At 71.6% G+C, this 57671-nt stretch carries 49 protein-coding genes (2 of these 49 cut by a window edge); 27 read left to right on the top strand and 22 right to left on the bottom strand.

Going from position 1 to position 57671, the window contains the following annotated elements:
* The 9 genes from rhaS to EUA06_RS17040 form a co-directional block, all read left to right on the top strand.
* Positions 1–19 carry the final stretch of a rhamnose ABC transporter substrate-binding protein gene (gene rhaS / locus EUA06_RS17080; RefSeq protein ID WP_129478008.1) on the top strand. Its footprint begins 1034 nt before the window's first position, so only the last 19 of its 1053 coding nucleotides appear in the window; the start codon falls outside the window, past its left edge; the stop codon is at positions 17–19.
* An 85-nt stretch (positions 20–104) separates the two neighbouring features.
* Entirely contained in the window at positions 105–491 is a 387-nt protein-coding gene (locus tag EUA06_RS17075) for an L-rhamnose mutarotase (protein ID WP_129478006.1), read from the top strand.
* Positions 488–1669 (top strand): L-rhamnose isomerase, encoded by a 1182-nt coding sequence (rhaI, locus tag EUA06_RS17070; protein ID WP_129478004.1) that lies wholly within the window; start codon positions 488–490, stop codon positions 1667–1669. Before EUA06_RS17075 ends, rhaI begins: the two co-directional genes overlap by 4 nt.
* Before the next feature lie 34 nt (positions 1670–1703).
* Entirely contained in the window at positions 1704–3746 is a 2043-nt protein-coding gene (locus EUA06_RS17065; RefSeq protein WP_129478002.1) for a bifunctional aldolase/short-chain dehydrogenase, read from the top strand.
* Positions 3743–5233, top strand: a complete 1491-nt coding sequence (locus EUA06_RS17060) for a rhamnulokinase (protein ID WP_129478000.1) — start codon at positions 3743–3745, stop codon at positions 5231–5233. Before EUA06_RS17065 ends, EUA06_RS17060 begins: the two co-directional genes overlap by 4 nt.
* A 2-nt stretch (positions 5234–5235) precedes the next feature.
* Positions 5236–5448, top strand: a complete 213-nt coding sequence (locus EUA06_RS17055; protein ID WP_129477998.1) for a helix-turn-helix domain-containing protein — start codon at positions 5236–5238, stop codon at positions 5446–5448.
* Between the two features lie 49 nt (positions 5449–5497).
* Positions 5498–6286: a (Fe-S)-binding protein gene (locus EUA06_RS17050; protein WP_129477996.1), complete on the top strand. Its 789-nt coding sequence runs from the start codon at positions 5498–5500 to the stop codon at positions 6284–6286.
* Complete coding sequence (locus EUA06_RS17045; RefSeq protein WP_207208407.1) at positions 6283–7779, top strand: lactate utilization protein B; 1497 nt, start codon at positions 6283–6285, stop codon at positions 7777–7779. Before EUA06_RS17050 ends, EUA06_RS17045 begins: the two co-directional genes overlap by 4 nt.
* Complete coding sequence (locus tag EUA06_RS17040; protein ID WP_129477994.1) at positions 7776–8363, top strand: LutC/YkgG family protein; 588 nt, start codon at positions 7776–7778, stop codon at positions 8361–8363. Before EUA06_RS17045 ends, EUA06_RS17040 begins: the two co-directional genes overlap by 4 nt.
* A 38-nt stretch (positions 8364–8401) precedes the next feature.
* Here EUA06_RS17040 and EUA06_RS17035 read toward each other — a convergent pair whose 3' ends face one another.
* Positions 8402–10162: a hypothetical protein gene (locus EUA06_RS17035; RefSeq protein ID WP_129477992.1), complete on the bottom strand. Its 1761-nt coding sequence runs from the start codon at positions 10160–10162 to the stop codon at positions 8402–8404.
* Between the two features lie 330 nt (positions 10163–10492).
* Here EUA06_RS17035 and EUA06_RS17030 point away from each other — a divergent pair, with 330 nt between their 5' ends.
* Positions 10493–12025 carry a Re/Si-specific NAD(P)(+) transhydrogenase subunit alpha gene (locus tag EUA06_RS17030; RefSeq protein WP_129477990.1) on the top strand — a complete coding sequence of 511 codons (1533 nt, stop codon included), beginning with the start codon at positions 10493–10495 and terminating at the stop codon, positions 12023–12025.
* 4 nt (positions 12026–12029) lie between these two features.
* Complete coding sequence (gene pntB, locus EUA06_RS17025) at positions 12030–13448, top strand: Re/Si-specific NAD(P)(+) transhydrogenase subunit beta (protein WP_129477988.1); 1419 nt, start codon at positions 12030–12032, stop codon at positions 13446–13448.
* Between the two features lie 9 nt (positions 13449–13457).
* On the opposite strand, the gene EUA06_RS17020 is transcribed toward pntB, so the two are convergent.
* Positions 13458–14483, bottom strand: a complete 1026-nt coding sequence (locus EUA06_RS17020) for a LacI family DNA-binding transcriptional regulator (RefSeq protein WP_129477986.1) — start codon at positions 14481–14483, stop codon at positions 13458–13460.
* 134 nt (positions 14484–14617) lie between these two features.
* Here EUA06_RS17020 and EUA06_RS17015 point away from each other — a divergent pair, with 134 nt between their 5' ends.
* From EUA06_RS17015 to EUA06_RS16995, 5 genes are all read left to right on the top strand, one after another.
* On the top strand, positions 14618–15904 hold the full coding sequence (locus EUA06_RS17015; protein ID WP_129477984.1) for a sugar ABC transporter substrate-binding protein: 1287 nt from the start codon (positions 14618–14620) through the stop codon (positions 15902–15904).
* 142 nt (positions 15905–16046) lie between these two features.
* On the top strand, positions 16047–17654 hold the full coding sequence (locus EUA06_RS17010; RefSeq protein WP_129477982.1) for an ABC transporter permease subunit: 1608 nt from the start codon (positions 16047–16049) through the stop codon (positions 17652–17654).
* 1 nt (position 17655) lies between these two features.
* Positions 17656–18606 (top strand): sugar ABC transporter permease, encoded by a 951-nt coding sequence (locus tag EUA06_RS17005; RefSeq protein WP_207208406.1) that lies wholly within the window; start codon positions 17656–17658, stop codon positions 18604–18606.
* Positions 18607–18617: 11 nt separating this feature from the next.
* The gene (locus EUA06_RS17000; RefSeq protein ID WP_129477980.1) at positions 18618–20507 is read left to right on the top strand and encodes an alpha-amylase family glycosyl hydrolase; all 1890 of its coding nucleotides are present in this window, start codon (positions 18618–18620) and stop codon (positions 20505–20507) included.
* On the top strand, positions 20504–21367 hold the full coding sequence (locus tag EUA06_RS16995; RefSeq protein WP_129477978.1) for a phosphotransferase: 864 nt from the start codon (positions 20504–20506) through the stop codon (positions 21365–21367). Before EUA06_RS17000 ends, EUA06_RS16995 begins: the two co-directional genes overlap by 4 nt.
* A gap of 68 nt (positions 21368–21435) precedes the next feature.
* On the opposite strand, the gene EUA06_RS16990 is transcribed toward EUA06_RS16995, so the two are convergent.
* From EUA06_RS16990 to EUA06_RS16980, 3 genes are all read right to left on the bottom strand, one after another.
* Positions 21436–22170, bottom strand: a complete 735-nt coding sequence (locus EUA06_RS16990) for a VIT1/CCC1 transporter family protein (RefSeq protein ID WP_129477976.1) — start codon at positions 22168–22170, stop codon at positions 21436–21438.
* Positions 22171–22222: 52 nt separating this feature from the next.
* The gene (locus EUA06_RS16985; RefSeq protein ID WP_242498210.1) at positions 22223–22669 is read right to left on the bottom strand and encodes a 2'-5' RNA ligase family protein; all 447 of its coding nucleotides are present in this window, start codon (positions 22667–22669) and stop codon (positions 22223–22225) included.
* Between the two features lie 213 nt (positions 22670–22882).
* Positions 22883–24028, bottom strand: a complete 1146-nt coding sequence (locus EUA06_RS16980) for an acyl-CoA dehydrogenase family protein (protein WP_129477974.1) — start codon at positions 24026–24028, stop codon at positions 22883–22885.
* Between the two features lie 117 nt (positions 24029–24145).
* Here EUA06_RS16980 and EUA06_RS16975 point away from each other — a divergent pair, with 117 nt between their 5' ends.
* Positions 24146–25936, top strand: coding sequence for a sensor histidine kinase (locus tag EUA06_RS16975; RefSeq protein WP_129477972.1), 1791 nt, complete (start codon positions 24146–24148; stop codon positions 25934–25936).
* Between the two features lie 231 nt (positions 25937–26167).
* A complete protein-coding gene (locus EUA06_RS16970; protein ID WP_129477970.1) occupies positions 26168–27952 on the top strand; it encodes a sensor histidine kinase in 1785 nt (594 codons plus the stop codon).
* Here the strand turns inward: EUA06_RS16970 and EUA06_RS16965 are convergent.
* Positions 27877–28575, bottom strand: coding sequence for an NAD-dependent deacylase (locus EUA06_RS16965; RefSeq protein WP_129477968.1), 699 nt, complete (start codon positions 28573–28575; stop codon positions 27877–27879). The genes EUA06_RS16970 and EUA06_RS16965 overlap by 76 nt on opposite strands.
* A 77-nt stretch (positions 28576–28652) precedes the next feature.
* On the opposite strand from EUA06_RS16965, the gene EUA06_RS16960 reads away from it, so the two are divergent.
* Genes EUA06_RS16960 through EUA06_RS16950 form a run of 3 tightly spaced genes read left to right on the top strand, consistent with a single transcriptional unit; the run spans position 28653 to position 31665 of the window.
* On the top strand, positions 28653–29456 hold the full coding sequence (locus EUA06_RS16960) for an N-formylglutamate amidohydrolase (RefSeq protein WP_129477966.1): 804 nt from the start codon (positions 28653–28655) through the stop codon (positions 29454–29456).
* Entirely contained in the window at positions 29453–30628 is a 1176-nt protein-coding gene (locus EUA06_RS16955) for a peptidase MATCAP family protein (protein WP_207208405.1), read from the top strand. The genes EUA06_RS16960 and EUA06_RS16955 overlap by 4 nt, the downstream gene beginning before the upstream one ends.
* The gene (locus EUA06_RS16950) at positions 30625–31665 is read left to right on the top strand and encodes a glutathione synthetase (protein ID WP_129477962.1); all 1041 of its coding nucleotides are present in this window, start codon (positions 30625–30627) and stop codon (positions 31663–31665) included. The genes EUA06_RS16955 and EUA06_RS16950 overlap by 4 nt, the downstream gene beginning before the upstream one ends.
* A gap of 3 nt (positions 31666–31668) precedes the next feature.
* Here EUA06_RS16950 and EUA06_RS16945 read toward each other — a convergent pair whose 3' ends face one another.
* From EUA06_RS16945 to EUA06_RS16915, 7 genes are all read right to left on the bottom strand, one after another.
* Positions 31669–31974, bottom strand: a complete 306-nt coding sequence (locus EUA06_RS16945; RefSeq protein ID WP_129477960.1) for a hypothetical protein — start codon at positions 31972–31974, stop codon at positions 31669–31671.
* 40 nt (positions 31975–32014) lie between these two features.
* Positions 32015–33181, bottom strand: coding sequence for a sterol desaturase family protein (locus EUA06_RS16940; protein ID WP_207208404.1), 1167 nt, complete (start codon positions 33179–33181; stop codon positions 32015–32017).
* A 17-nt stretch (positions 33182–33198) separates the two neighbouring features.
* Entirely contained in the window at positions 33199–35709 is a 2511-nt protein-coding gene (locus tag EUA06_RS16935; protein ID WP_129477958.1) for a polynucleotide kinase-phosphatase, read from the bottom strand.
* On the bottom strand, positions 35702–37135 hold the full coding sequence (locus EUA06_RS16930; RefSeq protein WP_129477956.1) for a 3' terminal RNA ribose 2'-O-methyltransferase Hen1: 1434 nt from the start codon (positions 37133–37135) through the stop codon (positions 35702–35704). Before EUA06_RS16930 ends, EUA06_RS16935 begins: the two co-directional genes overlap by 8 nt.
* A 58-nt stretch (positions 37136–37193) precedes the next feature.
* A complete protein-coding gene (locus EUA06_RS16925) occupies positions 37194–37496 on the bottom strand; it encodes a hypothetical protein (RefSeq protein WP_207208403.1) in 303 nt (100 codons plus the stop codon).
* Positions 37486–39081, bottom strand: a complete 1596-nt coding sequence (locus EUA06_RS16920) for a TROVE domain-containing protein (protein WP_129477954.1) — start codon at positions 39079–39081, stop codon at positions 37486–37488. The genes EUA06_RS16925 and EUA06_RS16920 overlap by 11 nt, the downstream gene beginning before the upstream one ends.
* Before the next feature lie 388 nt (positions 39082–39469).
* A complete protein-coding gene (locus tag EUA06_RS16915) occupies positions 39470–40366 on the bottom strand; it encodes a DNA polymerase beta superfamily protein (protein ID WP_207208402.1) in 897 nt (298 codons plus the stop codon).
* Between the two features lie 242 nt (positions 40367–40608).
* Between EUA06_RS16915 and EUA06_RS16910 the strand changes: the two genes are divergently transcribed.
* Positions 40609–41310, top strand: coding sequence for a DUF3885 domain-containing protein (locus tag EUA06_RS16910; RefSeq protein WP_129477952.1), 702 nt, complete (start codon positions 40609–40611; stop codon positions 41308–41310).
* A 140-nt stretch (positions 41311–41450) separates the two neighbouring features.
* Positions 41451–42608 carry a Fic family protein gene (locus EUA06_RS16905; protein ID WP_129477950.1) on the top strand — a complete coding sequence of 386 codons (1158 nt, stop codon included), beginning with the start codon at positions 41451–41453 and terminating at the stop codon, positions 42606–42608.
* Between the two features lie 191 nt (positions 42609–42799).
* On the opposite strand, the gene EUA06_RS16900 is transcribed toward EUA06_RS16905, so the two are convergent.
* The gene (locus tag EUA06_RS16900) at positions 42800–43735 is read right to left on the bottom strand and encodes a 1,4-dihydroxy-2-naphthoyl-CoA synthase (RefSeq protein ID WP_129477948.1); all 936 of its coding nucleotides are present in this window, start codon (positions 43733–43735) and stop codon (positions 42800–42802) included.
* Positions 43736–43794: 59 nt separating this feature from the next.
* On the opposite strand from EUA06_RS16900, the gene EUA06_RS16895 reads away from it, so the two are divergent.
* On the top strand, positions 43795–44235 hold the full coding sequence (locus EUA06_RS16895) for a nitroreductase family deazaflavin-dependent oxidoreductase (protein WP_129477946.1): 441 nt from the start codon (positions 43795–43797) through the stop codon (positions 44233–44235).
* A gap of 19 nt (positions 44236–44254) precedes the next feature.
* On the opposite strand, the gene EUA06_RS16890 is transcribed toward EUA06_RS16895, so the two are convergent.
* The 6 genes from EUA06_RS16890 to EUA06_RS16865 form a co-directional block, all read right to left on the bottom strand.
* Positions 44255–44857: an ACT domain-containing protein gene (locus EUA06_RS16890; RefSeq protein ID WP_129477944.1), complete on the bottom strand. Its 603-nt coding sequence runs from the start codon at positions 44855–44857 to the stop codon at positions 44255–44257.
* A gap of 36 nt (positions 44858–44893) precedes the next feature.
* Positions 44894–46645: an exodeoxyribonuclease V subunit alpha gene (gene recD / locus EUA06_RS16885; RefSeq protein ID WP_129477942.1), complete on the bottom strand. Its 1752-nt coding sequence runs from the start codon at positions 46643–46645 to the stop codon at positions 44894–44896.
* The gene (locus tag EUA06_RS16880) at positions 46642–49962 is read right to left on the bottom strand and encodes a UvrD-helicase domain-containing protein (protein ID WP_129477940.1); all 3321 of its coding nucleotides are present in this window, start codon (positions 49960–49962) and stop codon (positions 46642–46644) included. Before EUA06_RS16880 ends, recD begins: the two co-directional genes overlap by 4 nt.
* Before the next feature lie 10 nt (positions 49963–49972).
* Entirely contained in the window at positions 49973–53314 is a 3342-nt protein-coding gene (gene recC, locus EUA06_RS16875) for an exodeoxyribonuclease V subunit gamma (protein WP_129477938.1), read from the bottom strand.
* 99 nt (positions 53315–53413) lie between these two features.
* Positions 53414–53629 (bottom strand): CsbD family protein, encoded by a 216-nt coding sequence (locus EUA06_RS16870; protein WP_422879763.1) that lies wholly within the window; start codon positions 53627–53629, stop codon positions 53414–53416.
* Between the two features lie 59 nt (positions 53630–53688).
* Entirely contained in the window at positions 53689–53871 is a 183-nt protein-coding gene (locus tag EUA06_RS16865) for a hypothetical protein (protein WP_129477936.1), read from the bottom strand.
* Between the two features lie 100 nt (positions 53872–53971).
* Between EUA06_RS16865 and EUA06_RS16860 the strand changes: the two genes are divergently transcribed.
* Positions 53972–54799, top strand: a complete 828-nt coding sequence (locus EUA06_RS16860) for a DICT sensory domain-containing protein (protein ID WP_165354428.1) — start codon at positions 53972–53974, stop codon at positions 54797–54799.
* 4 nt (positions 54800–54803) lie between these two features.
* Here the strand turns inward: EUA06_RS16860 and EUA06_RS16855 are convergent, their stop codons facing one another.
* Positions 54804–55079 carry a DUF7218 family protein gene (locus tag EUA06_RS16855; RefSeq protein ID WP_129477932.1) on the bottom strand — a complete coding sequence of 92 codons (276 nt, stop codon included), beginning with the start codon at positions 55077–55079 and terminating at the stop codon, positions 54804–54806.
* A gap of 1 nt (position 55080) precedes the next feature.
* Positions 55081–55515: an SRPBCC family protein gene (locus EUA06_RS16850; RefSeq protein ID WP_129477930.1), complete on the bottom strand. Its 435-nt coding sequence runs from the start codon at positions 55513–55515 to the stop codon at positions 55081–55083.
* Between the two features lie 59 nt (positions 55516–55574).
* On the opposite strand from EUA06_RS16850, the gene EUA06_RS16845 reads away from it, so the two are divergent.
* Positions 55575–56759 carry a hypothetical protein gene (locus tag EUA06_RS16845; protein ID WP_129477928.1) on the top strand — a complete coding sequence of 395 codons (1185 nt, stop codon included), beginning with the start codon at positions 55575–55577 and terminating at the stop codon, positions 56757–56759.
* A gap of 193 nt (positions 56760–56952) precedes the next feature.
* On the top strand, positions 56953–57671 hold the 5' portion of the coding sequence (locus EUA06_RS16840) for a sugar ABC transporter substrate-binding protein (protein ID WP_129477926.1). Its footprint extends 382 nt past the window's final position; 719 of the gene's 1101 nt are visible here — the first part of the coding sequence; it begins with the start codon at positions 56953–56955; its stop codon lies beyond the right edge, outside the window.

Raw genomic sequence — 57671 nt, 5'->3', positions numbered from 1 at the left:
CGGCGACTTCGACTTCTGAGGCCCGACCGCACCACACCTCCCGGGGCCGTCGGCCCCAGCCGTCGACGGCCCCGGGACCACCACTTCACAGCCGGGAGGCCGCGATGCCGCGCGTCTGCTTCACCCTGCAGGTCCGTCAGGACCGGATGGCTGAGTACGCCGAGCGCCACGCCAGCGTGTGGCCCGAGATGCTCCGCGCCCTCCACGACACCGGCTGGCACGACTACTCCCTCTTCCTGCGGGACGACGGCCTCCTGGTCGGCTACCTCGTGACCGACGACCTGGCCGCCGCACAGGCCGGGATGGCCCGCACCGACGTCAACGCCCGCTGGCAGGCGGAGATGGCCGAGTTCTTCGAGGAGCTCGACCTCCCGCCCGACCAGGGCTTCCGGCAGCTGGACGAGGTCTTCCACCTCGAGGACCAGCTCGCCGCGCTCGACCCCGCACACCTCCCAGACCCTCCCGCCACCACAGCCCAGGACCCGTCATGACCACCAGCTTCACCGCCATCAGCGACCGGCTCGGCGACCTCGCCATCGAGGTGCCGTCCTGGGCCTACGGCAACTCCGGCACCCGCTTCAAGGTCTTCGGCTCCGCCGGCACCCCGCGCACCGTCGAGGAGAAGATCGCCGACGCCGCCGCCGTCCACCGCTTCACCGGCCTCGCGCCGTCAGTGGCGCTCCACATCCCGTGGGACGAGGTCGGCGACTACGCCGCCCTGTCGGCGTACGCCAAGGAGCACGGCGTCGCGCTCGGCACCATCAACTCCAACACCTTCCAGGACGACGACTACAAGCTCGGTGCCCTGACCCACACCGACGCGCGCATCCGGCAGAAGGCGATCGACCACCACCTCGCCTGCATCGAGGTGATGCACCAGACGGGCTCGCGCGACCTGAAGATCTGGCTCGCCGAGGGCACCAACTACCCCGGCCAGGGCGACATGCGCGGCCGGCAGGACCGGCTCGCCGAGAGCCTGCGCACGATCTACGACGAGCTCTCCGAGGAGCAGCGGCTCGTCCTGGAGTACAAGTTCTTCGAGCCGGCGTTCTACCACACGGACGTCCCGGACTGGGGCACGTCCTACGTCCACGTGGCCGCCCTCGGCGACCGCGCCATGGTCTGCCTCGACACCGGCCACCACGCCCCCGGCACCAACATCGAGTTCATCGTCGCGCAGCTGCTGCGCCTCGGGAAGCTGGGCTCGTTCGACTTCAACAGCCGCTTCTACGCCGACGACGACCTGATCGTCGGCGCGGCCGATCCCTACCAGCTGTTCCGGATCATGGTCGAGGTCATCCGCGGCGGCGGCTTCGGTGACCAGGCCGACGGCACGCCCAACGACGTCGCCCTGATGCTCGACCAGTGCCACAACATCGAGGCCAAGGTGCCGGGCCAGATCCGCTCGGTGCTCAACGTGCAGGAGATGACCGCCCGCGCGCTGCTGCTCGACACCGAGGCCCTCGACCAGGCCCGCTCGGACGGCGACGTGCTGCTCGCCAACGAGATCTTCATGGACGCCTTCTACACCGACGTACGCCGTGACCTGGCGTCGTGGCGCGAGGAGCGCGGCCTCCCGGCCGACCCGATGCGCGCGTACCTCTCGTCCGGCTACCAGCAGCAGATCGAGGCGGACCGCGTCGGCGGCTCGCAGGCCGGCTGGAACTGACCTCCCCCACCCAGAAGACGAAGGAACCCCTCACGTGAGCGACCTCAACCCCACCGTTGCCGAGCTCGTCGAGCGCTCGAACCGGCTGGGCGCCGACCCCAAGAACACCAACTACGCCGGCGGCAACACCTCCGCCAAGGGCACCGAGACCGACCCCGTCACCGGTGAGGACGTCGAGCTGCTCTGGGTGAAGGGCTCCGGCGGCGACCTCGGCACCCTGACCCCCGGTGGTCTCGCAGTGCTGCGGCTCGACCGGATGCGCGCCCTGGTCGACGTCTACCCCGGTGTCGACCGCGAGGACGAGATGGTCGCGGCGTTCAACTACTGCCTGCACGGCAAGGGCGGTGCCGCTCCCTCGATCGACACCGCGATGCACGGCCTCGTCGACGCCGCGCACGTCGACCACCTGCACCCCGACTCCGGCATCGCCATCGCGACCGCGGCCGACGGCGAGCAGCTGACCAAGGAGGCCTTCGGGGACAAGGTCGTGTGGGTGCCGTGGCGTCGTCCGGGCTTCCAGCTCGGTCTGGACATCGCGGCCATCAAGGAGGCCAACCCGCAGGCCATCGGCTGCATCCTCGGCGGGCACGGCATCACCGCGTGGGGCGACACCAGCGCGCAGGCGGAGAAGAACTCGCTCTGGATCATCCGCACCGCCGAGCGCTACATCAAGAAGCACTCGAAGAAGCTCCCGTTCGGTGCTCGCGTGAAGAAGTACGAGCCGCTGGCGCCCGCGAAGCGCCGCGCCCGCGCCGCCGAGCTCGCCCCGCTCCTGCGCGGCGTCGCCTCGCAGGACCGCCCTGTGGTCGGCCACTTCACCGACGACAAGGTCGTCCTCGACTTCCTCGCCTCGAGGAACGCGCCGCGCCTGGCCGAGCTCGGTACGTCGTGCCCCGACCACTTCCTGCGCACCAAGGTCAAGCCGATGCTGCTCGACGTCGCGCCCGGCACGTCGATGGACAAGGTGCGCGACCGGGTCGCCGAGCTGCACGAGGCCTACCGTGCCGACTACGCGGCGTACTACGACCGCAACAAGGTGAAGGGCTCGCCCGCCATGCGCGGCGCCGACCCCCTGGTCATCCTGGTGCCGGGCGTCGGGATGTTCAGCTATGGCAAGGACAAGCAGACCGCCCGCGTCGCCGGAGAGTTCTACGTCAACGCGATCAACGTGATGCGCGGCGCCGAGGGTCTGTCGACGTACGCCCCCATCGACGAGTCGGAGAAGTTCCGCATCGAGTACTGGGCGCTCGAGGAGGCCAAGCTCCAGCGGATGCCGAAGCCCAAGCCGCTCGCCTCCCGCGTCGCGCTGGTCACCGGCGCCGCCTCGGGCATCGGCCTCGCCACCGCGAGGAAGCTCGCGGCCGAGGGCGCCTGCGTCGTCATCGCCGACCTGTCGCTGGAGAAGGCGCAGGCAGCGGCCGCCGAGATCGGCAACGCCGACGTCGCGGTCGGCGTGCAGGTCGACGTCTCCGACGCGACTGCCGTCCAGGCCGCGGTCGACGCGACCGTCCTCGCCTTCGGTGGCGTCGACCTCGTCGTCAACAACGCCGGGCTCTCGCTGTCGCGCTCGCTGCTCGAGACGACCGAGAAGGACTGGGACCTCCAGCACGACGTGATGGCCAAGGGCTCGTTCCTGGTCGCGCAGGCCGCGGCCCGGGCGATGATCGACCAGGGGATCGGTGGCGACATCGTCTACATCTCCTCGAAGAACTCGATCTTCGCCGGGCCCAACAACGTCGCCTACGGCGCGGCCAAGGCCGACCAGGCCCACCAGGTGAGGCTGCTGGCCGCCGAGCTCGGCGAGCACGGCATCAAGGTCAACGGCGTGAACCCCGACGGCGTCGTCCAGGGCTCCGGCATCTTCGCCTCCGGCTGGGGCGCGAACCGCGCCGCGGTCTACGGCGTGGAGGAGCAGGACCTCGGCAAGTTCTACGCGCAGCGCACGATCCTCAAGCGCGAGGTGCTGCCGGACAACATCGCCAACGCGGTCTTCGTCCTCTGCTCCGACGAGCTCAGCCACACCACCGGGCTGCACATCCCGGTCGACGCGGGCGTGGCTGCCGCCTTCCTGCGATGAACCTGCGCGTCGCGGCCGTCGACCTCGGGGCGACCAGTGGTCGCGTGATGGCCGCGCGCGTGGAACCGGGGCACCTCTCCCTGAAGGAGGTGCACCGGTTCCCCAACGGCGGCGTGCCGGTCGGTGGATCGCTGTTCTGGGACGTCCTCGGCATCCACCGTGAGGTCATCGCCGGCATCGCCGAGGTCACCCGCACCGGCGACCTCCACGGCATCGGCATCGACTCGTGGGCCGTCGACTACGGCCTGCTCGACCGCGACGGCGCGCTCCTCGGCAACCCCTACAGCCACCGCGACCCCCGCACCCGCGACGTACCCGAGCTCGTCGCGAAGACCGTCAGCGTGCAGGAGCAGTACGCCGTCAACGGGCTGCAGCAGCTGCCGTTCAACACCGTCTTCCAGCTGGTCGCCGCCCGTGGCACCGCGGCGCTCGAGTCGGCACACACGATGCTCCTGCTGCCCGACCTGCTCGGCTACTGGCTCACCGGCGAGGTCGGCGCCGAGCGCACCAACGCCTCCACCACCGGCCTGCTCGACGTCACGTCCGGCGAGTGGTCGAGCGACCTGGCACGCCGGCTCGGGCTCCCGTGGTCGATCCTGCCGCCGCTGCGTGACGCCGGCTCGCTCGTGGGACCGCTGCGCGCCGAGGTCGCCGCCGACCTCGGCGTCGTCGACGCCGTCCCGGTCGTGGCCGTGGGGTCGCACGACACCGCGTCGGCCGTCGTGGCCGTGCCCGCCGAGGCCGGAACCGGCTTCGGCTACATCTCGTCGGGGACCTGGTCGCTGGTCGGCCTGGAGCTCGACGCCCCCGTCCTCACCGAGGACGCCCGGCAGGCCGACTTCACGAACGAAGGCGGCGTCGACGGCACGGTCCGCTTCCTCAAGAACGTGATGGGGCTGTGGGTGCTCTCGGAGTGCCTGCGCGCCTGGAAGGACGGCGGCACCCCAGCCACCGATCTTGCGTCCCTGCTCGCCGGCGCCAGCACGGCGGCGCCGCTGCGCACCGTCGTCGACATCAACCATCCCTCCCTGCTCGGCCCCGGCAGCGCGAGCGACCCGATGCCGGAGCGCGTCGTCGGGCTGGCCCGCGCTGCCGGCGAGCCGGCGCCGCAGACGCCCGGAGAGATCACCCGGTGCGTCCTCGACAGCCTGGCTCTGGCCTACCGCCGCCACCTGCGCACCGCCGCCCGCCTGGCCGGGCGCGACCTGGAGGTCGTGCACGTCGTCGGCGGCGGTTCCCACAACCACCTGCTCTGCCAGCTCACCGCCGACGCGCTCGGAGTGCCGGTGCTGGCCGGGCCCGGCGAGGCAGCCGCGCTCGGCAACGCCCTCGTCCAGGCCCGCGCCCTCGGTGCCGACCTGCCCGACCTCGCCGCCATGCGTGCCCTCGTCCGTGAGACGCACGACGTACGTCGTCACGACCCGCGCCCGGGCCTCGACTGGGACGCAGCCGACCACCGCGTCGAGGCAGTCGGGAGCCGCGCCTAGCCATGGACCAGCCACGCGCCCGGCCGCATCTCGGCGACGACGAGCTCGTCGTGCTCCGGCTCCTCGCCGAGGGGGAGACGGTGGACGTCGCCGCTCGCCGGCTCGGGGTGTCCGAGCGGACGGTGCGGCGCAAGGCCCGGAGCGCGTGCGACAAGGTGGGGTGCGAGACGACGATCGAGGCGATCGTGTGGGCGGTGCGGCACGAGCTGCTCTGACCGACGCGACAACGAGGCACAATCGACTGCAGACGAAAGGACCAGGGACGTGAGGGTCGCCCTCCAGGTCACGTGCGTCAACGACGCGATGTTCCCCGACACGGGGAAGGCCGTCGTGCGGCTGCTGCGCCGCCTCGGGGTCGATGTCGACTTCCCGCGGGCGCAGACCTGTTGCGGCCAGCCGATGGTCAACACCGGCTACCTCGACGAGGCCGTGCCCGTGGTGCGGACGTTCGTCGACGCCTTCGCGGGCTACGACGCGATCGTGACGCCGTCGGGCTCGTGCGCCGGGTCGGCCCGCCACCAGCACGCGATCGTCGCGGAACGCTCCGGCGACCGTGCCCTCGCGGCTGCCGTCGCCGAGACCGCACCGAAGACCTACGAGCTGTCCGAGTTCCTCGTCGACGTGCTCGGCGTGACCGACGTCGGCGCCTACTTCCCGCACCGGGTGACCTACCACCCGACCTGCCACAGCCTGCGGATGCTCGGTGTGGGGGAGCGGCCGCAACGCCTGCTCGAGGCCGTACGCGGCATCACCCTGGTCGACCTGCCCGAGGCCACCGAGTGCTGCGGCTTCGGCGGCACCTTCGCCCTCAAGAACGCCGACACGTCGGTCGCGATGGGCGCGGACAAGGCGCGCCACGTCCGCGACACCGGAGCCGAGGTGCTCGTGGCCGGAGACAACTCCTGCCTCATGCACATCGGCGGGATGCTCTCGCGCCAGCGGGCCGGCGTACGCGTCATGCATCTCGCCGAGATCCTCGCCTCCACCGCGGAGTCCGAGAGCCACTCGAGTGGCCCTGCCGTCGGAGAGCGGGCAGGAGGGCCGGCCACATGAGCGGCGGCACCTTCGTCGGCATGCCGGCGTTCCCGACCGCGGCACGCGAGGCGCTCGGGGACACCCAGCTGCGGAGCAACCTCGCCCACGCCACCCGCACGATCCGCGACAAGCGCGCCGCAGTCGTCGCCGAGGTCGAGGACTGGGAGGACCTGCGCCTCGCCGGGGCGGGGGTCAAGGAGGCCGCGCTGCGCGACCTCGCCACCCACCTCGAGACGCTGGAGGCCTCCCTGGTCCGGGCCGGTGCGACGGTCCACTGGGCCCGCGACGCCGAGGAGGCCTGCGCGATCGTCGCGCGGCTAGCCCACGCCCACGGCGTCGACGAGGTCGTCAAGGTCAAGTCGATGGCCACCATGGAGATCGGCCTCAACGAGGCGCTCGAGGCCGAGGGCATCGCGGCCTGGGAGACCGACCTGGCCGAGATGATCGTCCAGCTCGGCGACGACCTGCCCTCGCACATCCTGGTGCCGGCGATCCACCGTAACCGCGCCGAGATCCGGGAGATCTTCATGCGCCGCATGGGCGACGTCGGTCGACCGGCGCCCGACGACCTCACCGACGAGCCTGTCGTCCTGGCCGCTGCGGCGCGCGCACACCTGCGGGAGAAGTTCCTGCGCGCCAAGGTCGCGGTGAGCGGCGCCAACTTCGCGGTCGCCGACACCGGCACGCTCGTGGTCGTCGAGTCCGAGGGCAACGGCCGGATGTGCCTGACCCTGCCCGACGTCCTCATCAGCGTGGTCGGCATCGAGAAGGTGGTCGCCACCTGGTCCGACCTCGACCCGATGCTGCGACTCCTGCCGCGCTCCTCGACCGGCGAGCGGATGAACCCCTACACCTCGACCTGGTCGGGCGTGACCCCCGGTGACGGCCCGCAGGAGGTGCACGTGGTCCTGCTCGACAACGGCCGCACGCGCGCCCTCGCCGACGACGTCGGGCGCCAGGCGCTGCGCTGCATCCGCTGTTCGGCCTGCCTCAACGTGTGCCCGGTCTACGAGCGCACCGGCGGCCACGCCTACGGCTCGGTCTACCCCGGCCCGATCGGCGCGATCCTCAACCCGCTGCTGCGCGGGGTGTCCGACGAGCAGACGGCGTCGCTGCCGTACGCCTCCTCGCTCTGCGGCGCGTGCTTCGAGGTCTGCCCGGTCCGGATCGACATCCCCTCCGTGCTGGTCGACCAGCGGGCCGCGGTCGTCGACTCGCACCGCGGCGACCGCGTGCCCAAGGCCGAAGCCGTCGCCATGAAGGCGGCTGCATGGGCATTCTCCGACTCGCGGCGCCTGGCGTGGGCCGAGAAGGCGTCCGGCCTCGGTGGCCGCGTCCTGCGCCGCTTCGGTCGTACGACGCTCCCCGGCGGTCGTGCCGCCGCCGGCCGGCTGCCCGGGCCCGGCGCCGGCTGGACCGGCGCGCGCGACCTGCCCGCCCCGCCTGAGGAGTCCTTCCGGGCCTGGTGGGATCGCACCGACGGCGGCCAGAACGACCGAGGCACCCGATGAGCGCGCGCGACGACATCCTCGCCGCCGTCCGAGCGGCCCTGACGGACGTGTCGCCCGCGGTCGCCGTCCCCGAGGCCCCCCGGGCACCCGACCGCGGCGACCTCGTCGCACTCTTCGTCGAGCGGGTCGAGGACTACCGCGCGGTCGTCACCCGGTGCAACGAGGCCGACCTGGCCGGCGTGGTTGCCGGCGTGCTCGGCGAGCGCAGCAGCGTCGTACCTCCGGCGCTCGGCCTCGAGATCGCGGGCTCGGTGGTGGACGACGGCCTGAGCGCCGCCGAGCTCGACGCGATCGACGCCGTCGTCACCCGGGCCCGCGTCGGCATCGCCGAGACGGGCACCATCGTGCTCGACCACCAGCCCGACCAGGGTCGACGAGCGATCAGCCTCGTCCCCGACCTCCACGTCTGCATCGTCGACGCCACGCAGGTCGTCGCCGACGTGCCCGACGCGATCGCGCTCCTCGACCCCGCCCGCCCGCTCACCTGGATCAGCGGCCCGTCCGCCACCAGCGACATCGAGCTCGACCGGGTCGAGGGCGTCCACGGCCCGCGCACCCTGCACGTGGTGCTCGTCGGCCCCTGACCCTGCTGGTCGAGTGCGCGCCTCCCGGCGTGCACCGCTCAGCGGCCGGCCGGTCGTCCCTCGGAGGTCGTCCCGACCAGTACCTCGTGGACGCAGACAGACACTCCTGCGTCCTCCGGCACGACCGCGACAGCGTCGTAGGCTCCCCCGCCGGGCATCTCCATCACGTGGGTGCCCGGCTGCAGCGTGGTGTCGATGACGGACTCGCCGCGGGTGATCGTCGCGGGGGTCGCGGCGCTCGCCGTGTACTCGATGCGCAGCCGCCAGACATCCCCGAACACTGGTCCGACGGAGATTGCACGTTCCCTCCGGTCGACCCGGTAGCCGTCGCACTCCTGGCCGCGCGGCGGCGGCTCCGACCGGCGGGCGACGTCCAGGTCGGCCTCGACCAGCTGGCCGGTGTCGTCGAGGACGTAGAACTCGTCGGTGACGACCTCCGGGAAGCGCACCCGCTCGCCGTACTGGCTCAGTGCGATCGAGTACGCCCCTTCGCGACCGCTCCACACGTAGTCGGGCACGCGGAGGTCCACCAGGTCCACCACGCTGCCGTGTTCGTCGAGCGAGCGTTCGAACGTCGCGAAGTAGCGACGCGGGGACTGGTCGGCCGGCACGTGCAGCAGAGGGAACGTCACGGCGCTCCACATGCCGAGCGCGACCACGACGGCTGTCGACAGGACAGCGGGGGACGGCCGGTCGATCAGCCAGTGCGGCCGGCGGGGCGAGGAGGACTCGACGGCACCGCGGACCGGCAGGAACGCGAGCCCGATGGCCAGAGGGATGCCCAGTGCCAACGGGGTCGTGAATCGGAGGTCGAGGATGAACGCCGGTCCGAACACGACGCGCGTCTTCGCGATCAGCACCACGAGTGCGACCAGCTGGACGACCGGGATCGACCAGGCACGCAACGCGCGGTCGCGCACGTGGACGGACAGCGCGACGACGCCGGCGACGGCGACCAGGCCCGCCAGCTGCAGTGGCCAGGACGGGTCGGTCTCGAACTGTGCGGCCCAGACCTGGTTCCAGCGCACCGGCCCGCCGATCGACGCGCTCGGCACCACGATCCCGAGGACGTTCGTGACGTACCCACCCCACGGCACACCCCCTTCAGGGGCGTCCTGCGGAGCCCAGGCGGTTGAGAGGTAGAGCCCGGCGTACGCCGCCACGACGACGCCGTGGGCGACCACGAGCCACAGTCGCTCGCGACAGAGCTGGCGCACCCGCCGAAGGAGCGACCCGCTCGCGAAGTAGCCAGCGCTCACGAGCGCCACCGGGATGTAGGCGAGCAGGGCAAGCTCGGCGAACGCCAGGCCGAACCCCATCCACGCCACGCTGGCGACGAGGTGGCGACGTTGCGGGTCATGCAGGTAGCGGACGACGGCGTCGAGCGTCCACACCGTGGCGACCAGCGCGGGCAGGTGGTTGATGCCCGCTGCCCACCAGGACGTGGGCTGGATCAGCCACGGCGAGAAGAGGAAGTAGGCGAGGAGCAGGAGCACCCCGGGGTGCGAGCCGAAGAGAGTGCGCAGGAGCCGTAGCAGTCCCGCACCGGCCAGCGCGAACATGACGGCGAGCTGCGCGATGGCGATGGTGTAGTCGAAGGGCCGCCCCACGGTCGTGAGCCATGCCGAGATCCGTCCCGCGGGCATCACGTGGCCGATGTAGGGGTCGAGCAGGGACCGCACGGCCAGCCCGTCATCGGCCGCCGTGAGCACGAGCGGGAAGTCGTCGACGTAGAACCACGTCCGGCTCGCCGCCCAGACACGGAAGCACGTGGCTGCAACGATGAGGACGACGCCCACGACGAAGATCCGGTCCGGTGACGTTCGGTCGGCTGCGACCGCGCGGCGTTCTCCGTCACTGGTGCCCGACGTCGACTGACCCGCGCCCGCTGGACGCGTGCTACTCACCATGGTCGGCTGGTTCTTCCTCTTGGACATCGAGATCGGGCAAGGCCGGATCGGCAGCGACCCCCTCTCCCGAGAAGTGACGCACACGCGCACCCTATGCATGACCCCCCGCCCATGAGGACGTTCCGGGGCTCCGGCCCGTGACCCGGTACACATGAGATGCGGGTGTCGCACGGGCTGACTTCGGTACGTTGTGCCCGGCCAGACCCACAGGAGGCAGCAGTGCGCATCGGCATCCCGCGCGAGTCACGACCCGGCGAGACCCTCGTCGCGGCCACCGCGAAGACGGCGGCGCAGCTCGCCGCGCTCGGCTACGACGTGGTCGTCGAGGCAGGCGCAGGCGCAGCCGCCGACCAGCCCGACGCCGCCTACGAGGAGGCCGGCGTCCACGTCGGCTCGAGCGCCGACGTCTGGGCGAGCGACGTGGTGGTCAAGGTCAACGCGCCCACCGACGACGAGATCGGCCTGCTGCGCCGGGGCGCGACCGTCGTCGCGCTGCTGGCCCCGGCCCGCAGCCCCGAGCTGGTCGAGCGCCTCGGCGCCGCCGGCGTCACGGCGCTGGCGATGGACGCCGTCCCGCGCATCTCCCGCGCGCAGTCGATGGACGTGCTCTCCTCGATGGCCAACGTCGCGGGCTATCGCGCCGTCATCGAGGCCGCCCACGAGTTCGGCCGGCTCTTCACCGGCCAGGTCACCGCGGCCGGCAAGGTGCCGCCGGCCCGCGTCTTCGTCGTCGGTGCGGGAGTCGCCGGCCTCGCCGCCATCGGTGCGGCCGGGTCGCTGGGTGCGATCGTCCGCGCGTTCGACGTACGCCCCGAGGTGGCCGAGCAGGTCGAGTCGATGGGCGCGCAGTTCGTCACGGTCGACATGGAGCAGGAGGTCTCGACCGACGGCTACGCCAAGGAGATGACCGCCGAGCAGGAGGCCGCCACCGCTGCGATGTACGACGAGGAGGCGCGCGCCGCCGACATCGTCATCACCACCGCGCTGATCCCCGGCCGGCCGGCGCCGCTGCTGGTGACGGCCGAGACCGTCGCCGCGATGCAGCCGGGCTCGGTCGTCGTCGACATGGCCGCCGCCAACGGCGGCAACGTCGCGGCCACGGTCACCGACCAGCGCGTCGTCACCGACAACGGCGTCACGGTCCTCGGCTACACCGACCTCGCCGGCCGCCTCGCCGCCCAGACCAGCCAGCTCTACGGCACCAACATCGTCAACCTCCTCAAGCTGCTGACGCCCGAGAAGGACGGCCAGCTCACCCTCGACATGGACGACGTGATCCTGCGGGGCATCTCGGTGAGCCGTGACGGCGAGGTCATGTGGCCGCCGCCGCCCGTCCAGGTCTCCGCCGCGCCGACGGGTGAGGAGACGACGGTGATGCCGATCGAGAAGGCGCCACCGAAGGAGGTCGATCCGCGTCGCCGGTTGTACGCCGCCGGCCTGGCCGCCGTGCTCTTCCTCGCGCTCGCGACCGCGGCGCCGGCGTCGTTCCTGCCGAGCCTCACCGTCTTCGTGCTCGCCGTCGTCATCGGCTTCTACGTCATCGGCAACGTGCACCACGCGTTGCACACGCCGCTCATGAGCGTCACCAACGCGATCAGCGGGATCATCGTGGTCGGCGCGATCCTGCAGGCGCCCGTGGACAACCTCGCGGTCCAGCTGCTCGCCGGGGTAGCCATCCTGCTCGCCAGCATCAACGTCTTCGGTGGCTTCATGGTCACCCGGCGGATGCTCAACATGTTCCAGAAGGGCTGAGCCGGTGGTCGAGTTCGTCCAGGGCGCCTACATCCTCGCGGCGCTCCTCTTCATCCTCGCCCTCGCTGGCCTGAGCAAGCACGAGACGGCGCGGCGCGGCAACCAGTTCGGCATGGCCGGCATGGGCCTCGCGCTCGTCGCGACGCTGCTGCTGGTGCTCGACTACCTCGGCACCGACTACATCGACCAGGGCCCGGTCGTGGTCGGACTGGTCATCATCCTCGTCGCCGGCACGGTCGGCGCCGTCATCGGCCTGCGGCTCGCCAAGCGCGTCGAGATGACCGGCATGCCCGAGCTCATTGCGATGATGCACAGCTTCGTCGGCCTCGCGGCGGTGCTGGTCGGCTACAACACCTGGATCGAGGTGGCCGACTTCGCGGGCGAGGCCGACGGCATCCACAACGCGGAGGTCTTCATCGGCGTCTTCATCGGCGCCGTGACCTTCACCGGCTCGATCGTGGCGAACCTCAAGCTCAGCGCGAAGATGAAGTCCGCGCCGATGACGCTGCCGGGCCGGCACCTGCTCAACCTCGCCATCCTGGTGCTGTCCGCGATCCTGCTGGTCTGGTTCATGAACGCCGACGGCTGGAGCGGCATCGCGCCGCTCGGGATCATGACCGTCCTCGCGCTGGTGCTCGGGTTCCACCTCGTCGCCGCCATCGGCGGCGGCGACATGCCCGTCGTCGTCTCGATGCTCAACAGCTACTCCGGGTGGGCGGCGGCCGCGGCCGGCTTCATGCTCGGCAACGACCTGCTGATCATCGTCGGCGCGCTGGTCGGCTCGTCGGGTGCGATCCTCAGCTACATCATGTGCAAGGCGATGAACCGCTCGTTCGTCAGCGTCATCGCCGGCGGCTTCGGGTCCGACGGGGGTCCCGCGGAGGACCGTGACTACGGCGAGCACCGCGAGATCCAGGCCGACGACGTCGCCGCGCTGCTGGCCGACGCGTCGTCCGTGGTGATCACGCCGGGTTACGGCATGGCCGTCGCCCAGGCGCAGTACCCCGTCGCCGAGATGACCCGCAAGCTGCGCGCGAAGGGCGTCGACGTCCGCTTCGGCATCCACCCCGTCGCGGGTCGACTGCCGGGCCACATGAACGTGCTGCTCGCGGAGGCCAAGGTGCCCTACGACATCGTGCTCGAGATGGACGAGATCAACGACGACCTCCCCGACGTCGACGTCGTACTGGTGATCGGGGCCAACGACACCGTCAACCCGGCAGCGCTGGAGGAGCCCAACTCACCCATCGCCGGGATGCCCGTCATCGAGGTGTGGAAGGCCAAGGACGTCATCGTCTTCAAGCGGTCGATGGCCACGGGCTACGCCGGCGTGCAGAACCCGCTGTTCTTCAAGGAGAACACCCAGATGCTCTTCGGCGACGCCAAGGACAAGGTCAACGAGATCGTCGCCGCCCTGGGTTAGCCTCCGGGGCTAGCCCGGCCCGGGAGCGCGCGACGTGGAGCCGCGCACGACGAGCTCGGGTCGGTAGAGCACCTCGCCCGCGTGCGGTCGCGCGCCGGCCAGCTGCTCGGCGATCTCCTCGCTCGCGGCCTGGGCCAGGGCCTCGGCGGGTTGGCGCACGGTGGTCAGCGGCGGGTCGGTGAACTCCATCATCTGGCTGTCGTCGCTGCCGACGACCGACAGGTCCTCGGGCACCCGCAGGCCACGCTGGCGGGCAGACCGGATGACGCCGAGGGCCATCACGTCCGAGCCGCAGATGATGCCGGTGACCCCGCGGTCCAGCAGGATCTCGGCCGCGCGCCGACCTCCCTCGACGGAGTACGCCGTGGTCTCGACGAGGTCGTGGGCCTGGAGGTCGTCGGGCACGAGCCCGCGCTCGCGCACCGTCTCCAGGAAGGCGTCGCGCTTGCGCTGGGCGGGGAGGTAGCGCAGCTGGCCGAGCGCCGCGCCGATGCGGGTGTGCCCCATGTGCTCGAGGTGCTGGACGGCGAGCTCCACGGACGCCCCGTCGTCGGTGGACACGGTGGGTGCGTCCAGCCCGTCGAGCGCACCGTTGACGAGCACGAAGGGAAGGTTGAGGTCGAGCAGTCGCTGGTAGCGCGCGGGATCGCTGTCGACCAGCGCGTGCACGCCGGAGACGAAGACGATGCCCGCCACCGAGTGCTCGAGGAGCATCGCGACGTAGTCGTCCTCGTGGACGCCGCCCAGCGTCTGGCTGCAGAGCACGGGGGAGAGGCCGAGGCGGCCGAGCGCGACCTCGAGGTGGTGAGCGAGGCGCGGGAAGTAGGGGTTCTCAAGCTCAGGCAGCACCAGGCCGACCAGGCCGCCCGACCGCGCCCGCAGCCGCACGGGGCGGTCGTAGCCGAGGACGTCGATGGCGGTGAGGACCTGCCGACGGGTGTGCTGGCTCACCCCGGGCTGCTCGTTGAGGACGCGGCTGACGGTGCTGATGCTCACGCCGGAGCGTGCCGCGATCTCGCTCAACCGGATCTTCACGCCGGTCAGACTAGTGACCCACGTCACTCCCGTCTCGGCAGGTCTGCAAAAAATTGCAGGGACTTCCCAACCCTGCAAACCGGTTGTACGGTGTGGCGACCCTCACACTGCCGTTCCCCTCGGAGGCCCCCCTCATGCGCAGACTCAACCGCACCCTCGGCCCGGTGGCCGTCGCGGTGCTCGCCCTCACCGCCGCCGGTTGTGGCGGTGGTGGCTCCGGCTCCAGCGACTCCTCGAGCTCCGACAGCAGCTCGAGCTCCAGCCCGAGCGCCGACTCCGGAGGTGGCGACGCCGACCTCCTGGTGTGGACCGACTCGCTCAAGATCGACGCCGTCAAGGAGGTGGCCGAGACCTTCGGCGAGGCCAACGGCATCACCGTCAAGGTCCAGGCCATCTCGGAGGACCTGCAGGGCAGCTTCGTCACCGCGGACGCGGCCGGCAACGGTCCGGACGTGGTCGTCGGCGCGCACGACTGGATCGGCAACCTGGTCCAGAACGGCGCGATCGACCCGCTCAACCTGACCCCCGACGAGCTCTCGGGCTACTCCGAGAAGGCGGTCCAGGCCACGACGTACGACGGCAAGCTCTACGGCGTGCCCTACGGCACCGAGGCCCTCGCGCTCTACCGCAACACCGAGGTCGTGCCCGACGAGCCGGCCACCATGGACGACGCCATCGCCGCGGGCGAGGCGGCCGTGAAGTCCGGCGACGTCGAGTCCGCGCTCAACCTCCCGGTCGGTGAGCTCGGCGACGCGTACCACATGGAGCCGATCCTCACCTCGTTCGGCGGCTACATCTTCTCCTACGACGAGGCCACCGGCTACGACTCGCAGGACGTCGGGATCGGCAAGGACGGCTCGATCAAGGCCGCCCAGGAGATCTCCAAGCTGGCCAAGGCCAAGGTGCTGCGCACCTCGATCAGCGGTGACAACTCGATCGCGCTGTTCACCAGCAAGAAGGCAGCGTTCCTCGTGTCCGGCCCGTGGGCCCTCGCCGACGTGAAGGAGGCCGGGTTCGAGTACGCCATCCAGCCCGTGCCGGGCTTCGCCGGTCAGGACCCGGCCCAGCCCTTCATGGGGGCCCAGGCCTTCATGGTCGCGGCCAACGGCAAGAACAAGGACATCGCGCAGGAGTTCGTCAACAACGGCGTGAACAGCGAAGAGGCCATGATGACCCTCTTCGAGGGCACGCAGCTCCCGCCCGCGATGACCTCCGTGCAGGAGCAGGTCGACGACCCCGACCTCACGGTCTTCACCGAGGCGGCCAACGCCGCCGCCCCGATGCCCGCCATCCCGGCCATGGCCTCGGTGTGGGAGCCCCTCGGCAAGGCGTACTCCGCCATCGTCAGCGGCAAGGACCCGGTCGCGACGATCAAGTCCGCCGGAGACACCATCAACAAGGCGATCGCCGACGCCGGCTGATCGACCCGGTCACGTGACCCCGGCGGGCGGCAGCAGCCGCCCGCCGGGCTCACCACCCGCGTCTGCGCTCCCACCTGCGCAGGCCCAGCACCGCTGCTCGACCCAGACCCCGGCCCCGCTCCTCCCGTGAAGGGGAACTGCCATGGCGGACCCGATCGACCCCACTGACCCCTCGCACCGCGGCTCGCGCATCGCGCGCCGGCCGGGTCGCGACGACGTACCCGCGATCCTGGTGAAGGTCCTCCTCCTCGGCATCGTCATCGGCACCGCGATCGCGCTGACCCCGGCGCTGGTCGCCGAGGAGTCGTGGCTCTTCCTCACTGTGCTCTGGGCCGTCACGCTGATCCTCGTCGCGACCTACGCCACCGGACGGGCGCTGCCGGCGAAGTACCTCGTGCCGGGCACCTTGATGCTCGCCCTCTTCGTGGTCTTCCCCATCGCGCTCACCGCGAAGACGTCGTTCACCAACTACGGCGACGGCACCCGCAACGACAAGCAGACGACGGTGGAGCAGATCGTCGGCTCGTCGGTCACGCGTGCGGACGACTCGCCGCAGTACAACCTGACCATCGCCACCGACGGCGACCCGGCCTCCGGTCCGTTCACCTACTTCCTGGTCCCGCAGGACGATCCCGAGACCGTGTTCGAGGGAACCGAGGACGGCCTGCAGGAGGACCCGGGCGGCGTCACCCTCGACAGTGGCCGGGTCACCGCGGTGGACGGCTACACCGTCCTCGACATCAAGCAGATCAGCGCCGCCTCCGACGCCCTCGACGAGATCGCGATCCCCACCGACAGCGACACCTTCATCGTCCGTGACGGCACCAGCGAGGCCTTCGAAGGTGCACCCACGCTCGTCTACGACGAGGACGCCGACACGATCACCGACGAGGCGAGCGGCACCGTCTACACGGCGCAGCAGCAGGGCGACCGTGAGTACTTCGTCGACGAGGGCGGCCAGCGCCTGTCCGACCAGTCGTGGACGGCCAACGTCGGCACCGACAACTTCAAGAGGATCTTCACCGACAGCCGCATCAGCAGCAGCTTCTTCGGCATCTTCGTCTGGACGGTGGTGTTCGCGACCCTCTCGGTCGTCGGGACCTTCCTCCTGGGACTGGTCTTCGCGATCACGCTCAACGATCCCCGGGTGCGCGGCCAGAAGATCTACCGGGCGCTGCTGATCCTCCCCTACGCGATCCCGGGCTTCATCTCCCTGCTGCTGTGGTCGAGCTTCTACAACCAGGACTTCGGCCTGATCAACGACATCACCGGGCTCAACATCAACTGGTTCGGCGGATCCTTCACCGCCAAGGTGGCGGTCCTGCTCACCAACCTGTGGATGGGCTTCCCCTACATGTTCCTCGTCTCGACGGGGGCGCTCCAGGCGATCCCCGAGGACCTGACCGAGGCGGCCCGGATCGACGGCGCGAACGGCTTCGCCGGCTTCCGGCGGATCACCTTCCCGCTCCTCCTGGTGACGGTGGCACCGCTGCTGGTCGCGACCTTCGCCTTCAACTTCAACAACTTCGGTGCGATCTTCCTGCTCACCGGCGGCGGGCCGTTCAGCCCGGACAACCCCACCGCGGGCGGCACCGACATCCTGATCAGCTACACCTATCGCCTCGCCTTCGGTGCCGGCGGCGTGCAGATCGGCTTCGCCGCTGCCGTCTCCGTCGTCCTCTTCGTGGTCACCGGCGTGATCGCGGCCCTGCAGTTCCGTGCCACCCGCTCGCTCGAGGATGTGAACTGACATGACACAGGTCCAGGGCCCGCCGCCCGGCACGACGCTCGTCGAGGACGCCCCGGTCGCGAAGGCGTCCGGTCGCGGTGGCGGCAAGGCGCCGAAGGTCAAGATGGGTGCCAAGCGCTGGTTCCGCGAGGTCGGCTGGCGCCACCTCGTCGGCGTCATCGCCGTCGCGTGGGCGCTCTTCCCGGTGTCCTACCTCGTCTCCGCATCGCTCAACCCGCTCGGCAACGTGGTGACCTCGACGCTGATCCCGCAGGCGTTCAGCCTCGACAACTACACCCAGCTGCTCGACGAACAGCCCTTCGGCACCTGGTACCGCAACAGCATCATCGTGTGCGCGGCCGTCGTGTTCGTGCAGCTGTTCTTCAGCGCCCTGGCGGCCTTCGCCTTCTCCCGCTTCCGCTTCACCGGCCGGCGAGGCGGCCTGCTGGCGCTGCTGCTCATCCAGATGTTCCCGCAGTTCCTCGCAGCCGTCGCGCTCTACCTGATGTTCACCGACATCGGTGCCGTCATCCCGGCGATCGGCCTCGACACACTCGCCGGCTACATCCTGATGATGTGCGGCGGCTCGCTGGGCCAGGTCTGGCTGATCAAGGGGTTCTTCGACTCGATCCCGATGTCGCTCGACGAAGCCGCGATGCTCGACGGGGCCAGCCACGTCCAGGTCTTCTTCCGGATCATCCTGCCGCTCGTGCGTCCGATCCTCGCGGTCTGCGGCCTGCTGGTGTTCGTCGGCGTGATCGGGGAGTTCCTGATGGCCTCGATCTTCCTGCGCGACGAGGGCAACAAGACCCTGGCGACCGGTCTCTACGGTCTCATCGACGCCGACCGGTCCAACAACCTCGGGGTCTTCGCCGCCGGCTCGATCATGACCGCCATCCCCGTGGTCCTGCTGTTCCTCTACCTGCAGAGGTTCATCGTCGGCGGCATCACCGCCGGCGGTGTGAAGGGCTAGGCCCGGGGTCGATGTCGACCGAACCCCACCCCCTGGACCCGCACCACGACGGTTCGCCGTGCTACGTCTCCCACGCCCGACCCTCGCTGGGCGACGTGGTGACCCTGCGCGTCCGGGTGCCGCGCGGAGCGGACGGTACGCCGGGCGCGAGCGAGGTCGTGCTGCGCACGGTGCGCGACGGCGAGCCGGCGATCGGCCGGGCCGAGAAGGTCGCCGAGGACGCGGCGGGCGCGTGGTGGGAGGTCGGGCTGCGCATCGTCAACCGGGTGACGTCGTACCGCTTCCTCGTCTCCACCGGTCCCTCCGACTTCCGCTGGCTCACGGCCACCGGCGTGCACGCTCGCGACGTCACCGACGGCGGTGACTTCCTGATCAGCACCGAGCACCGGCTCCCCGCGTGGGTGCCCGACCAGGTCGGCTACCAGGTCTTCCCCGACCGGTTCGGTCGCACGGAGACCGGCGCGTCCGTCCCCGACTGGGCCATCCCCTGCGAGTGGGACCAGCCGGTCGTGCACAAGGGTCCCGACGTGCCGTTCCAGTGGTACGGCGGCACCCTCGACGGCGTCGCCGAGCACCTCGACCACCTCGACCACCTGGGCGCGACCCTGCTCTACCTGACGCCCGTCTTCGAGGCGTGGTCCACCCACCGCTACGACGCGGTGTCCTTCGACCGGGTCGACCCGCTCCTCGGGGGCGACGAGGCACTCGGGCGACTGGCCGACGCGGTCCACGCGCACGGCCTGCGACTGGTCGGCGACCTCACCACCAACCACACCGGTGAGCACCACGACTGGTTCGTCCGCGCCCAGCAGGACCCGACCTCACCTGAGCGGTCCTTCTACCGGTTCTCCGACACCGAGGCGCACGGCTACGCCGCGTGGCTCGACATCCCGAGCCTGCCCAAGCTCGACCACACCTCGGCCGAGCTGGCGCGCCGGCTCTACGCCGGTCCCGACTCGATCGCGGCGCACTGGCTGCGCCGCGGCCTCGACGGCTGGCGGGTCGACGTCGCGAACATGACCGGCCGGATGGGCGCCGACGACCTGGCCCACACCGTGGCCGAGGCGCTGCGCCGCACCATCGACGAGGTGGCCGACGACGGCTGGCTGCTCGCCGAGCACGGGCACGACGCCACCTCCGACCTCACCGGAGCCGGGTGGCACGGCACGATGGACTACGCCGGGTTCACCCGTCCGGTGTGGTGCTGGCTCAACGGCGGCGCCCCGGGCGGCCCCGGGCTGCCCCACGGCCTCGACTACCTCGGCCTGCCGGTCGACATCCCGGTGCTGCCCGGCACCGCGGCCGTCGCCACGATGCGCGACGTCCACGGCTCGATCCCGTTCACGGCGTGGCAGGGCTCGACGATGCACCTCGACTCCCACGACACCCCTCGCTTCCGCACCGTCACCGGCGGCGGCACCGACGGCGGAACGGATCTCGACGGTCGTGGCCGCGACCTCCACCTGGTCGGACTCGGGCTGCAGATGACGATGCCCGGCGTGCCCGTCGTCTTCATGGGCGACGAGCTCGGCCTGACCGCCGTGGACGGCGAGCACGCGCGTACGCCGTACCCCTGGGACCGTCGCGAGACGTGGGACGAGCCGACGATGGACGCCTACCTCGCCTGGATCGCCCTGCGGCGCGCACACGTCGCGCTGCGGCGCGGCGGCCTGCGGTGGCTGCACGCCGGTGAGGACTCGATGACCTTCCTGCGCGAGCACCCCGACCAGACCGTGCTCGTCCACGCTGTGCGTCGCGGCACCGACGCGGTGGAGCTGCCGCTGCACGCGCTCGGCCCCGACCCCACGCTCACCACGCTGGTGGGAGCAGCGGCGACGACCGCCTCCTCGACGCTGACCCTGCCCGGGGAGGCCGGCGTCTCGGTCCACGAGGTCGGATGAACACCGACCCGCTCGCGGTGATGCGGACAGCGGGCTTCAGCGTCACCCACGAGGTCGGCCGTGGCATGGAGGGCGTCGTCGCAGCGCTCGACGACCAGCGCGTGGTGAAGCTGTGGGACCGCCGCCCGCTCGAGGAGATCGAGCGGCTGCGCACGTTCTACGACGCCGTCGACGCCGGGCTGCGCGAGGCGGGCGTGCCGCTCACCGTGCCTCGCATCGAGGAGGTCGCCGAGGTGGCCGGGCTCGTGCTCACGGTGCATCCGCGGCTGCGCGGCCGGCCGGGTGGGCCGGGTCCCGGACCGGTCGTCGAGGTGCTGGCCGGGCTGGCACGGGTCGAGCCGCACCCTGACATGGCCGTCCTCCCGGTGCCCGACGGGGAGGTGCCCTTCGATCCCGCGGTGCCGTTCGGCGAGTCGATGGCTGCGCTCGTACGCCGTCGCGCGCGGCTGGTCCCGGACTGGGTCGCGGCCGACGTGGTCGAGCGGATGGCCGAGGACCTCCGCTCGCTCGAGCCGGTGGCGCCGCGCCTCGTCCACGGCGACCTCGGTCCGGTGCACGTGCTCCTCGAGGGCGGACGACCGACCGGGCTGCTCGACTTCGGCTACGTCTCGACGGTCGGCGATCCGGCCTTCGACGCCGCCGTCGCGGCGTGCCTGCAGGACATGTTCGGTCCCGGGGCCGCGGCCGCAACGGCTGCGTTCGACGAGGCCACGACGACCCGGTTCGGCTACGACCCGCGTGCGCTCGTCCTCCACCGGGCGGCGTACGGCCTGGTCACCGCCAGCTGCCTCGCCGGCCATCCCGGCCGCCACGTCGACTGGTGCCTGGACCTCGTCTCCAGCTGGCACGCGCCGAGCTGACGCTTGTGCACGCGCGCCGTGCGCACAAGCGTCAGGTCGACGGGTGTGCCGTGTGCAGGAGCGTCAGGTCAGCCGAGGTGGATGCCGGCGAACGAACCGATCGCGTAGGTGACGCCCATCGCGAGCAGGCCGCCCCCGATGTTGCGCACGACGGCGGGCAGCCGCGGACTGAGACCGATCCGGGCGCTCACGAAGCCGGTGAGCGCCAGGGCGGCCACGACGCTGAGCACCGTCACCGCGATCCGCACGCCGTCGGGCACGAAGGCGACGATCAGCAGCGGCAGCAGGGCACCGATGGTGAAGGCGAGCATCGACGCCCAGGCCGCGTGCCACGGGTTGGTGAGGTTGTCCGGGTCGATGCCGAACTCGATGTCGGCGTGCGCGCGCAGGGCATCGTGCTCGGTGAGCTCGCGGGCGACCTGCTGCGCGGTCTCCGGGGCGAGGCCCTTGTCGACGTACATCTTGGCGAGCTCGCGCTCCTCGGTCTTCGGCATCTGCTCCAGCTCGGCGGCCTCGAGGGCGAGGATCGACTTCTCGGAGTCGCGCTGTGTGCTGACGGAGACGTACTCGCCCGTCCCCATGCTGAGCGCCCCTGCGGTCAGGGCCGCGATGCCGGCGATCACGATGGTGCCGCGGTCGTCGGTCGCACCGGCGACACCCATCACCACTCCGGCCGTCGAGACGATGCCGTCGTTCGCGCCGAGGACGGCCGCACGCAGCCAGTTGAGCCGGGTGCCGACCTCGCCGAGGTCGTCGTGGAAGTGCTGCGGTTGCTCGTCGGTGCCGATCTCGATGCTGCTCACGTGATGATCCTCGCCGGGTGCGAGCCCGCTTTCAACGAAGGTGAGGCTGGGCTCAGCCGAGCTCGTAGCTCCCCAGGACCTCGTGGCGGGGCCGTCGCCGCGGACCCTCGCCGAGGTGTGAGGCGACCAGCGTCACCTCGTCGACTTCCCACCACGGTCCGTCGTACGCGTCGAGGAGCCGCACCCACGAGGTGACGTTGGCCGGTCGACCGAGGCGGGCGAGGGTGACGTGCGGCCGGAAGCGTTGGCCGTCGACTCGACCACCGGCCCGTGACACCGCCGAACGGCACACACCAGCCAGCCCGTCCAGTGGAGCGTCGTCGTCCGCATCGAGGGCGGCGTAGAGCACGCGCGCGCCGTCGGGGTGCGGGAACGCCCCACCACCGGTGATCCGCAGCCCGAACCGCTCGCGCCGCGCGACCGCCTGCGACAGCAGGTCGTCGAGGAGGTCGAGCGATCGCTCGGGCAGCTCTGCGGTGAGGCGAGCGTCACGTGCCACTGCCCGGGGTCGGACCACCGGAACTCCGCGGCTTCCCGACGCACCGACAGGAACTCGTCGAGGTGCTCGGCGACCTCGACGGGCGGGACGACCGCGACGAAGGCCCGCATCAGTCTCGGTACGCCCCGGCGCGGCTTCGTCCCTCAGCCGCGGGGCCACTCGACCTGGCCGAGCCCACGCGTCGACCTCGTGCCTCGGTCACCGCTGCTCGTCTCACAGCCCGAGGTCGCGCCCGATCAGCATCTTCATGATCTCGTTGGACCCGGCCCAGATCTTGGTCACGCGCGCGTCGCGCCAGGCGCGGGCGACGCGGTACTCGTTCATGTAGCCGTAGCCGCCGTGCACCTGGACGCAGTGGTCGAGGACGTCGTTCTGCACCTGCGAGGTCCACCACTTCGCCTTGGCGGCGTCGACCGGGGTGAGCTCCTGCTTGGTGTGGGCGACCACGCACTGGTCGACGAAGGCCTGCGTGACGTCGACCCGCGTGACGAGGTCGGCCAGCAGGAACTGCGTGTTCTGGAAGGAGCCGATCGGCTGGCCGAACGCCTGGCGGTCCTTGGCGTACTGGACCGTCTCCTCCAGGATCTGCTTGGCGTGGGCCAGGTTGGTGATCGCCGAGCCGAGGCGCTCCTGCGGCAGGAACTGCATCATCGAGATGAAGCCGGTGTCGAGCGGGCCGACGAGGTCGGCGTTGCTCACGCGGACGTCCTCGAAGGACAGCTCGGCGGTGTCGGACTCGTCCTGGCCGACCTTGTCGAGCACCCGCCCGACGCTGAAGCCGTCGAGGCTCGTGTCGACGGCGAAGAGCGAGATCCCCTTGGCCTTCTTCTCCGGGCTGGTGCGCGCGGCGACCAGCACGAGGTCCGCCGAGCCGCCGTTGGTGATGAAGGTCTTGGAGCCGTTGATGATCCAGTCGTCGCCGTCGCGCACCGCCGTCGTACGCAGGTTGGCGAGGTCGGAGCCGCCACCCGGCTCGGTCATGCCGATCGCGGTGACCAGCTCGCCGGACGCGGCGCGGGGCAGCCAGCGCGCCCTCTGCTCGTCGTCGGTGAGGTGGACGAGGTAGGGAACGGTGATGTCGGCGTGGATGCCGACGCAGCTGGGCAGGGTCATGTTGACCTTGGCCAGCTCCTCGGTGAGCACCGCGTTGAAGCGGTAGTCGCCGGCCTCCGAGCCGCCGAACGCCTCCGGGATCTCGAGGCCGAGGAAGCCCTGCTTGCCGGCCGCGATCCAGAAGTCGCGGTCGAGGCCGTGGTTCGTCGCGTACGTGTCGAGGTGGGGCACCACCTCGCGGTCCAGGAACTGCTTCACGGAGGCGCGGAAGGCCTCGTGGTCCTCGTCGTAGATCTCACGCTTCATGGGCGCTATGTTACCCGCGGGTCACCTGCGGTGGAAACTTCAACCGAAGGTCGCTCCCCATCATCGAGCCGCGCGACGTAACGTGCCGTCGGCCGCCTCGTTATCGGGAACGGGAGCATGGTGAGGGAAGACAACCGGACGTTCGAACGTCCACGAGGACAAGCGTGGGGCAACGAGGCCCAACGCGCAGTCCTGCATGCCATCGCCGAGGACGTCGCGCGCCGCGCGGGTCACCGCGTCGCGGTCATCGAGGCGCTGCGCTCCGACGGCAACCTGGAGTTCGTCGCGATCGCCGGCAGCCCCGACGGCAGCGAACGCCTCATGGGTGAGGCCACGCCGCTCCTGATGATGGACCGCCTCGTCGCCGCCGGCGCGCACGTCGACGGGTGGGTGCACCTGCCTGCCGAGCGCATCGACGACGAGACCCGGGCCTGGGTGGACCAGTACGGCCACACGCCCGACGTGCCGGGTGGCGACGGGCCCGACGCCTGGCACCCGGAGGACCTCCTGCTCCGGGTGCTCACCAGCGAGGACGGTGCGGTGCGGGCGGTGCTCTGGCTCGACGAGCCGCTCTCCGGGCTGCGGCCGACCCCCGAGACGATCGCGGCGGTCAACGGTGAGATCGCGGTGATGTACGAGGCGATCGTCAGCATCGTCGAGCGCGAGCTCTACGGCGAGCACGTGCGGATGGTGACCCAGGCGCGTACGGCGGTGCGCAGCGTCCGCCCCGGCCTCGAGGTCGAGGCCGTCATGCGCGAGCTCGCCGACGCCATGGTCGAGGCGATGCCCATCGACTTCTTCGACGTGCTGCTCGCGGGCGCCACGTCGCCCCCGCTCGAGCCCTACACGGCCGAGCTCGAGGAGCACATGCGGGAGGTGTGGCTCCGGCGCGGACACGTGGTGATCGAGCCCGACCGTCTCTGGGGTGTCGCGGGGACGGCGGTCCCGACGCCTGCGGTGATGGCCACCGCGATGGAGGAGCGCGGGCTCGGCTCGTTGCTGCTGATGCCGATCGGCATGGGTGAGGAGTACCTCGGCACGATGGGACTCGGACGGGAGGTCGGCGGCCCACGGTGGATCGACTCCGAGATCAACGCGGCGGCGGCGGTCGCCAGCGACCTCGCCGGCGTCGTGGTCGATGCGCGCATCATGGATCGCGAGCGCCTTCTCAACGCCGAGCTGCGCGAGATCAACGACCACCGCCGCGACATGGTCGTCACGCTCGCGCACGAGCTGCGCAACCCGGTCAGCGTGCTGTGGACCCACCTCGAGCTGCTCGGCCACGACTCCGCCACCGGGACCGCGCGGGAGTCGCTGGAGGCGATGGACCGGGCGGCGCGCAGGATCGAGGACATGACCGAGGCGCTGATGGCGCTCGCCGCCGTGAGCGACCCCGACCGTGCGGTGACACCGGTCCCGGTCGACCTGTCCGCGGTCGTCCGGGAGGGCTGCGCGTTCCTCGCGCCCGTCGCGGCGCGTGACCGGGTCGCTCTCGACGCCAACATCGCCGACGGGGTGGTGGTGGTGGGGGAGGAGTCCGCCATCCAGCGGATGGTCGCCAACCTGCTCTCCAACGCCGTGAAGTACACCCATGAAGGAGGCCGGGTCGCGGTGACCCTCGAGGCCGCGGACAGCGAGGACGACTCCGTCCGGTTGACCTGCGCCGACACCGGGATCGGCATCAGCGCGGCCGACCTCCCGCACGTGTTCACCCCTTTCTTCCGCTCCGGCGACCCGGCCGCGCGCGCCCGCCCCGGCACCGGCCTGGGACTGTCCATCCTCGAGCGCGTGGTCCGGGCGCACGAGGGCACCGTCGAGGTCACCTCGGAGGTCGGAGCCGGTACGACGTTCGTGGTGCGGCTGCCGCCCGCGCCCGATGACGCACCAGCGCAGGTGTCCGAGGGCTAGGCCCGATGACCATCACCTGATGGCCCGTTCTGACCACCTGGAGCGGTCTAGACATGCCTCTTCTCAACAGTTCCTCCACAGCAACCGGCAAGACCTGGGGAAAAACTTCCGGAGCCTCGGGCCCCCGCCTACGATCCGCGTCAGGAGGACGAGACCGCCATGGACCAGGGGCGACCAGGGGAGCGCCGGACGCGCGACCTGAGTTGGGGTGACGCACGTGCTCGGGCGCTGATGCACGCCCTGGCGCGCGACGCGGCGACCCGTGCCGGGTTCCGGGTCTGCGCCATCGAGGTCGTCCGTCCCAAGGGCCTGCTGGAGTTCGTCGCGATCTACGGCGACATGACGAGCGCCGAGGAGCGCCTCGGCACCGCCTCACGCCTCGCCGACATGCAGGCCGCGTTCGCCGACGGGGAGCCCTTCGGCCACTTCGTCTGGATCCCCGACGAGAGCTTCTCCGACAGCACCCGCGAGCTCATCGACGGCGTCGTGGTCGTGCCCGACATCCCGACCACCGGCAACCCCGACGACTGGCACCCGATGGACATGCTGGTCGCCCAGATCGCCGACGAGCGCGGCGACCTGCGCGCACTGCTCTACCTCGACGTCCCGGCCGACCTCAAGCGTCCCGACAAGGACCGGCTGCTCGAGATCTCCGACGAGCTCGCGATGACCCTGCGCTCGGTGGTGACGGCCGTCGAGCGCGAGGAGTTCGCCGACCACATGCGGGTCATCCGCGCCACCCGCCGGCTGGCGCGCTCCAACCCGGCCCGCCACGACGTCCACCACCTCCTGCGCGAGGCACGCGGCACCCTGCTCGGGGCGCTGTCGGTGGACGAGCTGGAGATCCACGTCTTCCTCGACGAGAGTGTCGAGACGCCGGACAGCCTGGGCCTGCAGATGGCGCCGGACGTACGTCACGCGCTGGACGCCGCGGCCGCCCGGGCCTGGGCCGACCAGCGGGTCCTCATCATCGAGCCGGAGCACATCTGGGGCGACCCGGTGCTGGAGGCCGCGCACGCCGACTGGTTCGCCCACGCGCTCGACGAGGCCGGCTTCGAGGCCGTCGTCGTCGCCCCCGTCGGGGTCGAGGACGAGGTGCTCGGCATGCTGATGGCGGCGCGTCGCACCGGCTCGCGGCGCTGGACCGACGGAGAGGGCGTGGCCGCCCTCGAGCTGGGCCACGACCTCGGGCGCGCGATCGCCAACGCGCATGCGACGCAGCGCGAGCGGCGCCTGCTCGAGGAGCTGCGTGAGCTCGAGGAGGCCCGGCACCGGTTCCTGCGCGAGCTCACCCACGAGATCAACAACCCGATGACCGTGATCGCCGCCAACGCCGAGTTCCTCGCCGCGGGCGAGCACATGGACGAGCGCGACCAGCGCCGCGCGCAGGCGATCCTGCGCGGGACCGAACGGCTGAGCGACCTGCTCGAGGGCCTGGCGATGCTGTCGCGGGTGAGCGACCCGCGGCACCCGCCGACGATGACCCGCGTCGACCTCATGCCGATCGTCGACCAGACGCTCGCCTCGATGGCGGCGGTGGCGGAGAAGGCCGGCATCACCCTCCACCTCGTGGGCGAGCCCGGGTCCGCGGTCGTCCGGGCCGACGTGCGGGAGGTCGGCGGCGCCATCAGCAACCTCGTCGACAACGCGGTGAAGTACTCCAACGCGGGAGACGAGGTCTGGCTCGGGATCGAGCGGGGCGCCGACGGGTCGGTGACCTTCGTCTGCCGCGACGAGGGCATCGGCATCTCCGAGGCCGACCAGGCGAACCTCTTCGCACCGCTCTTCCGCTCGACCAACGAGGACGCCCTCCAGCGCCCGGGCACCGGGCTCGGCCTCGGGATCGTGCGCCAGATCATGCAGCGACACGGCGGTTCGGTCGAGGTCGAGTCGCGGCTCGGACGCGGCACGACCCTGCGCCTGCGCTTCCCGGCGCCCCCTCAGGAGGAGTTCGGTCCGCCGTCCCCCAGGACCTCGTCGACCCAGCCCGGCACGAGGTGGGTCGCAGGACCCTGACGGGACTCGGCGAAGTCGCTGGCGCCCATGCTCGGCTCGAGGTTGAGCTCGAGGGTCCGCCCGCTCGCCCAGTGCACGAACGCGGCCGCCGGGTAGACGACTCCCGACGTGCCGATCGAGACGAAGTGGTCGCACGACCACAGGGCGCGCTCGACGAGGTCCATGCCGTAGGGGATCTCGCCGAACCACACGATGTCCGGCCGCAGGGCGCGCGCGCCGCAGCCCGGGCACGGCGGCCGGTCGCCGAGGGGTCCGTCCCATTCGTGCCGGTCGTCGCAGGACGTGCACCACGCCGACCGGAGCCGACCGTGGAGGTGGTGGACCCGGGTCGAGCCGGCGCGCTCGTGGAGGTCGTCGACGTTCTGCGTGACGACCAGGAGGTCGTCGCCGAGCGCCGCCTCCAGTCGCGCGAGGGCGAGGTGTGCCGCGTTGGGCTCGACCCTCGACAGCGCCGCGCGCCGCTCGTCGTAGAACCTCTGCACCAGCCCCGGGTCGTCGGCGTACGCCTCCGGGGTGGCGACCTGCATCGGGTCGTGGCCCTCCCACAGGCCGTCGGCGTCGCGGAACGTGGACAGCCCGCTCTCGGCCGAGACCCCGGCTCCGGTCAGTACGACGACACGCATGGTCCAGTACTAGCACCGGTCACCCCTGGGGGTGCGCGCGGGATGAGGGTGGGCGCCGACTCGGGTAGACAGGCGCCATGACGGACTTGGGAGGGACGTCGGACGTCGTCACGTTCGCAGGGGACTGGGAGGGACCGGTCGTCGCGACGTCGGTGCACGCCGGCCACGGGCTGCGCCCGGAGATCGCCGAGGCGATGGTGCTCGACGAGGCCACGCGGCTGCGCGAGGAGGACCCGTTCACCGACCGCATCGCCGCGGTCGTGACGGACCGCGCGGTCACGTCCAGGTCGCGCTTCGAGGCCGACCTCAACCGTCCTCGGCGCGAAGCGGTCTACCGGCGCCCCGAGGACTGCTGGGGTCTCGACGTGTGGCACGGCGGGACGCTGTCGCGCGAGCTGTTCGAGGGGAGCCTGGCGACCTACGACGCCTTCTACGACGCCCTCGCGCCGCGGCTCGACGCCCTCGCCGAGCGCGGACCGTTCGTCCTGCTCGACGTGCACTCCTACAACCACCGCCGCGACGGCGCGGACGCCGACCCGGCGCCCGCCGAGGACAACCCCGAGGTCAACGTCGGCACCGCCAGCGTCGACCGGCAGACCTTCGGCCCGCTGGTCGAGAGGTTCCTGGCCGACATCCGTGCGGGGGCACCCGGGTGCGGCCCCGTCGACGCCCGCGAGAACGTCTCCTTCCAGGGTCGGGCGCTCGCCTGGTTCGTCCACGACCGCTACCCCGGCGTCGGGTGCGTGCTGGCGCTCGAGTTCAAGAAGACCTGGATGGACGAGTGGACCGCTGAGGTCGACGAGGAGCGGCTGAGCTGCCTGCGCACCGCCCTCGCCGGCACCCTGCCGGGCCTCCACGAGGAGCTGGAGCGGCTGCGGTGAGCGCCGAGGGAGGTGAGGAGCTCAGTGCGGCCGACCTCGCCGTCGACCACCAGCTCGCCCTGCTCGCGGGCAGCTTCCGCTTCCTCCTCGACATCACCCCGGTCGACGCCGACGACCTGCGCGACGACTTCATCGAGGGGCGCGAGCCCGAGCCGGAGTTCACCTACCGCGAGCTCGAGGCCGACCCCGACGTCGTACGCGCCGAGCTGGCGGCCGTCGACCTCGGCGCTGTCGAGGACCCGGTGCTGGGCCAGCTGCTGCGCGCCAAGCACCGCGAGATGGAGCTGCAGCTCGACATGCTCGAGGCCCGCGACACCGAGGACTTCCTCCCGCTGAGCGTGGAGCTGTACGGCGGCGTGTCGCCGGCGCTGCGCACGCAGGCCGAGCAGCTGCTGGTCGGGATCACCCGCACCGAGCCGAGCGACGAGGCGCTCGACGCCGAGGAGTTCCTCGCCCTGGCCGAGGAGGAGATCGAGCTCTACCGCGCGGAGGACCCCGACCTCGACATGCACGCGGAGATCCGGGCGGACGTCAACGGCGTGATGGTCTCGGGCGACGTGCTGCTGATCGGGCCGGAGACCAAGGTGCAGCGGGCCCGCGCGCAGGCGCTGCTCCACCACGAGGTCGGCACCCACCTGGTGACCCAGGCCAACGGCAGCCGGCAGCCGATCAAGGTGATGGGCGTCGGGCTCGCGGGCTACGACGAGACGCAGGAGGGGCTGGCCGTGCTGTCGGAGATCGCCTGCGGCGGTCTCACCGCGTTCCGGCTGCGCCAGCTCGCCAGCCGGGTCGTCACCGTGCACCGGATGATCGGCGGCGCGACCTTCGCCGAGGCCCACGAGGCGCTCGTCGCGGACGACTTCCCCCAGGGCAGCGCGTGGACGACCGTCATGCGCGTCTATCGCTCCGGCGGGATGACCAAGGACGCGATCTACCTGCGCGGCCTCGTCGAGCTGCTCGAGCACCTCGGCGACGGCGGCTCGCTCGACCGGCTCTGGCTGGGCAAGTTCTCGTTGCGCGACCTGCCGCTCATCGGCGACCTGGAGGACCGCGGACTGCTCAGGCCCCCGCGGATCCTCCCCCGATACCTGCACGACCCGCAGACCCACGCGAACCTCGCGCGGGCAGCCGGCACCGAAGATCTCGGCTCACTCCTGGGAGGACACGCATGAAGATCGGATTCGTCGTCAACGACATCGAGACGGAGAAGGCGGAGTACACCACCAACCGCCTGGCCATGGCGGCCAAGGAGATGGGCCACGAGGCCTGGTACATGGGCATCGGCGACTTCGCCTACGAGCCCGACGGCTCACTGAGCACCAAGGCACGCATGGGCCACGCCAAGACGTACCGCTCCCTCGAGCGCCACATGGCCGACGTGAAGAAGCCCGACGTCGAGCAGCTGATCCCGATGTCGGAGTTCGACGTCGTGATGCTGCGCAACGACCCCGCCGACGACGCCGAGACCGACCCGTGGCGCAACAACGCCGGCGTCGCGTTCGGCCAGCTCATCGCGGCGAGCGGCGTGCTGGTCGTCAACGACCCGACCAGCCTGGCCAACGCGCTGTCCAAGGCGTACTTCCAGCACTTCCCGGAGATCGTCCGCCCCCGGACGCTGATCTCGCGCGACGAGGCGATGATCGAGTCGTTCATCGCCGACCTCGGTGGCAAGGCGGTGCTCAAGCCGCTCCAGGGCTCGGGCGGCGCCGGCGTCTTCCTCGTCGACCGCAAGGAGGGTCCCAACCTCAAGCAGATCATCGAGGCCATCTCCCGCGACGGCTACGTCGTCGCGCAGGAGTACCTGCCCGAGGCGGCCAAGGGCGACGTCCGGATGTTCGTGATGAACGGCCAGCCGCTGATGGTGGACGGGAAGTACGCCGCCTTCCGCCGCACCAACTCCACCAAGGACATCCGCTCCAACATGTCCGCCGGCGGCAAGGCCACGAAGGTCGCCGTGACCGACGCGATGCTCGAGATGGTCGAGATCGTGCGGCCCAAGCTGGTCAGCGACGGGATGTTCCTCGTGGGGCTCGACATCGTCGGCGACAAGCTGATGGAGATCAACGTCTTCAGCCCCGGTGGCCTCGGCAGCGCCCAGGCCCTCTACGAGGTCAACTTCGCGCCCGCGATCATCGCCGAGCTCGAGCGCAAGGTGAACATCCGCCGGCACTACGCGGAGATCGACAACCACACGCTCGCGACGAGCTGACCCTCAGTCGATTCCCCAGCCCTCGCGGAACTCGTCCGGGCTCAACGTCTCGAGCTGGGTCCGCATCACGTCGAGGAGGACTGCTGCGGCCTCGGGGCCACCGGCCGGCACGCGGAGCTCGAGCCCGCCGTCGCGTCGGCGGCGGACCACGACCACACCCTCGTTGGTGAGGTCGAAACGTCCCCCGGACATCGCGCACCACAGGTCGAGCGCCCCCGCCGCGACCCGGCCGAGGCGGTCGCGCCGACGCGGCTCGACGTCGGCGGTGTAGACCTCGTCGGCCGTCACGGGTTCGAGGGTGGCCGTCATGGGTCCAGCCTAGGTCGCTGTCCCGACCCCGCTGCGCCGATCAGGCGACGCCTGCCGCTGCCCGGCGGGAGTACGCCCAGCCCGGCCGGCGCAGGAGGAACGAGAACCGGTCGTGCCAGTCCTCTGCCGCCGCGACGTCTGCGGCGATGTCGGCCCACTCGTGGGTCGCGATGCGCGCGGGGTTGTAGGAGTCGACGTTGCTCGTCAGGCCGTAGACGACCGGTTCGTCCTCCTCCTCGAACGTCCCGAAGAGGCGGTCCCAGAGGATGAGGATGCTGCCGTGGTTGCGGTCGAGGTAGTCGCGGTTGGAGCCGTGGTGCACGCGGTGGTGCGACGGGGTGTTGAAGACCTTCTCCACCCAGCCGAGCCGCTGGATCGCCTCGGTGTGGATCCAGAACTGGTAGATCAGGTTGATGCCGCGCGCCTGCTCGATGAGCGCGGGCCGCACGCCGGCGAGCGCGAGCAGGCCGTAGGGGACGGTGAGGGTGACTCCCTCCGCGACGGGCTGGCGCAACGCCGTCGAGAGGTTGTAGCGCTCGCTCGAGTGGTGCACCACGTGGACCGCCCACAGCCAGCGGCTCTCGTGGCTCGCGCGGTGGTTCCAGTAGTAGATGAAGTCCCAGCCGAGCACGGCCGCCACCGCGGCCCACGGGCCGGCACCGAGGTCGAGCGGTGAGCGCGCGAACAGCCGCTTGCCGGCCGTCATCGCCGCCCAGGTCGTCGACGTCACCAGTGCCGTCGAGGCCACGGCGCTGACGGCTAGGGCGCCGTGCGTACGCCGCAGCGCGGGCGCGACGACGGGCCTGTCCGCGCGCGCCACCGCAGGTCCCAGCCGGATGTCGGCCAGCTCGTCCTGCACCTCGCGCACCGCGGCCGGCACGGTCTGCGGCTCGGGCAACGACCCGTCCCGCACCCGTCGGCGTACGACGTCACCGACCGTGGTCAGCACGGCCGCGGCGGCGCCGAGCGCGAGCAGCGTCCGGCCGTGCCGCCCGACCCCGGGGGTGACGGGGTCGAGCAGCCGGCGCGCGACGTAGGGCGCGGCCAGGCTGCCGATGCCCATGCTCAGGCTCGCGACCGTGTCGGCGAGCTGGTAGTCACCGGCCCGGGTGCCGGGCTCGACGGGGTGCGCGCGCTGCCACGCGTGCTCCGCGATCATCGCGCCGACGAAGGCGGGGACCGCGGCGACGGTCAGGTCGATCTTCACCCGCGACATTGTGCCCGTCACAGCCGCGGGTCGACCGGCTCGGACTCGAGGGCGAGCACCGCGAAGACGGCCTGGTGCACCTTCCAGAGCGGGTCGCCGGCGACGAAGCCGGCGATCGCGTCGAGCCCCAGGCCGTGCTCGCGCGCGGCGAGCTGGCGCTTCTTGCCGAGGTGGCGCTGGCGCAGGACGTCGAGCGACGCGGTGTAGTCGGGCCCGTAGATGATCCGGAGGTACTCCCGGCCGCGCACCTTGATGCCGGGCTGCACCCGTCCCTCGGTGAGGTGGGCGGGCTTCACGACCATGCCCTCGCCGCCCGCAGCGGTCAGGTCGAGCCACCACTGCGTGGCAGCGTCGCGCTCCTCGCGGGAGGACAGGTCGACGTAGCGGTGCCGCGTCGGCGTGATCACGTCACCGACCAGGCCGGCGAGTCGGTCGAGGTGCCACTCGTGCGACTCGGTGACCGCGAGCGCGCGGCCCTCGACGGCGAGCACCTGGAAGGGCGCCAGCGTGATCCCGTCGAGCCCGTCGGTCGGTCGGACGTACGCCGCGTAGGCGTCGCGGAACGCGTGGGCGTTGGCCAGCCGCTCCTCGGTCCTCGTCGTCAGCGCGCCGACGTCGAGACCCCGCGAGGCGGCCGCCTCCAGGACCGACAGGGCCTCAGGCAGCACGTGTCGCGCGGCCGCCCCCACCGAGGCGTACTGCGCCTTGATCAGCTCGAGCGCCTTGGCCGACCAGGGGAGCAGCTCGCAGTCGAGCGCCAGCCAGTCGGTCTCCAGCGACTCGAAGAGCGGCTGTGCCGCGGTCCGCACCTTGTCGACGAGCGCGCTCGTGTCCGCGAAGAACGGGCGGCCGGTGCGGGTGTGGATGACGCCGGTGGTGCCGTCGGAGACCCCGAAGCGGCGCGCGGCGACGTCGGCGTCCTGCGCGATGACCGCGATGGCTCGCGAGCCCATGTGCTTCTCCTCGCACACGACTCGCGTGACGCCCCAGCCGGCGTACTCCTCGAACGCCTCCTCCGGGTGCTCGAGGTAGCCGTCGAGGCTCGAGGTCGCGACCGGCGACATGGTCGGCGGCAGGTAGACCAGCCACCGCGGGTCCACGGCGAACCGGCTCATGATCTCGAGGGCGGCGGCCGCGTTCTCCTCGGGGATCTTGACCTTGCCGGCGTGCGGCGACTCCAGCCAGCGGGTGCCGGCGACGTCGTCGATCGCCAGCACGGAGGGCTCCCGCTCGGCGACGGTCGGTGCGAGCGGGCGCACCGGCTCGTACCACTGCTGCTCCGCGGGCACGGAGACGATCTCGCGCTCGGGGTAGCGCAGCGCGGTGAGGGCGCCGCCGAAGACGACGCCGGTGTCGAGGCAGATCGTGTTGTTGATCCACTCGGCGGTCGGCACCGGCGTGTGGCCGTAGACGACCATCGCCTCCCCGCGGTAGTCCTGCGCCCACGGGTAGCGGACGGGCAGGCCGTAGTCGTCGGTCTCGCCGGTGGTGTCGCCGTAGAGCGCGAACGCGCGGACCCGCCCGGACGAGCGCCCGTGGTAGGCCTCCTTGAGCCCGGCGTGCGCCACCACGAGCCGTCCGTCGTCGAGGACGAAGTGGCTGATCAGCCCGTCCATGAAGGCGAGCGCGCTGGTGCGGAACTCGTCGGTCTCGGCCTCGAGCTGCGCCAGTGACTCCGCGAGCCCGTGCGAGACCTGGACCTTGGCGCCGCGCATCGCCCGCACGAGCTTGGCCTCGTGGTTGCCCGAGACGCTGATCGCGGCGCCGGAGGCGACCATGCCCATCGCGAGCCGCAGGACGCCCGGGGTGTCGGGGCCGCGGTCGACCAGGTCGCCGACGAAGACCGCCTGCCGACCCTTGGGGTGCACCGCGTCGACGGCCGCTCCGTCGACGTACGAGATCGTCCAGCCCAGCTCCGTCAGCAGCGTGCGCAGCTCGGAGGCGCAGCCGTGGACGTCGCCGATGATGTCGAAGGGTCCGCGCAGGTCGCGGCGGTCGTTCCACGGGCGCTCGCGCACGATCTCTACCGCGTCGACCTCCTCGGTGCCGCGCAGCACGTGCACGCGCCGGAAGCCCTCCTTGGTGAGCTTGCCGAGCGAGCGGCGCAGGTCGCGGTGCTGGCGGGCGACGACGTGCGACCCGAAGGCGCGGTCGGGGCGTGAGGCGTTGCGCTCGTGCGCCAGCGACTCCGGTACGTCGATGACGATGGCGTCGACGAGCACGTTGTGCTCGCGCGCGAGCTTCACCAGCGACGCGCGCGCCGGGCGCTGGACGTTGGTCGCGTCGATGACGGTGAGCAGGCCGCGGCGCAGGCGGGTGCCCACGATGTAGTGCAGGACGTCGAAGGCGTCCGGGGTCGCCGACTGGTCGGTCTCGTCGTCGGCGACGAGACCGCGGCAGAAGTCGCTCGAGACGACCTCGGTGGGCTTGAAGTGCGTGCGCGCGAAGGTCGACTTGCCGCTCCCGGACACGCCGACGAGCACGACCAGCCCCATGCTGGGGAGGTTCAGCTGGCGGGTCTCAGTCATCGTCGCGGTCCTTCTCGTCGTCGTCGTCGGTCGTGCGGGTGAAGATCGCCAGCTGCGTGGGCGCGCCCCGGCTGTCGTCGACGTCGCCGATGCCCCGGACCTCCACGTCGTAGCCGTAGGTGCTGCAGACGCGGTCGGCCCAGTCGCGCAGCTCGGCGCGCGTCCACTCGAAGCGGTGGTCGGGGTGCCGCATGCCGACGAGGCCGGCGTAGAGCTCGTTGTACTCGCTGTTCGGTGTCGTCACGATGACCGCGCGCGGACGGGCGGCGCCGAAGACCACGTGCTCGAGCGCCGCGAGCCGCGGCGGGTCGACGTGCTCGACGACCTCCATCAGCACGGCCGCGTCGTAGCCGGCGTACCTCGCGTCCTCGTAGGTCAGGGCGCCCTGGAACAGCTCGATGCGCTCGGCCTGGCGCTCGCTCATCCGCTCCACCCGCAGTCGTCGGGCCGCGTGCTGCAGCGACCTCGTCGAGACGTCACTGCCCGCGACGCGGGTGAATGCCGACGTGCGGACGAGCCGCTGGAGGAATTGGCCGGGGCCGCAGCCGAGGTCGATGACCGAGCGGGCGCCGAGGTCGAGCAGGACCTGGTGGACCGCGTCGTGCCGCTGGGTGTTGAGGGGCACGCGCGTCTCCTCCGGCTGCACCACCTCCTCGTCCTCGGCGGGCTCGACGGCCTCCTCGAGGTCGTCACCGAGCTCGGCGAGGCGCACGAGGGCGGTGCGCGTGAGCCCGCTGCTCCGGCCGAGGTAGCGCCTGGTGATCAGCGTCGCCTCGGGGTGATCGGCGAGCCATCCCTCTCCCGAGCGCATCAGCTTGTCGACCTCGTCGGCGCCCTGCCAGTAGTGCTTCGACTCGTCCAGGACGGGGAGCAGCACGTGGAGCTGGTTGAGGGCGTCGGCGAGCCGGAGGGTGCCGGTCAGCCGGAGCTGCACGTAGCGCGAGTCGCCCCACTCCTCGATCGTCTCGTCGAGCGGGATCGGCTCGGCCTCGACCGACCAGCCGAGCGGCTCGAAGAGACGGTGCGCGACGTCGGCACCGCCGCGGCACGGCAGCACCGGGATCGCGATCTCGAGCGGGATGGCGGAGTCCGCGAGCTCCTGGCGCGCCTTGCAGGTGCCGCTGCGGGCGGTGCTGAACACGTCGGCCATCGCGACACCGAGCAGCGACGAGGCGGCGTACGACCGGTCGTTGACGTACTGCGCGAGGCTGAAGTCGGGCGCGTTGCGCGCCCGCGAGCGCGCCAGCCGTACGGGGTCGACGTCGAGCACGAGCGCGGCCGTGCAGCGCTCGTCGCTGGCCTCGGGGTAGAAGACGGTGACGGTGCCGAAGGACCGGGAGAACTCCTGCACCCGGTCGGGGTGCTTGTGGAGCAGGTGGCCCAGGTCGGTCGCCGGGGTGTGGGTGGTCGTGACGGTGAGGAGCACAGCGGCATCGTGCCCGAGTCCGGGCGATCCCTTCTCTTGATTCGGATGGGGGTCGTGCTCAGCGGTGTCGCCGGACGACCAGGGCGATGAGCTCCCGGCTGCAGCCGAGCGCGTCGGCGAGGGCGGTGTAGCTCCACCGGTCCGGGTCCTCGGCGCGGAGCTGGAGGATCAGTCGGTCGCGTTCGGCGCGGCTCTGCGCGGCGAGCCGGTCCGCCTCCGCGGCCTTGCGGTGGAGCTCGCGCGCCCGCGCTGACCGTGCGTCGGCGGTGGCGGACCCGGGCCCGGACGCGGAACGGCGCCGAGTGCCGATCCCGGTGAGGGGATCGGCCCCGGGGCCGCTCCTGCCGCCCTCAGATGCCACGAGCGAACTCGGTGATCAGCGAGGGCACTGCCGCGTCGAACCCGACCACGTCGAGCATCCCGGCGTCCGTCGGGTCGGCGATCGAGAAGGCGGTGGCCGTCATCCCGACGACCACCAGCTTCGCGTCGATCCCCGACGCCTGCCGGTAGGCAGCGAGCGCCTGGTGCGGATGGATGGTGCCCGCCCAGGTCTCGTTGTCCGTGTAGACCACGAACGTGTCGACCTCGAGCCGCTTCTCGGTCGCGTGGACCATCGGCAGCGCGCAGTCGGTCCCCGACATCGGCATCGCGTCGACCACGCGCAGGGCGTCGTCCAGGCGCCGCCGCGGCGAGATCCGCAGCGGCTTCAGCGCGGAGTCGTGCCACCCGCCACCGTTGCGGCTGGTGAACCCGACCGCCGACGCCTGCGGCTCCGTCGCCAGCTGCACGAGGGCCAGGGCGGCCGAAGCCTCCCGGGCCGTGATCGGCATGCCGGAGACGGGTGCCCCCATCGAGCCGGACACGTCGACCGCGAGCAGCGTGCGCTTCCCGGACGGCTGCACCGCGCCGAACGCCGTGTAGAACGCGGCATCCAGCGCATCGGCGACCTTCTGCGTCGGCGTCCAGGTGCCGGCGCCACGTGCGGACCGCCCCGAGGAGTACGTCCGCTGCGCCACCAGCACGCTGACCGGGTGCACCCGCGCCTTCCGGAGCCGGTCCCCGTCGCCGAGCTGGGCGGTGACCTCATCGGTCCGCCCGCCCATGTCGGGCAGGAGGCCGAGCCGCGTCAGCCGCGGCAGCTGCCGCATCAGCGCCGTCTGGGGCACGCCCACGTCGAGCAGCGCGTCCCACACCGCCGGCTCACCGAGCGCGGCGTCGGGCAGCATCTCCCACGACAGGCCGTGCTGCCGGACCAGCCGGACCCAGTCCGCCACCTGCGTGGCTGCTTGGGCCTGGACGAAGCCCTCGACCAGGGTCGGGAGCTCGTCGCCGACCGAGCCGTTGACGATCCACGCGAACGTGTCGCGCAGACCCGGGTCCGACGCCACCGGGTGGGCGAGCCGGAGCAGGTCGCGGTGCGTCCAGCCGTCCCGCTGGCGGTACTTCACCGCTTGGTAGGCGAGCGCACCCGCCTCCTTCTCGGTGTACCAGCCGGCGACCGCCCGGCGCAGCCCGCGACCCCAGCCGCGGAACTGCTCGACGTAGGTCGCGAACTGGAACAGGTGCGTCCCGGTCCGCGCGACGCGCGGCAGTGCGGCCAGCGCGAGCGCCGACGACTCCGGCACCGAGGCGGCGTACGCCAGTGCGAAGAGCGCCGCGTTCTGCTTCGGCGCCAGCCCGGCGGTCGACACCTCGACGATGGTCGAGACGAGGGTCTCGGGGTCTGACTCCGCCATCCGCACCAGGACCTCGACGTTGTCCACGGCGAGGTCCCGGGGGGCGGCGTAGTAGCTCCCGCCGTCCACGCCCAGCACGAGGAAGCGACGCAGGCGAGCCGCGTCGTCCAGGGTGAAGGCATAGCCGCCGGCAGCGTTCTTCCGCTGGCGCCGGTCCGCCCGGGAGGTCTGTGCGGTGCGGCGCAGGTTGAAGGCTCGCAGCACGTCCATCGTCGTCGTCCTTTCTCGTGGTGGGGGTGGATGGTGGAATCAGCTGGGCACGCGGGAGTGGCGGGCGTGTGTTGCGGACCGAGCAGGCCCGGTTGCCCGGGTTGCCCTCCTCCGAGGGCTCCTTGAGAGGGAGATAACCGATCCGCGCCGGCCCGCCACTCGCGTGGCAGCAGACGAACGTGCAAGGTGGGCGAGTGATGACCGCCGGGATTCCTGCTCTTCCCTTGAGCTACGCAGCAGTGCTGCGACGGGACTCGAACCCGCAACCCGGCCATCCGTAGTGGTAACCGACGGTCTCCGGCCCTCCTGCACGTGTGTTCTGTTGTCGGCCTGAGTGTAGGGGCCTACACACCTGGGCCCGCAACAGGTTTTCCGCGCGACCTGCGCGTCAGCTCTCGGTCCGCGCCCAGTACGCGACGTGCGTGCGGTGCAGCCACGCGTCGACCCAGGCCCGGTCGGGCTGGTCGGGCACCGCACTCGACGTGCTGAGCTCGACCAGCCTCGCCTCGGCCTCTTCGACTGCGGCCACGACCTCCGCGAGCTCCACCTCGCCACGTCGGACGGCACGCAGGCGCGAGAGGTCGGGCTCGGGGACCGGCAGGGTGATCCGACCGGTCGTCAGGAGCTCGACGCCCTGGACGCCGAGGCGCAGGGCGTGCATGGCGTACTTCGTGTCGTACCCGTGGATCGCGACCAGCTCGGGGCGGTTGGTGTGCGCACCGACCTCGCCGGTCATCGCCGCACGCTGGGAGCGGAGGTAGCCGATGAAGCGCTCGGCCGCGAGCTTCGAGACGAAGCGGTGGGCGTTGTCGACCAGCTCGGCGCCGACCTCGTCGCGGTGCACGACCTCCTCGTCGGGGACGAACAGCACCAGCAGCACCGTCGGGTTCCCCGCCAGCGCGAGGGAGGCCCACTTGCGCGCGGAGTAGACGACGACGTCGAGGTCGCCGGCCCCGGACCGGTTGGCCAGGCCGCCGGGCTGGTCCCACACGGTGTGGCGCTGGTACTGCTCGAACTGCACCGGAGCTGCCTCGCCGCGGATTCCGCTCGGCACCCGCGCCAGCCCGGTGACGTACGCCGACGGCTCGAGGCAGATGCCCATCTCGTCGCGGTCGTCCTGCCCGGCGATGGACGTGCCGTGGACCCCGGACCCGACCTGGACGCGGAGGATCATCCCGGCCTCGGCGATCCGTCGCGCCTCCTCCGACGCGTGCGGGTGGTCGAAGCCCGGCGGCAGCGAGGTGTCGCCCACGATCGCCCGGGCGTGCGCGGTGTTGTCGGTCACCGGGCCGACGGTAGCCGGGGTCGCGCGTCGGGGCCTGCGGATATCCGAGGATGCTCGGCGGTCAGTAGTACCAGGGGAAGCGCGGCACGCTCGGCGGGTGTTGGTGGTCGATGACGGCACTGTGCGGCTGACCTGCGTAAACCCGATTGTCGGTGTTGGTTGTCGACTGGCTCTGATGACTCTCCTGCCACGTTCTTGCCACGCACGCGGGCGGCCGATCTGGCGTCACTACCCTGTTCGTCATGCCCGTGCCCAAGCTCGTCGACTCCCTCCGCGGGTGGGTCGGGTTCACGTCTCTCCAGACGCGCTGGGCGATCAAGAGCGGCTGGCGACGACTACGCGGTCGCCACGGAGCGTTCAAGCAGGGTGAGGTCAGCGCACGCTCCGCTCACCTCACCGACCTGTGGGATCAGACCTGGCGGATGGCCAGTCCCCTCGGCTACGAACTGCGGATCGCGTACAGCGACCAATGGGTCCGGTTCCACAGCCTCCCCGAGTCGAAGCGGTACGCCGAGAGCGACGCGGAGTACGCCGAGATTCTCCGGCGTCATCGCACCGTCCTTCAAGAACTGCACGGCTCCGCTGACCTGACCGACCTCTGGGTGATCGCCGTCGACTGGGGCTCGGATGACCTCGCCGCCGGGTGGTCGAAAGGCCGCCTGCCGTCGGCCTGGCCTTGGCAGAGGCGCCAAGCCGAGGATGACCCGGACGCCGGCTTCAACTACTTCTGGGCCTCGTCTGGATTGGCGGACGCCAGTATCGACTCTCTGTTGCTCGCGATCGCCGATGACGAGGGACGTTTGGTCATCGGGGCTCCCGATCTCGAGTGGCTCTACTGCCCATGCGACGGGGGCGCGGACGTCCTGCTGCCGACTGCCGTCGGGCGCGACGCCCTCAAGGAGCGCCATGCCGACTGGCTGCCGGCGCATCCTCAGGGACTCTAACCCGTGACCTATGGCGAAGCTCCGAGGAAGAGCGTCCAGCCTGCGGAGCTGACCGGGCGACGCCGTCGCTTTGTCTCTTAATAAGTGACAAGGAGACGCCTGTGCCCGTAGTCTTGGCACTTAATAAAGGACATACGGACATGACTTCCCTCTTCGCCACCCCAGACCCGGATCTCGAAGACCAGCAGGTCATCGGCGAGATTCACGAAACGCGCGCATCGCTCGCGGACTACCTACGCGTACCCAAGCGATGGAACGGACTGCTCCGACGCACATCCACAGCGCGCGCCATCCAGGGATCCAACACCATCGAGGGATACACCGTAAGCGAGGAAGACGCCGTCGCCGCTGTCGATGACGAACCCCCACTGGGTGCCGACGAGGAGACGTGGCTGGAGATCATCGCCTACCGCCGGGTACTCACCTACGTCCTCAACGTGGCGACGGAGCCGGGCTTCGTGATCGACGAGGCTGTCCTCCGGTCGATGCACTTCATGCTGCTCGACCACGACCTGTCCAAGACGCCTGGGCGTTATCGGACAAGTGAGATCTTCGTTCGCGACGACAAGCGCGGTGTCAACGTCTACGCCGGACCGGAGGGCGAGCTGGTTCCAGAGCTCATGCGGGCCCTGTCCGAGTCGCTCTCGAACCCGACGTCTGACGACCCGCTCGTACGCGGAGCAATGGCACACCTTGATCTCGTCATGATCCACCCCTTCCGCGACGGCAACGGACGCATGGCGCGTGCCCTGCAGACGATGGTCCTCGCCCAAGACCAAGTCGTTGAACCGACCTTCTCCAGCATCGAGGAGTGGCTCGGAAACAACACCCAGGACTACTACGACGTCCTCGCGGCCACAGGTCGGGGCGCATGGAATCCCGGCAACGACGCAACCCTCTGGGTGAAGTTCAACCTGCGAGCCCACCATATGCAGGCCCAGACGATGCGCCGCCGGTTCGACGAGGCCGAGATCCAGTGGCGACGGATCGATGAGCTCGTGGCCACACACCGCCTTAACGAGCGGATCGGTGCGGCGCTCTTCGACGCGCTGATCGGCCTTCGTGTCACCCGGCCGTCCTACGTGAAGCTCACCGATCTCGACGAGCGCACAGCCACCCGCGACTTGGTCAATGCGGCCAACCTCGGCCTCTTGGAAGCGCGTGGCGAACGTCGTGGTCGGCACTATGTTGCCGGCGAACCCCTGCGGCAGATCCAGACGGACCTACGGTCCAGCCGGAAACCCCTCGACGATCCGTACCCGACTCTCCTCGGCGAGATCCGTAGGGCGTTGCCGTGAGAGCACCGAGAAACGACCCGATCGGGATGGCCGCGCAGTCAGCTGTGAAGGCTCAGTTCGAGTTGCTCGGATGGGGAGCTGGGCCAAATCCCGAACATGCTGGTCACGGTCGACGCCCGACAGCGATTCTTGTCACGCATCTGCCACGCACGGGCCCCTCACATGCCTTTGACCTGATCAAACTCGTCAGATCAGTAGTACCAGGGGTAAGGCGACCAGTCGGGCTCACGCTTCTCGAGGAACTGGTCGCGACCCTCCTGCGCCTCGTCGGTCATGTAGGCCAGGCGGGTGGTCTCGCCGGCGAAGAGCTGCTGGCCGACGAGCCCGTCGTCGAGGAGGTTGAAGGAGTACTTCAGCATCCGCTGGGCGGTCGGCGACTTGCCGTTGATCTTGCGGCCCCAGTCGAGGGCGACCTTCTCGAGCTCGGCGTGCTCGACGACGCGGTTGACCGCACCCATCTGGTGCATCTCCTCGGCGTCGTACTCCTCGGCGAGGAAGAAGATCTCACGCGCGAACTTCTGCCCGACCTGGCGGGCGAGGTAGGCCGAACCGTAGCCGCCGTCGAAGCTGCCGACGTCGGCATCGGTCTGCTTGAAGCGGGCGTGCTCGCGGCTGGCGAGGGTGAGGTCGGCGACGACGTGGAGGCTGTGCCCGCCGCCCGCAGCCCAGCCGGGGACGACGCAGATGACGACCTTCGGCATGAAACGGATCAGTCGCTGGCACTCGAGGATGTGGAGCCGGGCGAGCCTGGCCTGGTCGATGGGGTTCGGCGGCGCCCCCGCGTCGTCATGCCCCTCCGTCTCGTACTGGTAGCCGAAGCGGCCGCGGATCCGCTGGTCGCCGCCGGTGCAGAAGGCCCACTTGCCGTGCTTGGCGCTCGGGCCGTTGCCGGTCAGCAGGACGCAGCCGACGTCGGCCGACATCCGCGCGTGGTCGAGGGTGCGCAGCAGCTCGTCGACGGTGTGCGGCCGGAACGCGTTGAGCACGTCGGGGCGGTCGAAGGCGATGCGTACGGTGCCGTGCTCGCGGGCCCGGTGGTAGGTCAGGTCGGTGAGGTCCTCGAAGCCCGGCACCACGTCCCACGCCTCGGGGTCGAAGATCTCGCTGACGCCCTCGATCGCACTCATGGCGCGAGGATATCCGTGGAGCGCTGGAAGATCGGGCGCGGCCGTGGTGTTGTGGGGGCATGGCACTGACTGGCACCTATGTCCCGAGCGCGACCGAGTGGGTCCGCAAGAACGTCGAGGAGTACGAGGCCTCGAACGGCGAGGAGGGCGGCACCCTGCCCGGCACGCCGTACCCCGTCGTGGTCATCACGTCCGTCGGAGCGTCCTCGGGCAACCTCCGCAAGAACCCGGTGATGCGCGTCGAGCGCGACGGCGCCTACCTCGCCGTGGCCTCGAAGGGCGGCGCTCCCGACGACCCGGCGTGGGCCGACAACTTCCGCAAGCACCCCGAGGTCGACCTCCAGGACAAGGCGGAGAAGCACACCTACCGGGTGCGCGAGCTCGACGGCGCGGAGTACGACGACTGGTGGAAGCACGCCGTCGCCACCTGGTCGACCTACGCGGACTACAAGAAGAAGACGGACCGCAAGATCCCCCTCTTCCTCCTCGAGCGCGCCTGACCCGAGGGGCCGCGTTCGGTCAGTGGGAGATCGTGATCGCGAGGCCGAGCAGGTGCTCGAGGCGGGCGAGCTCGGAGTCGAGGAACTCCGGGCCGCCACGGCGGCCCAGGAGCATGAGGTCCTCACCGAACGGTGCGGCGAGCTCGACGTAGGTCTCGTCGCCGGGCAGGCGGGTCGGTGCGGTGATCGCCCCCAGCTCGAACGACGTCGGCGCGGCATCGGTCGCGTGGACCACTTCGAGCCCGTCGGTGCCGCGCCGGATGCGCGCGGCCCAGTCCACACGGAAGGCGATCGGCAGCAGGTCGACGAGCCGGTCCTGCGCGGTCGCCGGGTCCTCGGTGAGGGACTCGACGACCTCGAGGTCGAGGAAGAGGTTGCCGCCCGCGGCGTAGCGGCTGATCCACAGCACGCTGACCCCGTCGAGCACGCTGCAGGCCGAGATGATCGAGTCGGGCATGGTCCCGGCCGGGATCTCGAGCAGCACGTCGTCGACTGCGAAGCCGTCGCGCTTCTCGACGATCTCGATCGCGTCGATGTCGCCGCCGGCCTCACCGATCGCGCTCGCGACGCGACCCAGCGACCCTGGGACATCGGGGAGCTCGACACGCATCAGGTAGGGCATGCCACGAGGCTATCCGGACTCTGTGTCGGCGACGTTTCAGGCATCCGACAGCCGGGCACGCAGCCCGCTCGCTCGGAGCGCCTGCCGTGAGATGGCGGCGCGTACGGCTGACTCCGAGCCGATGACGCGCACCCTGCGCTGGGCACGGGTGACCGCGGTGTAGAAGAGCTCGCGGGTCAGCAGGCGCGAGTCCTCGTCGGGAAGCAGGACCGTGATCTCGTCGGCCTGGCTGCCCTGCGACTTGTGGATCGTCATCGCGTGCATCGTCTCGACGTCACCGAGCCGCGAGGGGGCGAGCTCGAGGTGGTCGGCTCCGGTCGCGATCGCGGCACGCGGCCCGTGGGGTCCGGCCACGATGACGCCGGTGTCGCCGTTGTAGACGCCGAGCGAGTAGTCGTTGGACGACACCAGGATGGGACGACCGGGATAGGCGGGGTCGTGGACCGACGCGGTGGTCTCGGAGGTGAGCCAGGCCTCGATGCGCCGGTTCCAGTGACGTACGCCGAAGGGGCCGTCGCGGTGCGCACAGAGCAGGCGGTGCCGGTCGAGGGCAGCGAGCGCGCGCGTGGCGTCACCCGCCACGGCCGCGTCGTGGACGGCGAGAGCGTGCGGCAGCACCGCTGCCCGGATCGGACCGGCCGGATCGCCGTCCGACACCCACTCGACCGCCTCTCCGCCCGCCTGCAGGGCGGCGATGGCGGCGTCGGCGTCGCCGAGCCGGAGCGCCTCGGCCAGCCGGCCGATCGCGGCGCCGTAGCGGTGGGCGGTGGTCAGCGCGGCCACCGGGCTGTCGGTGCGGTGCTCGTAGCCGCGGACCAGGTCGGTGAGGACGGCGCCGGCGTCGACCGAGCTGAGCTGGTCGGGGTCGCCGACGAGCACCAGCCGTGCCTCGGGTCGGGTCGCCTCGAGGAGCCGGGCCATCATCGTCAGCGACACCATCGAGGCCTCGTCGACCACGACGAGGTCGTGGGGGAGCCGGTTGCCGCGGTGGTGGCGGAAGCGGGTGCTGTTGCCGGGGTGCTGGCGCAGCAGCCGGTGGAGGGTCATCGCGGTCACGTCGGCCAGCCGCGCCTGGTCGGCTCCTCCGAAGCGGACGGCCGAGTCGCGCACCGACTGCTGCAGCCGGGCGGCAGCCTTCCCGGTCGGCGCGGCGAGCGCGATGCGCAGGCCGTCGCCGCGGGCCTCGGCCTGCTCGACGAGCGCGGCGAGCAGACCGGCGACAGCGGTGGTCTTGCCGGTGCCCGGACCGCCGGTGATCACCGTCGTGGCCTGCGTCGCCGCCCGGCGGCAGGCCTCGCGCTGCTCGTCGGAGTCCGCCTCGGGGAACACCCGCGCCAGCGAGCTGTCGAGCAGGTCGCGGTCCACGGCGTGGGCGACCCGTCCCCGCACGCGCAGGTCGTCGAGGACCTGGGTCTCCTGCTCGTGGTAGCGGTCGAGGTAGACCAGGCCGTGCTCGACGTGGACCACCCCTGAGGCCAGCACGGGACTGGCCCCGACCGCGGCAGCCCAGGCGGGGGCCTCGGGCCACGGCAGGTCGAGGTCGGCGAGGGACGACGGCACGGCGGTGAGGTCGAGCGCGACGGACCCGTGTCGGACGGCCCGCACCGCGAGTGCGACCGCGAGCAGCACCGACTCGTCGCGCTCCCCGACGACCCGGCCGAGGTTGGCGGCCACGTGGACGTCGGCGGCGGTCAGCACCCCGGCGCCGTTGAAGGTGTCGAGGAGGCCCGTGGCGGCGAGGGCCAGGTCGCGGTCGTAGGCGTCGACCGGCTCGAAGGTGTCGCTCATCGGTGGATCCTCCCGTCGAGCAGGTCGGAGAGCTCCTCCACGAGCGGCACCGGCGGCTGCCACGAGAAGACGCCGCACGGCTGGCCGTCGACGCGCGGTGTCTCGGGCCCGCACATGCCGCGCAGGTAGAGGTAGAGGACGCCGCCGAGGTGGGTTGCGGGGTCGTAGGTCGGGAGCCGCCACCGCAGGAAGCGGTGGAGCACGACGGTGTAGAGCAGCGCCTGGAGCGGGTAGTCGGAGTGCGCCATCGCCTCGTCGAGCAGCTCGGGCCGGTAGTCATGGGCGGTCAGCGGCTGGTCGATCGGGCCGAGCCAGTTGGTCTTGTAGTCGACGGTGAGGAACCGCTCGCGGCCGTCGACGTCGAGGCGGAGCACGACGTCGATCGAGCCGGTGAGGTAGCCGCGCAGCGACTGCGCCGCCAGGTCGGGGTCGGTGTCGAGGGCGTCGGCGTAGACCCGGACAGCGTCGCCGTCGGGCAGGTGCCGGCGCAGGAGCGGAGCCAGGTCGCCGAGTCGTACGTCGACGGGTGCGGCCACCGTGTCACCGCCGGCCAGCGGCACCTCGAAGTCGAGCTCGCGGAGCCGGTCGTGCAGGCCGAGCGAGAGGAGCGTGCGGTCGCCCGCGAGCGGGCCGAGCGGGCTGCTGCACACCGCGACGAGCGCGTCCGCGAGCTCGTCGGGGTCGAGCTCGACCGGCCACCAGACCAGCTGCTCGCCGATGAGCCGCAGCAGCTCGCCGCGGAAGTCGTCGGCCGCGGGGTCGGCGTGCTCGAGCACGGCGTGGACCAGCGAGCCGAAGGTCGCGCCGACCGGGAGCGTCGCCATTGGCGAGGGGATCGACACGACCGTCGCTGCCGCCTCGGCGGCCTCGCCGAGGTCCTCCGCCGACACGTCGGAGTCCTCGTCGGGCACGACCTCAGGCTCGGACAGGGCGGCCGCGTGGGAGGCGCTCACAGCGGAGAGCGACGAGTAGGAGGTGCGCCGCCAGGTCGTGTCGACCGACCGGGTGAACGACCGCACGGCGAGGCGTTCGGTGGACCGCTCGAGCGGCGTCGGGTCGGGCGGGGTGAGCGTCGCGAGCTCGATGCTCGGACCGCCGGCCTCCTCCCACGCGGCGAGGATCGCCATCAGCCGGTCCTCCTCGACCAGCGCCTGGGCGTCGGGGACGGGAGCCATGCCCGGTCGGCGGCCGAACAGCATCCGGTGCAGCGCCGAGTCGGGGGTGTTGCGCTCGGCGGCGGCGTACCACGCGACCACCTGCGACTGGGCGCGCGTCATCGCGACGTAGAGCAGGCGCAGCGACTCGCCGGCGTCCTCACGCCAGTGCCGGCGCAGCGACTCGCGGTGGGACGCGCTCGGCCCACCGACATCGCGGCACCGCCGCCCCTCGTCGTCGTGGAAGAGGGGGACGGCCGGGTCGCGGCCGGTGTAGCGGTTCCAGAGGGTGGGGAGGTAGACGACGGGGTACTGCAGGCCCTTGCTGCCGTGGATCGTCACCAGCTGCACGGCCTCGGCGTCGGAGTCGAGGCGACGGGTGCGCTCGGAGGCGACCTCGAGCTTCTCGTCGGCGACCTGCTCGCGGAGCCACGCGAGGAGGCCGACCAGCCCGAGCCGCTCCTCGGTCCCGACCCGCAGCAGCGACTCCCCGATGTGGCGCAGGTCGGTGAGCGTGCGCTCGCCGCCCACGCGTGCGAGGACCCGGGCGGTCAGGCCCTGGACGGCCGCGACCTCGACCACAGCGGCCACGCCCCGCTGCGTGAAGACGTCGGCGAGGGTGCGCACGGACCCGGTCAGGTCGTCGGTGAGCTCGTCACCGCCGGCGTCGAGGGTCGCCGCAGTGTGCCCGAAGAAGGAGGTGAGGGCCGCTGCCCGTACGCGGTCGGCGCGGTGCGGCTGCTCGAGGGCCTCCAGGAGGGCGACCCACTCCGCGGCGGCCGGGGTGTGGAAGACCGACCCCCCGGCGTTGACCACCGACGGCACGCCGACCGCGGCCAGCGCGTGCTGGACGGCCTCGAGCTCGTTGCGGCGCGCGGCGAGGACGGCGATGTCCCCCGGCCGCAGGTGGCGTCCGTCGAAGGTCGGCCGGGCCTCGATCAGCCGCTTGATGTCGTGGGCCGTGTCGGTGATGACGTGGTCGCGCCACAGCGCGACCGGTGGCTTGGACCGTGGACCCTTGCCGAGGTCGGCGCGCCGCACGACCCGCAGCCGGAATGGTGCTCCGGCCCCCACGAGCCGGGACTGCTGGAGGTGCGCCTCGACCGGGTGGACGACGATGCGCTCCTCGCCGAGCTGCGCACCCTGCAGCACCGCGTGGAGGGAGTCGAGGAGCGGCCGGTCCGAGCGCCAGTTGACCCCGAGGGTCTGCGTCGTCGTGGCGGTCTCGGCCGCCTGGAGGTAGGTCACGATGTCGCCGCCGCGGAACGCGTAGATGGCCTGCTTGGGGTCGCCGATGAGCACCATGGTCGTGGTCTCGGAGAAGGCCCGCTGGAAGACCTGCCACTGCACCGGGTCGGTGTCCTGGAACTCGTCGATGAGGACGAACTTCCACCGGTGCTGCATCCGCCGGCGGGCGGCCGCGGTGGTGTCCTCGAGCGCATCGGCGAGCTGGCTGAGCAGGTCGTCGTAGCTGAGCACCCCGAGCCGGCGCTTGCGGCGCTCCACCTCGTCGAGCACCTCGGAGGCGAACCGCACCCGCATCGCGGCCGCGGAGTCCGGCGACTCGGTCATCACGTCGGCCGGCTCGACGCGCGCCCGCGGGTCGCTGACGACGGCCCGGGCGAGGTCGAGCGCGGCGGCCCGGGTCCACGGCGGCGACTGCTCGGAGCCGAAACGGGCGAGGTAGAGGTCGTCGACGGTCTCGGCGGTCAGCTGCTCGAGGTCCTCGACGAGCGTCGCGTTGGCGTCGGTGTCACCGGCCACGCCGAGGCTGCGCAGGACCAGCTGGCAGAACTGGTGGATCGTCGCGATGGTCGCAGCGTCGAAGGACACGAGCGCGCCGGTCAGCCGGTCCAGGCGCCGGGCGAGCTCGGCGTCGTCGGTGTCGAGGAGCCAGTCGTGCAGGCGGTTGGCGGGGTCGCGCCACGTCGGGTCGCCGAGCAGCTGGACGGCCTCGTCGAGCTGGCGGCGTACGCGCTCGCGGAGCTCCTGGCTGGCCGCCCTGGTGAACGTCACGACCAGCATCTCGTCGAGGCGGACATCGCCCGACGCGATGTGCTTGGTGACGAGCGCGGCGATCGTCCAGGTCTTGCCGGTGCCGGCGCTGGCCTCGAGCAGCGTGGTGCCGGGCCGCAGGTCGGCGGCGATGTCGAAGGTCTCCATGGGCCTCATTTCAGATTCCCCGGATCTGCTCGTGGCCGCCGTCGATCAGCGGGCCCCAGAGCCGCCACGCGAAGTGGCCGAGGCGGTGCGGGCCGTCCTCGTCGGAGCGGCAGGGCGAGGCGAGGAGGGAGTAGTCGGCCCGCTCGCCGAACGCGCGGACGTGCCAGGTGTCGGCGTCCTCGTTGGGGAAGCCGGAGTCGTTGAACCGCGGCGTCTCCCACTGGGCGCGACCCTTGACGTCGGGGTCGCCGTCGCTGCCGGCCCGCACCCGACGCAGCTCCTCGGCCCACGCCAGCGACGTCTTCACCGGGAGCGGCAGCGGCTCGCGCTGGCCGGCGTCGTAGAGGGCGACGAGGTCGCGCAGCCACTGCTGCGCCTCGTGCTGCGCGAGCGGCCCTATCAGTGAGACCTGCCCGCCCGAGCGGTGCTTGCCGATGGTGTGCACGGTCCAGTTCTCGTCGGGCAGGCCGGCGCCGAGCGCGAGGGCGTTGATCCACGCGGCCAGCCGGTGCTTGGCGCCGAGGTTGGAGAAGGACACCGAGACGGCGTTGTTGCCCCAGACGTCGCCGACCGTGCCGGAGAGCCGGCGTCCGCCGCCGAGGTCGATGTCGACGTCGAGCGTGCGCTGCGGCCCGCGGCGCAGCGCCTGGGCGGCCTCCACGAGCGGCTTCGCGTTCTTGACGATGTCGGTGAGCACGCCGACGCCGAGGTTGAGCGGCGGCAGGGTGCCGCTCAGCTGCTCGGCCAGCATCGCCGACTGCGGGTCGGCGCCGGCCATCACGTTGCTGACGATCCGGTCGCCGACGCCCCACTTCTCCAGCGCGTCGAGGGTGATCGGAATGGCGTCCTTGACGTCTTCAGCGTCGTACGACTTCGCGACGCGCAGCCGCCGGAAGAAGCCGCGGACGGGGTGGGCGAAGAAGTCCCGGAGGTCGGCGAGCGAGACGTCGCCGACAGGCTCGACTGCCGGCAGCGGGCTCGGCACGAGGACGCCGACGGGCTCGCGGTCCTCGCGGGCGGTGCTCGCACCCGCGAGGGCGAAGCGGTCGAACGTGAAGGCGCCGCCCTCGCGCAGCCGGCCGGACACGAAGTTGTCCTCGTCGAAGGGCTGGAGCGGGTGGTGGGTCAGCACGTGGTCGCGCACCGGCGCGGCAGCGGTGCGGTCGAGTGCGTCGAGCAGCTCGCCGAGCGGCACCGCGGGCGGTCGCTCGGCGCCGGTGTGCTCGCCGCGGCCCGTGTAGGTGATGACGAGCCGCTCGGTCGCGGCCGTGATCGCGTCGAGGAACAGCTGGCGGTCCTCCGAGCGGAGGTCGCGCTCGCCGGTGCGCGGCCGTCGCGCGAGCACGTCGTCGCCGTCGACCGTCGAGACGCGCGGGAAGACGCCGTCGTCGAGGCCGACGAGGCACACGACCCGGTGGGGCACCGACCGCATCGGCACCATCGTGCAGACGGTCAGCGTGCCCGTGCGGAAGTTGGAGCGCGTCGGCCGGCCGCGGAGCCGCTGCTGGAGGAGGGCACGTACGTCGGCCTGCCGCAGCGTCGTGCCCGAGTCGCCCGCGCCGGCGGCGATGCGCGACACCTCGCGGTCGAACTGCGCCACCTGCCACACCTCGGTGACCGGGGTGGACGTGAGGCGGTGGACCGCCTCCGACAGGGCGGTCGTCCAGTCGGTGACGCTCGTGGCGCGCTCGGCGGCGTCGGTGAAGCTGTGCACGCGCTCGACGAACTCGGCGAACCGGCCGACCAGGTCGAGGTCGCCGTCGCTCACGTCGTCGACCGGGACGGTGCCCGAGACATGGCGATGGTCGAGCCCGGACATCGCGGCGCCGAGGAGCACCCGGCGCAGGCCGGTCACCCAGGTGTTGGCCTCCAGCCCGTCGAGGCCGAAGACCCCGCGGTGCTGGGCGTCGTAGCCCCAGCGGATGCCGCTGGTGTCGACCCAGCGGGTGATCCGCTCGAGCGCCTCGTCGTCGAAGCCGAACCGGGCCCGCACCGGGTCGGCGCCGGCGACGTCGAGCACCTGGCTCGCCGTCATCCGGCCGCGCACCAGCTCGACGAGCTGGGCCGCGAGGGCGAGCAGGGGGTTGGTGGCGGCGAGCGACCGGTCGGCGAGCCGCACGCGCAGCTGGTGACCCGGGTGGCCAGCTCCCTCGCCCGCGACGTCGGCCATCCCGAAGGAGGCGGAGATGAGGGGCGCGTAGGTCTCGATGTCGGGGACCATCACGAGGATGTCGCGCGGCTCGAGCGTGCGGTCGTCCTGGAGGAGCCCGACCAGCACCTCACGCAGCACGTCGACCTGGCGGGCCGCGCCATGGCACGCGTGCACCTGCACGGAGTCGTCGCGCCCGGTGCGACCGGACCGCTCGTCCTGGGTCGGTGCGTGGTTGGCGCGGAGGTCGCGCTGCAGCCAACCGAGGAGCGTGTCCGGGGCCGGCTGCGGTGCGGCCGCGCTGCTCGGCAGGTCACCGAGGGTGCGGCGCAGCTCGCGCGCGTCGCGGCCGAGCGACCCGAGCAGCGGGTGGCCGACGAGGCCGGCGGAGGTGTCGAGGGCGCGGGGCACCTGGCTCTCGCGGGCGACCGGCGCGAGCGCGTCCCACAGCACGGTGGACGCCTGCGGCAGCCAGAGGTGGACGTCGCGCAGCTCGCCCAGCGCGGTCAGCAGGGACACCTCGGTCTCCGGCAGCCGCGTGTGCCCGAAGAGGGACAGCCGCGACGGCAGGTCGAGGTCGTCCCCTCCGGCGCGCAGCCGCGCCACGGTCTGCGAGTGGCGTACGTCCGGGGGTGGCGCGTCGACGACGTCGAGCAGGCGCCGCCAGAGGGCGGCCTGCCAGCGCAGGTCGCCGTCGAGCTCACCACCGGCGCCGTCGGACCAGCGTCCCTCCCGCCACTCGGCGAGCAGCTGCGGGCGCTGGACGGCGTAGGACGAGAAGAGACCCGCGAGCCGGCGCGCCACGGCGTAGCGCCGCGCCGACCGCTCGTCGGTCGGGTCGCCGCCGCCGAGGTGGGTGGTGAGGTCTTCGAAGCCCGCCGTGCCCATCACGTCGTCGATCACCTCGAGCAGCGGCCACGCGAACCGGTCGGGGCTCCACGGGTCCTCGGCGTCGCGGTCGAGCAGCATCGAGACCAGCGAGTGGGGCGTCACGAAGTCGACGCCCGCGCAGACACCGTCACCGCCGCGACCGCCCACGCCGAGCCGGTGCGACAGCCGCTGGGTGAGCCAGCGCTCGACGCCGCGGGCCGGGACGACCACGACCTCCCGCGCGAAGGGGTCGGGCAGCGGTGTGACCAGCAAGTCCGCGAGGCCGTCGGCGAGCGCGTCGGTGCGCTCGGCGGTGTGCAGGTGCAGGGTCACGGGCGACACCCTATGAGCGGCGACCGACAGCTGACGGCGTAGGACGCACGACGGCCGGTCACCGCACGCAGCGGTGACCGGCCGTCGGTCGGGAGGAGGTCAGCCCTTGAAGACGTCCTTGATCTTCTCGCCGGCCTGCTTGAGGTTGGCGCCCGCCTGGTCGCCCTTGCCCTCGGCCTCGAGCTGCTCGTTGTCGGTGGCCTTGCCCGTGGACTCCTTGGCCTGGCCCTTGAGCTCCTCGGCCTTGTTGCTGATCTTGTCGTCGAGACCCATCGTGGTTCCTCCTGGTGAGCGGTAGGCGACCGAAGTGGTCACCCTTCGAACGTGCCACGGGGGTGGGCGCCGAAAAGCACCCGTGGGGGTGGGATCCGGGCCTACGGGTCGATCGGGCGCGGCGGCGTGGACGGCCGGCCCTCGAGCTGCGCGCCGGTCCGCGGCGGCGGCGGCGACGTGTGCTCGACCTCCTCGGCCCGCGACGCGTCGAGGCGCCAGATGACGAAGCAGCCGACGATGGCGACGATGATCGCCACGGTGCCGATCAGGATCACTGTGCCCATGGGGTGCTCCCGGTGTCTGTGAGGGTGAGGACGAATACCTCTACAGTCATGTATAAGTTATCTACGCACAATGCGCAAGGGGTGGAGAGGGGTGGGGACCGTGGCCGAGCAGGTGACGGACGGCTTCGGCATCGGGGTGCTCGCGGAGCGCACCGGCCTGACGCCGACGGTGCTGCGCACCTGGGAGAACCGGTTCGGCTTCCCGACGGGCACGCGCTCCGCCTCCGGGCACCGGCGTTTCACCGGCGCCGACGTCGACCTCGTCCGGCGGGTGCAGGAGCTGCGCGCGAGCGGCATGGGCCTGTCTGCCGCGGTGGATGCGGTCCAGCGACGCAGGCGGCGCCCCGCCGAGTCGGTCCACGCGGTGATGGCCCGCGACTTCCCGCACCTCGGCGTGCAGCGACTGGGTCGGCGCTCGCTCGTCGCGGCGTCGTACGCCGTCGAGGACGACGCCCTCGCCCGTGCCGAGCGGCCGTTGGTGCTCGGCACCTTCCAGGCGGGGGACCGCTTCGCCGACCAGCGACGTCGGTGGGACGAGCTCGCCCGCACGGCGGCGTGGTCGGCGGTGGTGGCCGACTTCGACGAGTCCTTCCCCGCCGATCCGTCCGCGAGCCCGGCCCGGTGCCAGCTCGCCGAGGGCTCGCCGCTGCGGCGCGAGTGGACCGTGGTCACGGTCAGCGACTCCCGCGCCGCGCTGGTGTCGGCGTGGGAGGTCCCGGGCGCCACATCGCTGTGGGAGTCGGTCGTGAGCTCCCACCGTCCCGCTGCCGTCGCCGCGGCCCGGGTGCTCGTCGACGCGGCGCGTGCCGCTGGGGCCGAGCCCCCCGCGCACGTCGCCGAGCTGCTCGACGAGCCCGGCCACGAGACCACCGCCGTCGACGCCGACCGGATCTGGCTGCGGGCTCTCGCCCACCTGGACCGGCCCTGACGGGTCAGTGGTTGCGGAGCGCGTCGATCAGCTCGGACTTCTTCATCGTCGAGCGGCCCTCGATGCCGAGCTCGCCCGCCCGCTTGCGGAGCTCGTCGACCGTGCGGTCGTCGTAGTCCTCGGCGCCGCCACCACGCCTGCCGACCCTGGACCGACCCTGGGCGGCGGAGGCGTTGGCGATCCGCGCCGCCTTCTCCTTGCTCGCGCCGTCGTCGCGCAGCGCCTCGTAGACCTCGGGATCCTTCACGGACGGACCGGGTGACGTCCTCTTCTCAGCCATCTCAGACCTGCTTGTCGAGCGAGGCGCGGAGCTGGTCGACGGTCTTCCTCGCCAGGAGGGGGAGGTACGCCGCGACGACGGGCGAGGCGAGCCTCGACAGCCCGCTGAAGGACATCTCCGCGGTGTAGCGCACCTGCGAGCCGCGGCCGGACGCGGTGATCTCGAAGATGTCGTGGCCCTCGAACTGCTCGTTGGTGCCGCGCAGGTGCACGCGCGTCGGGGGAGCGAGCTCGGCGGTGGTGTAGGTGATCTCGACCTCGCGGCCGAGGAAGCTCGACACGTTGCGGTAGGTCGTGCCGACGCCGCCGTCACCCGAGGTGCGCTCGCACGTCTGCGTGCCGGGGTCCCACTCCTCGGCGTTGGTGAAGTCGCTGAGGTAGGCGTACGCGGCGTCGGGGGTGGCGATCGTCGAGAAAGTGCGGGAGACCGATGGCATCCCGCCACGTTAGACAATGCGGGCGCCAAGGGGGCATCCCGGCGGGCACACTCTCTGGCGTGAGGGCCCGCCGCGTCGCCGCAGCATCGATGGCTGCCGCGCTCGCCGCGACCCTCGCCGCGTGCGACCGGCAGCCGTCCGACCCGGAGACCGTCGACGTCACCTGGACCGAGCACGTCCTGCCCGACCCGGATGGTCCGCCCGGCCGGACGGTCGTCCGCGACGCAGTCGAGTGCGGCGAGGGCTGGTGGGTCGTCGGCGCGGTCTTCCTCGACAACCCGACCGAGACCCGCGACACCCGACCGGCGGCGTGGTTCTCGACCGACCGCGAGACCTGGACCTCGGTGCCGGTGGACGCGCGGACCTACTGGGGCAGGCGGGCCATCATCAACTCCGTCGCCTGCTCACGTGACCGCGTGGCGATGCTGGGCGCCCGCTCCGGCGGCGCCCACGGCAACCCGCGGGTGACCTCCTTCCACGCCGACGGCGACCGGATCGTCGACGTCCGTGCCGTCTTCATCCAGTTCGGCGGGGTCACCGCGACCAACGTCGGACCGATCGCCGGTGGACCGGAGGGGTGGCTGATCACCGGCAACCGGATCTCCGGGCCAGGGGTGTGGGTCACCGACGACCCGCGCGAGTTCACCCGGGTCGAGGCCGAGCCCGGCCTCACCGACGACGGCGACCTCCAGTCGATCACCCAGGGCGGCGGCTGGGCCGGCGACGAGTGGATCGTGGTGGGTGGCGGAGCCCGCACCGGCAGGAGCCTGGACCCCGACCCGCTCGCGTGGACCTCGCCCGACGGGCTGACCTGGACGCCCGAGCAGATGCCCGCCACCGACGCGATCGAGGACGCTCAGCGCGTCGTCCGGCTCGACGACGACCGGCTGCTCGTGGTCGGGCGGAGCGGCCAGCACTACGCCGCGTGGCGGCGCGACGACCAGGGGTGGAGGGAGGCCGCCACCTTCGGCGAGATCGCGGACGGCTCCGACTGGCGCGGGGCGCCCTACGTCGCGTCGCTCGCGCGGACGCCGCTCGGCGTGCTCGCCACCGTCAGCACCGGCGACCACTACGAGCTCTGGCAGACCGACGACGGTCGCGGCTGGCAGCGGGTCGACGTACCTCTCGAGCCGGAGACGGCCGCCGACCACGCCCTGGTCGCGGGCACCGGCGAGGCCGCCCTGCTGCTGGTCGGCGACGCCGGCGCGGGGGGTCGGGTGTGGACCGGGGAGACCGCCCGCTGACCCACTGGTCCAGACCCCTCCCTGCCACGTCCCAGCGTGGCGGGGGGCGTTTTCTGTAACAAACCCGCAACATACGCCTGCGGCTATGGACGTGACAGGCGTCACTTCATATGTTGTCCGACACAACATATGCACCCGCCTTGACGGTCCCGACGAGCCGAGGTGCGACTGAAATCGCTAGGAGGCGGTTCGCGTGAAGCGGAAGCACAGCTTGGTCCTCATCCCCTTGGTCGGCCTGTCGATGGCGCTCACCGCGTGCGGCAGCGATGACGGCGGCGACACCGGGAACGACAGCGGCGGCGACACTGGCAGCGGCGACGCCGCCGGCAAGATCGGCGTGATCCTCCCCGACACCGAGTCCTCGGTGCGGTGGGAGAGCGCGGACCGCCCGGCCCTCGAGGCCGCCTTCGAGGAGGCCGGCGTCGAGTACGAGATCCAGAACGCCGAGGGCGACGCGGAGAAGATGACCACCATCGCCGACAGCATGATCGGCAACGGCGTCACGGTCCTCGCCATCGTCAACCTCGACTCCGAGTCGGGCGCCGCGATCCAGGAGAAGGCCGCGTCGCAGGGCGTCGCCACCATCGACTACGACCGCCTCACCCTCGGTGGCTCGGCGGAGTACTACGTGTCCTTCGACAACACCGTCGTCGGCGAGCTGCAGGGCCAGGGCCTCGCGGACTGCCTGGGCGACAAGGACGCCAACATCGTCTACCTCAACGGTTCGCCCACCGACAACAACGCCACGCTCTTCGCCGAGGGTGCGCACAGCGTGCTCGACGGCATGAGCAACTACACCGTCGTCGGCGAGCAGGCCGTCCCGGACTGGGACAACGAGCAGGCCGCCACGATCTTCCAGCAGCTCTACACCGCTGCTGACGGCAAGGTCGACGGCGTGCTCGCGGCCAACGA

It is taken from the genome of Nocardioides glacieisoli, from assembly GCF_004137245.1.
Lineage (GTDB): Bacteria > Actinomycetota > Actinomycetes > Propionibacteriales > Nocardioidaceae > Nocardioides > Nocardioides glacieisoli.
Note: the sequence above shows the minus strand (reverse complement) of the source record. Positions and strands in the feature narration are given on the sequence as shown.

Coding starts and splice junctions, on each gene's coding strand:
- EUA06_RS16935 (WP_129477958.1), bottom strand. CDS start 35,709: ATGACTGAGACCCGCCAGCTGAACCTCCCCAGCATGGGGCTGGTCGTG.
- EUA06_RS17015 (WP_129477984.1), top strand. CDS start 14,618: ATGCGCAGACTCAACCGCACCCTCGGCCCGGTGGCCGTCGCGGTGCTC.
- EUA06_RS16950 (WP_129477962.1), top strand. CDS start 30,625: ATGAAGATCGGATTCGTCGTCAACGACATCGAGACGGAGAAGGCGGAG.
- EUA06_RS17005 (WP_207208406.1), top strand. CDS start 17,656: ATGACACAGGTCCAGGGCCCGCCGCCCGGCACGACGCTCGTCGAGGAC.
- EUA06_RS16920 (WP_129477954.1), bottom strand. CDS start 39,081: ATGGACGTGCTGCGAGCCTTCAACCTGCGCCGCACCGCACAGACCTCC.
- EUA06_RS16945 (WP_129477960.1), bottom strand. CDS start 31,974: ATGACGGCCACCCTCGAACCCGTGACGGCCGACGAGGTCTACACCGCC.
- recD (WP_129477942.1), bottom strand. CDS start 46,645: ATGAGCGACACCTTCGAGCCGGTCGACGCCTACGACCGCGACCTGGCC.
- EUA06_RS16900 (WP_129477948.1), bottom strand. CDS start 43,735: ATGAGTGCGATCGAGGGCGTCAGCGAGATCTTCGACCCCGAGGCGTGG.
- EUA06_RS17010 (WP_129477982.1), top strand. CDS start 16,047: ATGGCGGACCCGATCGACCCCACTGACCCCTCGCACCGCGGCTCGCGC.
- EUA06_RS16890 (WP_129477944.1), bottom strand. CDS start 44,857: ATGCCCTACCTGATGCGTGTCGAGCTCCCCGATGTCCCAGGGTCGCTG.
- EUA06_RS17040 (WP_129477994.1), top strand. CDS start 7,776: ATGAGCGCGCGCGACGACATCCTCGCCGCCGTCCGAGCGGCCCTGACG.
- EUA06_RS17000 (WP_129477980.1), top strand. CDS start 18,618: ATGTCGACCGAACCCCACCCCCTGGACCCGCACCACGACGGTTCGCCG.
- EUA06_RS16895 (WP_129477946.1), top strand. CDS start 43,795: ATGGCACTGACTGGCACCTATGTCCCGAGCGCGACCGAGTGGGTCCGC.
- EUA06_RS17060 (WP_129478000.1), top strand. CDS start 3,743: ATGAACCTGCGCGTCGCGGCCGTCGACCTCGGGGCGACCAGTGGTCGC.
- EUA06_RS16975 (WP_129477972.1), top strand. CDS start 24,146: ATGGTGAGGGAAGACAACCGGACGTTCGAACGTCCACGAGGACAAGCG.
- EUA06_RS16855 (WP_129477932.1), bottom strand. CDS start 55,079: ATGGCTGAGAAGAGGACGTCACCCGGTCCGTCCGTGAAGGATCCCGAG.
- rhaI (WP_129478004.1), top strand. CDS start 488: ATGACCACCAGCTTCACCGCCATCAGCGACCGGCTCGGCGACCTCGCC.
- EUA06_RS16910 (WP_129477952.1), top strand. CDS start 40,609: ATGCCCGTGCCCAAGCTCGTCGACTCCCTCCGCGGGTGGGTCGGGTTC.
- EUA06_RS16905 (WP_129477950.1), top strand. CDS start 41,451: ATGACTTCCCTCTTCGCCACCCCAGACCCGGATCTCGAAGACCAGCAG.
- EUA06_RS16970 (WP_129477970.1), top strand. CDS start 26,168: ATGCACGCCCTGGCGCGCGACGCGGCGACCCGTGCCGGGTTCCGGGTC.
- EUA06_RS17055 (WP_129477998.1), top strand. CDS start 5,236: ATGGACCAGCCACGCGCCCGGCCGCATCTCGGCGACGACGAGCTCGTC.
- EUA06_RS17075 (WP_129478006.1), top strand. CDS start 105: ATGCCGCGCGTCTGCTTCACCCTGCAGGTCCGTCAGGACCGGATGGCT.
- EUA06_RS16960 (WP_129477966.1), top strand. CDS start 28,653: ATGACGGACTTGGGAGGGACGTCGGACGTCGTCACGTTCGCAGGGGAC.
- EUA06_RS16995 (WP_129477978.1), top strand. CDS start 20,504: ATGAACACCGACCCGCTCGCGGTGATGCGGACAGCGGGCTTCAGCGTC.
- EUA06_RS16965 (WP_129477968.1), bottom strand. CDS start 28,575: ATGCGTGTCGTCGTACTGACCGGAGCCGGGGTCTCGGCCGAGAGCGGG.
- EUA06_RS16865 (WP_129477936.1), bottom strand. CDS start 53,871: ATGGGCACAGTGATCCTGATCGGCACCGTGGCGATCATCGTCGCCATC.
- EUA06_RS16850 (WP_129477930.1), bottom strand. CDS start 55,515: ATGCCATCGGTCTCCCGCACTTTCTCGACGATCGCCACCCCCGACGCC.
- EUA06_RS16980 (WP_129477974.1), bottom strand. CDS start 24,028: ATGAAGCGTGAGATCTACGACGAGGACCACGAGGCCTTCCGCGCCTCC.
- EUA06_RS17045 (WP_207208407.1), top strand. CDS start 6,283: ATGAGCGGCGGCACCTTCGTCGGCATGCCGGCGTTCCCGACCGCGGCA.
- EUA06_RS16880 (WP_129477940.1), bottom strand. CDS start 49,962: ATGGAGACCTTCGACATCGCCGCCGACCTGCGGCCCGGCACCACGCTG.